This is a genomic window from Bradyrhizobium betae, assembly GCF_004123905.1.
GTDB classification, from domain to species: Bacteria; Pseudomonadota; Alphaproteobacteria; order Rhizobiales; family Xanthobacteraceae; genus Bradyrhizobium; species Bradyrhizobium betae_A.
In genome coordinates this window covers 1-56,257 of the sequence record NZ_MZXW01000022.1, presented here as the reverse complement: position 1 = coordinate 56,257, position 56,257 = coordinate 1, and the positions used below count along the sequence as shown (strand labels likewise).

The 56,257-nt window shown below is 63.9% G+C and carries 53 protein-coding genes, 1 tRNA gene and 1 pseudogene (1 of these 55 cut by a window edge); 37 read left to right on the top strand and 18 right to left on the bottom strand.

Annotated elements, in window-relative coordinates; translation table 11 throughout:
* Positions 1-646 carry the 5' portion of a divalent metal ion exporter subunit IhpA gene (gene ihpA, locus B5V03_RS19850; RefSeq protein WP_129272099.1) on the bottom strand. The gene continues 629 nt to the left of window position 1, outside the view, so 646 of the gene's 1,275 nt are visible here — the first part of the coding sequence; it begins with the start codon at positions 644-646; its stop codon lies beyond the left edge, outside the window.
* A gap of 55 nt (positions 647-701) precedes the next feature.
* Entirely contained in the window at positions 702-1,067 is a 366-nt protein-coding gene (locus tag B5V03_RS19845; RefSeq protein ID WP_129272098.1) for a hypothetical protein, read from the bottom strand.
* A 149-nt stretch (positions 1,068-1,216) separates the two neighbouring features.
* Here B5V03_RS19845 and B5V03_RS19840 point away from each other — a divergent pair, with 149 nt between their 5' ends.
* Both B5V03_RS19840 and B5V03_RS19835 read left to right on the top strand, forming a co-directional pair.
* Positions 1,217-1,846 carry a cation transporter gene (locus B5V03_RS19840; RefSeq protein WP_129272097.1) on the top strand — a complete coding sequence of 210 codons (630 nt, stop codon included), beginning with the start codon at positions 1,217-1,219 and terminating at the stop codon, positions 1,844-1,846.
* A gap of 19 nt (positions 1,847-1,865) precedes the next feature.
* Positions 1,866-2,489: a class I SAM-dependent methyltransferase gene (locus B5V03_RS19835; protein ID WP_129272096.1), complete on the top strand. Its 624-nt coding sequence runs from the start codon at positions 1,866-1,868 to the stop codon at positions 2,487-2,489.
* 18 nt (positions 2,490-2,507) lie between these two features.
* On the opposite strand, the gene B5V03_RS19830 is transcribed toward B5V03_RS19835, so the two are convergent.
* The 6 genes from B5V03_RS19830 to B5V03_RS19805 all read right to left on the bottom strand — a co-directional run bounded on the left by B5V03_RS19830 (position 2,508) and on the right by B5V03_RS19805 (position 9,873).
* Positions 2,508-5,699, bottom strand: coding sequence for an efflux RND transporter permease subunit (locus tag B5V03_RS19830; protein WP_129272095.1), 3,192 nt, complete (start codon positions 5,697-5,699; stop codon positions 2,508-2,510).
* Positions 5,696-7,150 (bottom strand): efflux RND transporter periplasmic adaptor subunit, encoded by a 1,455-nt coding sequence (locus tag B5V03_RS19825; protein ID WP_129272094.1) that lies wholly within the window; start codon positions 7,148-7,150, stop codon positions 5,696-5,698. The genes B5V03_RS19830 and B5V03_RS19825 overlap by 4 nt, the downstream gene beginning before the upstream one ends.
* The gene (locus B5V03_RS19820) at positions 7,147-7,545 is read right to left on the bottom strand and encodes a FixH family protein (RefSeq protein WP_129272093.1); all 399 of its coding nucleotides are present in this window, start codon (positions 7,543-7,545) and stop codon (positions 7,147-7,149) included. Before B5V03_RS19820 ends, B5V03_RS19825 begins: the two co-directional genes overlap by 4 nt.
* Before the next feature lie 104 nt (positions 7,546-7,649).
* Positions 7,650-8,021: a hypothetical protein gene (locus tag B5V03_RS19815; RefSeq protein ID WP_129272092.1), complete on the bottom strand. Its 372-nt coding sequence runs from the start codon at positions 8,019-8,021 to the stop codon at positions 7,650-7,652.
* A 208-nt stretch (positions 8,022-8,229) separates the two neighbouring features.
* Entirely contained in the window at positions 8,230-9,480 is a 1,251-nt protein-coding gene (gene pepT / locus B5V03_RS19810; protein WP_129272091.1) for a peptidase T, read from the bottom strand.
* Positions 9,481-9,576: 96 nt separating this feature from the next.
* Positions 9,577-9,873: an HU family DNA-binding protein gene (locus B5V03_RS19805; protein ID WP_129272090.1), complete on the bottom strand. Its 297-nt coding sequence runs from the start codon at positions 9,871-9,873 to the stop codon at positions 9,577-9,579.
* Positions 9,874-10,029: 156 nt separating this feature from the next.
* On the opposite strand from B5V03_RS19805, the gene B5V03_RS42750 reads away from it, so the two are divergent.
* On the top strand, positions 10,030-10,152 hold the full coding sequence (locus tag B5V03_RS42750; protein WP_283811541.1) for a toprim domain-containing protein: 123 nt from the start codon (positions 10,030-10,032) through the stop codon (positions 10,150-10,152).
* A 16-nt stretch (positions 10,153-10,168) separates the two neighbouring features.
* On the opposite strand, the gene B5V03_RS19800 is transcribed toward B5V03_RS42750, so the two are convergent.
* The 3 genes and pseudogenes from B5V03_RS19800 to B5V03_RS19790 form a co-directional block, all read right to left on the bottom strand.
* A complete protein-coding gene (locus B5V03_RS19800) occupies positions 10,169-11,026 on the bottom strand; it encodes a hypothetical protein (RefSeq protein WP_129272089.1) in 858 nt (285 codons plus the stop codon).
* A 274-nt stretch (positions 11,027-11,300) separates the two neighbouring features.
* Positions 11,301-12,102 (bottom strand): annotated as a pseudogene (locus tag B5V03_RS19795) (peptidase dimerization domain-containing protein); the annotation flags it as partial.
* A gap of 105 nt (positions 12,103-12,207) precedes the next feature.
* Positions 12,208-12,537: an HU family DNA-binding protein gene (locus B5V03_RS19790; protein ID WP_129272088.1), complete on the bottom strand. Its 330-nt coding sequence runs from the start codon at positions 12,535-12,537 to the stop codon at positions 12,208-12,210.
* A gap of 235 nt (positions 12,538-12,772) precedes the next feature.
* Between B5V03_RS19790 and B5V03_RS19785 the strand changes: the two genes are divergently transcribed.
* Positions 12,773-12,849: transfer RNA gene (locus B5V03_RS19785), tRNA-Asp, on the top strand.
* 230 nt (positions 12,850-13,079) lie between these two features.
* Here B5V03_RS19785 and B5V03_RS19780 read toward each other — a convergent pair.
* The 3 genes from B5V03_RS19780 to B5V03_RS19770 form a co-directional block, all read right to left on the bottom strand.
* Positions 13,080-14,621 carry a hypothetical protein gene (locus B5V03_RS19780; protein WP_129272087.1) on the bottom strand — a complete coding sequence of 514 codons (1,542 nt, stop codon included), beginning with the start codon at positions 14,619-14,621 and terminating at the stop codon, positions 13,080-13,082.
* 409 nt (positions 14,622-15,030) lie between these two features.
* Positions 15,031-16,518 (bottom strand): caspase family protein, encoded by a 1,488-nt coding sequence (locus tag B5V03_RS19775; RefSeq protein ID WP_164988146.1) that lies wholly within the window; start codon positions 16,516-16,518, stop codon positions 15,031-15,033.
* Between the two features lie 49 nt (positions 16,519-16,567).
* A complete protein-coding gene (locus B5V03_RS19770; protein WP_164988145.1) occupies positions 16,568-18,811 on the bottom strand; it encodes a caspase family protein in 2,244 nt (747 codons plus the stop codon).
* 279 nt (positions 18,812-19,090) lie between these two features.
* On the opposite strand from B5V03_RS19770, the gene B5V03_RS19765 reads away from it, so the two are divergent.
* Complete coding sequence (locus B5V03_RS19765) at positions 19,091-19,339, top strand: hypothetical protein (protein WP_129272084.1); 249 nt, start codon at positions 19,091-19,093, stop codon at positions 19,337-19,339.
* Positions 19,340-19,519: 180 nt separating this feature from the next.
* Here B5V03_RS19765 and B5V03_RS19760 read toward each other — a convergent pair whose 3' ends face one another.
* Positions 19,520-20,614 carry a helix-turn-helix transcriptional regulator gene (locus B5V03_RS19760; RefSeq protein ID WP_164988144.1) on the bottom strand — a complete coding sequence of 365 codons (1,095 nt, stop codon included), beginning with the start codon at positions 20,612-20,614 and terminating at the stop codon, positions 19,520-19,522.
* Positions 20,615-20,895: 281 nt separating this feature from the next.
* Between B5V03_RS19760 and B5V03_RS19755 the strand changes: the two genes are divergently transcribed.
* On the top strand, positions 20,896-22,020 hold the full coding sequence (locus B5V03_RS19755; RefSeq protein ID WP_129272082.1) for a hypothetical protein: 1,125 nt from the start codon (positions 20,896-20,898) through the stop codon (positions 22,018-22,020).
* A 76-nt stretch (positions 22,021-22,096) separates the two neighbouring features.
* On the opposite strand, the gene B5V03_RS19750 is transcribed toward B5V03_RS19755, so the two are convergent.
* From B5V03_RS19750 to B5V03_RS19740, 3 genes are all read right to left on the bottom strand, one after another.
* Positions 22,097-22,300, bottom strand: a complete 204-nt coding sequence (locus tag B5V03_RS19750) for a hypothetical protein (protein WP_129272081.1) — start codon at positions 22,298-22,300, stop codon at positions 22,097-22,099.
* A 142-nt stretch (positions 22,301-22,442) separates the two neighbouring features.
* Complete coding sequence (locus B5V03_RS19745; RefSeq protein ID WP_129272080.1) at positions 22,443-23,735, bottom strand: spinster family MFS transporter; 1,293 nt, start codon at positions 23,733-23,735, stop codon at positions 22,443-22,445.
* A 160-nt stretch (positions 23,736-23,895) separates the two neighbouring features.
* Positions 23,896-25,086, bottom strand: coding sequence for an aromatic ring-hydroxylating dioxygenase subunit alpha (locus tag B5V03_RS19740; protein WP_129272079.1), 1,191 nt, complete (start codon positions 25,084-25,086; stop codon positions 23,896-23,898).
* A 192-nt stretch (positions 25,087-25,278) separates the two neighbouring features.
* On the opposite strand from B5V03_RS19740, the gene B5V03_RS19735 reads away from it, so the two are divergent.
* From B5V03_RS19735 to B5V03_RS19585, 31 genes are all read left to right on the top strand, one after another.
* The gene (locus B5V03_RS19735; RefSeq protein WP_129272078.1) at positions 25,279-25,794 is read left to right on the top strand and encodes a MarR family winged helix-turn-helix transcriptional regulator; all 516 of its coding nucleotides are present in this window, start codon (positions 25,279-25,281) and stop codon (positions 25,792-25,794) included.
* 126 nt (positions 25,795-25,920) lie between these two features.
* On the top strand, positions 25,921-28,248 hold the full coding sequence (locus B5V03_RS19730) for a TonB-dependent siderophore receptor (protein ID WP_433995342.1): 2,328 nt from the start codon (positions 25,921-25,923) through the stop codon (positions 28,246-28,248).
* A 22-nt stretch (positions 28,249-28,270) separates the two neighbouring features.
* Positions 28,271-29,407 carry a PepSY-associated TM helix domain-containing protein gene (locus B5V03_RS19725; protein ID WP_129272077.1) on the top strand — a complete coding sequence of 379 codons (1,137 nt, stop codon included), beginning with the start codon at positions 28,271-28,273 and terminating at the stop codon, positions 29,405-29,407.
* Positions 29,404-29,637: a hypothetical protein gene (locus tag B5V03_RS19720; RefSeq protein ID WP_129272076.1), complete on the top strand. Its 234-nt coding sequence runs from the start codon at positions 29,404-29,406 to the stop codon at positions 29,635-29,637. The genes B5V03_RS19725 and B5V03_RS19720 overlap by 4 nt, the downstream gene beginning before the upstream one ends.
* A 248-nt stretch (positions 29,638-29,885) precedes the next feature.
* Complete coding sequence (locus tag B5V03_RS19715) at positions 29,886-30,251, top strand: NADH-quinone oxidoreductase subunit A (protein ID WP_007603535.1); 366 nt, start codon at positions 29,886-29,888, stop codon at positions 30,249-30,251.
* Positions 30,242-30,829 carry a NuoB/complex I 20 kDa subunit family protein gene (locus tag B5V03_RS19710; protein WP_164988143.1) on the top strand — a complete coding sequence of 196 codons (588 nt, stop codon included), beginning with the start codon at positions 30,242-30,244 and terminating at the stop codon, positions 30,827-30,829. The genes B5V03_RS19715 and B5V03_RS19710 overlap by 10 nt, the downstream gene beginning before the upstream one ends.
* A gap of 11 nt (positions 30,830-30,840) precedes the next feature.
* Entirely contained in the window at positions 30,841-31,452 is a 612-nt protein-coding gene (locus B5V03_RS19705; RefSeq protein ID WP_129272074.1) for an NADH-quinone oxidoreductase subunit C, read from the top strand.
* 2 nt (positions 31,453-31,454) lie between these two features.
* Complete coding sequence (locus B5V03_RS19700; RefSeq protein ID WP_129272073.1) at positions 31,455-32,651, top strand: NADH-quinone oxidoreductase subunit D; 1,197 nt, start codon at positions 31,455-31,457, stop codon at positions 32,649-32,651.
* Positions 32,651-33,616 carry an FkbM family methyltransferase gene (locus B5V03_RS19695; RefSeq protein WP_129272072.1) on the top strand — a complete coding sequence of 322 codons (966 nt, stop codon included), beginning with the start codon at positions 32,651-32,653 and terminating at the stop codon, positions 33,614-33,616. Before B5V03_RS19700 ends, B5V03_RS19695 begins: the two co-directional genes overlap by 1 nt.
* A 10-nt stretch (positions 33,617-33,626) precedes the next feature.
* The gene (nuoE, locus tag B5V03_RS19690) at positions 33,627-34,238 is read left to right on the top strand and encodes an NADH-quinone oxidoreductase subunit NuoE (protein ID WP_129272071.1); all 612 of its coding nucleotides are present in this window, start codon (positions 33,627-33,629) and stop codon (positions 34,236-34,238) included.
* Positions 34,238-34,444 carry a hypothetical protein gene (locus B5V03_RS19685; RefSeq protein WP_129272070.1) on the top strand — a complete coding sequence of 69 codons (207 nt, stop codon included), beginning with the start codon at positions 34,238-34,240 and terminating at the stop codon, positions 34,442-34,444. Before nuoE ends, B5V03_RS19685 begins: the two co-directional genes overlap by 1 nt.
* A 15-nt stretch (positions 34,445-34,459) precedes the next feature.
* Positions 34,460-35,785, top strand: coding sequence for an NADH-quinone oxidoreductase subunit NuoF (nuoF, locus tag B5V03_RS19680; protein ID WP_129272069.1), 1,326 nt, complete (start codon positions 34,460-34,462; stop codon positions 35,783-35,785).
* A gap of 5 nt (positions 35,786-35,790) precedes the next feature.
* The gene (gene nuoG / locus B5V03_RS19675; RefSeq protein ID WP_129272068.1) at positions 35,791-37,866 is read left to right on the top strand and encodes an NADH-quinone oxidoreductase subunit NuoG; all 2,076 of its coding nucleotides are present in this window, start codon (positions 35,791-35,793) and stop codon (positions 37,864-37,866) included.
* Between the two features lie 4 nt (positions 37,867-37,870).
* Positions 37,871-38,938, top strand: a complete 1,068-nt coding sequence (nuoH, locus tag B5V03_RS19670; RefSeq protein ID WP_129272067.1) for an NADH-quinone oxidoreductase subunit NuoH — start codon at positions 37,871-37,873, stop codon at positions 38,936-38,938.
* Between the two features lie 14 nt (positions 38,939-38,952).
* Positions 38,953-39,441: an NADH-quinone oxidoreductase subunit NuoI gene (nuoI, locus tag B5V03_RS19665; protein WP_027529879.1), complete on the top strand. Its 489-nt coding sequence runs from the start codon at positions 38,953-38,955 to the stop codon at positions 39,439-39,441.
* A 9-nt stretch (positions 39,442-39,450) separates the two neighbouring features.
* A complete protein-coding gene (locus B5V03_RS19660; RefSeq protein ID WP_129272066.1) occupies positions 39,451-40,089 on the top strand; it encodes an NADH-quinone oxidoreductase subunit J in 639 nt (212 codons plus the stop codon).
* Positions 40,086-40,394: an NADH-quinone oxidoreductase subunit NuoK gene (nuoK, locus tag B5V03_RS19655; RefSeq protein ID WP_092028826.1), complete on the top strand. Its 309-nt coding sequence runs from the start codon at positions 40,086-40,088 to the stop codon at positions 40,392-40,394. Before B5V03_RS19660 ends, nuoK begins: the two co-directional genes overlap by 4 nt.
* 8 nt (positions 40,395-40,402) lie before the next feature.
* Positions 40,403-42,475 (top strand): NADH-quinone oxidoreductase subunit L, encoded by a 2,073-nt coding sequence (gene nuoL / locus B5V03_RS19650; RefSeq protein ID WP_129272065.1) that lies wholly within the window; start codon positions 40,403-40,405, stop codon positions 42,473-42,475.
* Positions 42,476-43,984 (top strand): NADH-quinone oxidoreductase subunit M, encoded by a 1,509-nt coding sequence (locus B5V03_RS19645; RefSeq protein WP_129272064.1) that lies wholly within the window; start codon positions 42,476-42,478, stop codon positions 43,982-43,984.
* A gap of 22 nt (positions 43,985-44,006) precedes the next feature.
* Positions 44,007-45,443 (top strand): NADH-quinone oxidoreductase subunit NuoN, encoded by a 1,437-nt coding sequence (nuoN, locus tag B5V03_RS19640; RefSeq protein ID WP_129272063.1) that lies wholly within the window; start codon positions 44,007-44,009, stop codon positions 45,441-45,443.
* Position 45,444: 1 nt separating this feature from the next.
* On the top strand, positions 45,445-46,251 hold the full coding sequence (locus B5V03_RS19635) for a biotin--[acetyl-CoA-carboxylase] ligase (RefSeq protein ID WP_129272062.1): 807 nt from the start codon (positions 45,445-45,447) through the stop codon (positions 46,249-46,251).
* The gene (locus tag B5V03_RS19630; RefSeq protein ID WP_129272061.1) at positions 46,251-47,921 is read left to right on the top strand and encodes a ribonuclease J; all 1,671 of its coding nucleotides are present in this window, start codon (positions 46,251-46,253) and stop codon (positions 47,919-47,921) included. Before B5V03_RS19635 ends, B5V03_RS19630 begins: the two co-directional genes overlap by 1 nt.
* A gap of 11 nt (positions 47,922-47,932) precedes the next feature.
* The gene (gene mce, locus B5V03_RS19625; protein ID WP_129272060.1) at positions 47,933-48,337 is read left to right on the top strand and encodes a methylmalonyl-CoA epimerase; all 405 of its coding nucleotides are present in this window, start codon (positions 47,933-47,935) and stop codon (positions 48,335-48,337) included.
* A gap of 8 nt (positions 48,338-48,345) precedes the next feature.
* Complete coding sequence (locus B5V03_RS19620; protein ID WP_129272059.1) at positions 48,346-48,621, top strand: DUF1467 family protein; 276 nt, start codon at positions 48,346-48,348, stop codon at positions 48,619-48,621.
* Positions 48,622-48,657: 36 nt separating this feature from the next.
* Positions 48,658-49,005, top strand: a complete 348-nt coding sequence (locus tag B5V03_RS19615) for a hypothetical protein (RefSeq protein ID WP_129272058.1) — start codon at positions 48,658-48,660, stop codon at positions 49,003-49,005.
* 33 nt (positions 49,006-49,038) lie between these two features.
* Positions 49,039-50,322, top strand: coding sequence for an S-methyl-5-thioribose kinase (gene mtnK, locus B5V03_RS19610; protein WP_164988142.1), 1,284 nt, complete (start codon positions 49,039-49,041; stop codon positions 50,320-50,322).
* A gap of 304 nt (positions 50,323-50,626) precedes the next feature.
* Positions 50,627-52,216 carry an ABC transporter substrate-binding protein gene (locus tag B5V03_RS19605; RefSeq protein WP_129272056.1) on the top strand — a complete coding sequence of 530 codons (1,590 nt, stop codon included), beginning with the start codon at positions 50,627-50,629 and terminating at the stop codon, positions 52,214-52,216.
* 60 nt (positions 52,217-52,276) lie between these two features.
* Positions 52,277-53,200 carry an ABC transporter permease gene (locus B5V03_RS19600; RefSeq protein WP_129272055.1) on the top strand — a complete coding sequence of 308 codons (924 nt, stop codon included), beginning with the start codon at positions 52,277-52,279 and terminating at the stop codon, positions 53,198-53,200.
* Positions 53,197-54,018 carry an ABC transporter permease gene (locus B5V03_RS19595; protein ID WP_129272054.1) on the top strand — a complete coding sequence of 274 codons (822 nt, stop codon included), beginning with the start codon at positions 53,197-53,199 and terminating at the stop codon, positions 54,016-54,018. Before B5V03_RS19600 ends, B5V03_RS19595 begins: the two co-directional genes overlap by 4 nt.
* The gene (locus B5V03_RS19590; protein WP_129272053.1) at positions 54,015-54,995 is read left to right on the top strand and encodes an ABC transporter ATP-binding protein; all 981 of its coding nucleotides are present in this window, start codon (positions 54,015-54,017) and stop codon (positions 54,993-54,995) included. Before B5V03_RS19595 ends, B5V03_RS19590 begins: the two co-directional genes overlap by 4 nt.
* Positions 54,988-56,025 carry an ABC transporter ATP-binding protein gene (locus tag B5V03_RS19585; protein WP_129272052.1) on the top strand — a complete coding sequence of 346 codons (1,038 nt, stop codon included), beginning with the start codon at positions 54,988-54,990 and terminating at the stop codon, positions 56,023-56,025. Before B5V03_RS19590 ends, B5V03_RS19585 begins: the two co-directional genes overlap by 8 nt.
* The last annotated feature ends 232 nt before the right edge of the window (positions 56,026-56,257 follow it).

The following is a 56,257-nucleotide window of genomic DNA, read 5'->3' as shown; positions in this document are numbered from 1 at the left end:
GATCGCCCATCAGCACGGCCAGCTCGCGCCGGGCGCTCGCCAGCATCGCCTTGAATCGCTCGCGATCGGCCTTCACCAGGGCGGATGCGACCTCGGCGCGGCCGGTCTCGGCCGGCGAGGAGGCGCCGGCCTCGACGCGGCGGCGGAGCAGCGGCGTCAGCTTGTCGATCGCCGTAATTTGTTCGTCGAGGATCTGGATGCGCCGCTGCGCGCCGAGCACGCTGAGGAAGGCGATCGCCGTCTCCGACAGCACCTCTAACCGGACAGCCTTGCGCTGGATCGCGGCGACCTCGATGCCGGCCGCGCCCGCGGCGATCCGCGCGTCGCGCTTGCCGAACAGCTCAAAAGCCTGGCTGATCTGGAGCGTGGTCTCCGCCGATCTGGTGCCGCGATAGATGCCCGAGCCGAACGAATTGTCCTGCTCATAGGACAGTTCCGGATTGAGCAGGGCGCCCGCCTGGATGCGCTGGCCGGTGGCGATGCCGACGTCGCGTTCCGCCGCCGTCAGGCGCGGGCTCGCGGCTAGCGCGCGCGACAGCGCGGCGCGCATGGTCAGGGTCTGGGCGTGCGCGTGTTGCGTCAGCCAGGGGCCAACGAAAATCGCCATGGCGCACGCAAGGCGCGCGGCAGTCCGTCTGCAAGACATGAAGATGACCTGTGAACAAAAGCAAGTTGGACGCGCAGGCGCCCGGCTGATCGGTTCAGGTCAGATGTTTGGGAGGCGGGGACGTCGTGTCGGGCGCGATGCCGGTGAGCGTCGGCTGCTGCTGCGCGACCGGTGCGGCAATGATATCGGCCGCGGCGCTCGCGTGCAGAGGCTGCACGACGGCGACCGAGAAGCAGCCGTGGCAATGATGGCCGCCGATCGCCTTGTGATCGCCATGGCCGGCCACGCCCTCATCGAGGGTCGAGGCGATCTCCGAACCGCCGAAGGGGCTGGTGACATCGATGTCGTGCGCGCCGTGCAGCACGCCCGATAGCAGATACATCACCGCGACGATCACAGCCAGCAGCCCGCGCCAATGGCGCAGGCGGCGAAGGCTGGCAGGCGGGCGGCTCGGGAACACGAATTCGCTCTCGGTGTTGGTCGCGCTGACCTAGCACGGCGATAGGAACAGTGTCGACCCGCTACAATGTTACGTGCGGGGAACTCAACGTCGCAGGGCGGTGGGATACCGAGATTGTCTAGGGCGTTTCCTCGCCCTATCTTGTGTGTATGGCCGACGCATGCTGTTCACCCCCGCCGCTCAATCTCGATCGCCATCGCGATAACAAGGCCTATCGCCGCGTGCTGTGGGCCGTGCTCGCGATCAATGCCGTGATGTTCTTGGCCGAGATCGGCGCGGGCCTCGCGGCTGGATCGGCGTCGCTCCAGGCTGACGCGCTCGATTTCCTCGGAGACGCCGCGAACTACGCCATCAGCCTTTTGGTGGTCGGCATGGCGCTGCGCTATCGCGCCGCCGCGGCGCTTGCGAAGGGGTTGACGATGGGCGCCTTCGGGCTGTGGGTCGTCGGCACGGTGGTCTGGCACGCTGCTCACGGCACACTGCCGAGCGCGTTCACAATGGGCGCGGTCGGCATGGCGGCACTTGCCGCGAACGTGGCTTCGTTCGGATTGTTGTGGGCCTATCGCAAGGGCGACGCCAACATGCGCTCGGCCTGGATCTGTACCCGCAACGACGTGCTCGGCAACATCGCCGTGCTGCTGGCCGCCCTCGGCGTGTTTGGCACCGGCACGGGATGGCCCGACGTGATCGTGGCCGCCATCATGGCCGGCCTCGCGCTCCAGGGCGCGGTCGTCGTCGCTCAGCAATCCACTGCGGAATTGAAGGCCCGCATGGCCTAGCCGCGCAGGATCAGGTGTCATGACGAGTTCAGGCCGGGCGGCGCATTGGCAGACTGTCTACGAGAGCAAGGGCGAACGCGAGGTGAGCTGGTTCCAGGAGAGCCCGTCACCCTCGCTCGAATTGATCGTGCTGGCCGGTGCGAGACCGACCTCTCCAATTGCTGATATCGGCGGCGGGGCGTCCCGGCTGGTCGATGCGCTATTGACCGCCGAATATACGGACCTGACCGTGCTCGATCTGTCTGACGCGGCGCTTGCGGCGTCGCGGGCGCGGCTCGGCGCCGCCGGTGACGGCGTGGACTGGATCGTAGCGGATGTGACGGCGTGGCAGCCGAAACGGACATACGATGTCTGGCATGATCGCGCGGCGCTTCATTTTCTCAACGCGCCGGAAGAGCGGGTGGCTTATGTCGCATGTGTCAGACGCGCCGTGAAGATCGGCGGCCATGTCATCATCGGCACGTTCGCAGTCGACGGTCCGGAGAAATGCAGCGGCCTGCCTGTGACGCGCCACGGCGCCGAGAGCATCGCCGCATTGCTCGGCGCCGGCTTCAATTTGACGGATCATCGCCGTCATCAGCATGCGACGCCGTGGCAATCGGTGCAGAATTTTCAGTTCAGCAGTTTTGTCAGGTCGTCTTAGGAATCGTGCAACCCCCACTCATTGGGCCGGTTCCAGCACGTCGCGCTGTCGCTCGTGGTTTTCGACGTGGAGCGATGGCTTGATATCGGTGCCGGGGGAAGACGGTAACCCAAACCCCTTCACGATCCCGAAGATCGCGGGGATCACGATCAGCGTCAGCAGGGTCGAGGAGATCATGCCGCCGATCATGGGCACGGCGATGCGCTGCATGATCTCCGAGCCTGTGCCGGTGCTCCACAGGATCGGCAGCAGTCCGGCCATGATCGCGACGACCGTCATCATCTTCGGGCGGACCCGTTCGACGGCACCTTCCATGATGGCTGCGGTGAGATCCTCGCGTGTGAGCGGGCGGCCCGCCAGCTCACAGCGCGCTTTGGCTTCCGCCAAGGCGTGGTTGAGATAGATCAGCATCACCACGCCGGTCTCGGCCGCCACGCCCGCCAGCGCAATGAAGCCGACGGCGACCGCAACCGACAGGTTGAAGCCGAGCCACCACATCATCCAGAGGCCGCCGACCAGGGCGAAGGGCAGCGAGAGCATCACGATCGTGGTTTCGGTGACCGAGCGGAAGTTGAGATAGAGCAGCAGGAAGATGATCAGCAGCGTCACCGGCACCACGATCTTCAGCCGTGCGGTGGCGCGTTCGAGATATTCGTACTGCCCGCTCCAGACCACATAGTAGCCCGGCGGGAACTGGATGCTCGCCTGCACCGCGCGCTGGGCGTCAGCAACATAGCCGCCGAGGTCACGGTCGCGGATGTCGACATAGATGTAGGTGGCGAGCTGCCCGTTCTCGGTGCGGATCGAGGTCGGCCCGCGCGCCGGCGTCACGCTCGCGACTTCGCCGAGGGGGACGGCGCCGCCTGACGGCATCGGCACCAGGATGTCGCTGCTGATCGCCTTCGGATTGTCGCGCAGGTCACGCGGATAGCGCATGTTGACCGTGAAGCGCTGCCGGCCTTCCACCGTCGTGGTCACGGTCTGGCCGCCGAGCGCGGCCGCGATCGTGTCCTGCACGTCCTGCACCATGATGCCGTAGCGCGCCAGCGCCTCGCGGTTCGGCGTGATCTCGAGATAGTAGCCGCCGAGGCCGCGCTCGGCATAGGCCGAGGACGTGCCGGGCACCGCCTTGAGGACCTGCTCGACCTGCCTTGCCAGCTTGTCGATCCCGGCGAGGTCGGTGCCGATCACCTTGACGCCGACGGGTGTGCGGATGCCGGTCGAGAGCATGTCGATGCGGGCCTTGATCGGCATCGTCCAGGCATTGGAGACGCCAGGAAATTGCAGCGCCTTGTCCATCTCAGCGATCAGGCTGTCGACGGTCACGCCGGCGCGCCACTGCTCTTTCGGCTTCAGATTGACGATGGTCTCGAACATCTCCGACGGCGCGGGGTCGGTCGCGGTCGCGGCGCGGCCGGCCTTGCCGTAGACCGAGGCAACCTCCGGGAAGGACCGGATGATGCGATCCTGGGTCTGCACCAATTCGGCGGCCTTGGTCACGGAAATGCCGGGCAGCGTCGTCGGCATGTAGAGCAGGGTGCCCTCGTTGAGGTTTGGCATGAACTCGGTGCCGAGCTGTCGCGCCGGCCAGATCGAGGCGGCGAGGACGCCGAGCGCGAGCAGGATCACCGAGATTTTTGCGCGCAGCACGCCAGAGATGACCGGGCGATAGATCCAGATCAGGAAACGGTTGATCGGATTCTTGTGCTCCGGAATGATCTTGCCGCGGACGAAGATCACCATCAGGGCCGGCACCAGCGTCACCGACAGCAGCGCCGCCGCCGCCATGGAGAAGGTCTTGGTGAAAGCGAGCGGGCTGAACAGCCGGCCCTCCTGCGATTCCAGCGTGAAGATCGGCATGAACGAGACGGTGATGATGAGGAGGCTGAAGAACAGCGCAGGGCCGACCTCGGCAGCGGCCTCGATCAGGATCTCCACCCGCGAGCGGCCGGGCCCGGCGCGTTCGAGATGCTTGTGCGCGTTCTCGATCATGACGATCGCGGCGTCGATCATGGCGCCGATCGCGATCGCGATGCCGCCCAGGCTCATGATGTTGGAGCCGATCCCGAGCAGCTTCATCGCGCCGAAGGCCATCAGCACGCCGACGGGCAGCATCAGGATCGCGACCAGCGCGCTGCGCACATGCAGCAGGAACACGATGCAGACGAGGGCGACGACGACGCTCTCCTCGACCAATGTATGCTTCAGCGTGTCGATCGCCGCGTAGATCAGGTTCGAGCGGTCGTAGACCGGAACGATCTCGACCGATTTTGGCAGGCTGGTCGCGATCTCCCTGAACCGCTTCTTGACGTTCTCGATCACGTCGAGCGCGTTCATGCCGAAGCGCTGGAGCACGATGCCGCTTGCGACCTCGCCCTCGCCATTGAGCTCGGCGATGCCGCGCCGCTCGTCGGGGCCGAGCTCGACGCGGGCGACGTCGCGCAGCTTTACCGGCGTGCCGTTGTCGGTCTTCAGCACGATGTTGCCGATATCGTCGATGTTTTTGAGATAGCCCTTGCCGCGGATAACATATTCGAACTCGGAGAGTTCGACGGTGCGGCCGCCGACGTCGGCATTGCTGGCACGGATGGCGTCGCGCATTTTCTGGAGGGTGATGCCGAGGTCGCGCATGCGCTGCGGATCGAGGATGACGTTGTACTGCCTGACGAAGCCGCCGATTCCGGCGATCTCCGCCACGCCTTCCGCCTTGGCGAGGGCGAATTTCAGGTTCCAGTCCTGGATCGTCCTGACCTCCGCGAGGTTCAGCTCTTTCGAGATCACGGCGTATTGGTAGACCCAGCCAACGCCGGTGGCGTCGGGGCCGATGGTCGGCGTGACGCCTGCGGGCAGCCGCGAGGCCGCACCATTGAGGAATTCGAGCACCCGCGAGCGCGCCCAGTAGATGTCGGTGCCGTCCTCGAAGATGACGTAGACGAAGGAGACGCCGAAGAAGGAGAAGCCGCGCACCACCTTCGACTTCGGCACCGTCAGCATCGCGGTGGTGAGGGGATAGGTGACCTGGTCTTCGATCACCTGCGGCGCCTGCCCCTGATATTCGGTGTAGACGATGACCTGGGTGTCGGAGAGGTCGGGGATGGCGTCCAGCGGCAGATGGAGCAACGCATAGAGGCCGGCAGCGGCGGCGAAGCCAGTGCCGAACAGCACCAGCAGCAGGTTGCGCGCCGACCAGGCGATGATGCGTGCGATCATGGCTTCGCTCCCATCGCGGTGTCGCCTGGGCTGCCGGTTTCTTGCGCATTGCCGCCTTCGGCAAAGCCCTTGAGCGCCGCCTTCAGATTGCTCTCGGCGTCGATCAGGAAGTTGGCGGACGTGACGACCGCATCGCCCTCGGCGAGGCCCTCGCGGATCTCGACATGGCCCTCGCCGCGGCGGCCGAGCTTGACCTCGCGCGGCTCGAAGCGGCCCTGGCCCTTGTCGACCAGCACGGCCTGCCGGCTGCCGGTGTCGAGCACCGCGCTTTCGGCGACGCTGAGCACCGGCGCCGGCGTGCCGGTGTCGATCTCGGCATCGACATACATGTCCGGCAGCAAGGCGAGATCGGCATTTTCCAGCTCGATCCGCACCCGCGCCGTGCGCGTCTCCTTGTTCAGCTGCGGATAGATCACGCTGATCAGGCCCTTGAAGCTCCGGCCCGGATAGGAGCGCGCCCGCACCGCGACGGGCTGGCCGACAACGACATTGCCGAGGTCGCGCTCGGCGATATCGACATTGGCCCACACAAGCGCGATGTCGGCGACGCGGAACAGCACGTCGCCGGGCTGGGCGCGCATGCCCTCGATCGCGTTGCGCTGGAGCACGATGCCGTCGCGCGGCGACGACCAGGGAATCGTGATCGGCACCGAATGGCTCTTTTCCATCTCGGCGATGACAGGTTCGGGGACGTCGAGATTGACGAGGCGCTGCCGCGAGCCACGTCCATAAGGCTCGATACCCGCCGTCATCTTCGAGGTGATGGTGGCGAGATATTCGGCCGCAGCGGACGATACCGCCGGGCTGTAGATGTCCATCAGCGGCTGGCCCTTGCTCACGCGGCTCCCGGTGGTGACATCGGCGACCTTCTGCACAAAGCTCTCGGCGCGCATCGCGACCACCGAGACCCGGCGTTCGTCGAGCTGGATCGTGCCGGGCGCGCGCACCAGCGTCCGCAGCCGGCGCAATTCGGCCGGCTCGGATTTGACGCCGCTGCGCTGGATCTTGCCGGGCGAGAGTTTGATCGAGCCGTCGTCGCTGTCCTCGCCCTCATAGACGGGGATGTAGTCCATCCCCATCGAGTCCTTCTTCGGCACCGGCGAGGTGTCGGGCAGGCCCATCGGGTTGCGGTAATATCTGATCTTGCGATCGCCTTTGGCGTTGGCTGTCATCGTGTCCGGCGCCTGGTCCGGCTCGTCGAAGCTGACATCCTCGCCAGCACGCACGGCGCGGTAGTCGCGGCCGTCAGCCGTTGTCTTCGGCGTCAGCGAGTAGAACGGCTTGCCGTCGGGATCCCTGAAATAAATCGGCGCGCTCGCATCAGCGGCGCTTGCCGCGGACACGAGGTGGCTGATGTCGGGCTGCGGTCGCACACCGCCGCCGGCGAACAGCGCGGCACCTGCCGCTGCGAGGATCCCAGCGGCCGTGCCTGTCATGGCGAGGCGGGTCATTTCTCGGCCGTGACGACGAGCTTGTTCTCGACCGTGCCGGTCTCGCCCTGCACCTTGGCGCCGAGCGAAAGCTGCCAGCGCCCGGCCATGCCGAAATTGGCCTTGAACCGGTAGGTCCCGGGCTCGGTGCCCGGCATCGGCGTGACCTTGGTGACCATCTCCTGCATGCCGTCAGGGGCCATGTCGAGCCGGCTGGCAAAGATCACCGCGTCGGGGATCGCCTTGCCGCTGGTCTTGTCGACTAGCCGCACGGTGACGATGCGTTCTGCGCCGGCCTTGACGGTCGGCTGAATGAGCTGGAACTCGTAGTTCTTGATTTCGGCGTAGGCGGCGCCGGTGAGCGCAGCACCGATCAGCGCGGCCATGGTGGCGCGCGCGAGCTTGGTGGTCGTCATGGTTTATAGTTCCTCAATAGGTCTGATGGAGCCGCCAGCAAGGCGGCAGGCAATGCGCGCACGCCGATATCGGCGCGCACGATCATCAGGCGCGTCAGCGCCGATCAGACCTGGGGTCGAGGAGGATGGTCGGGGGGCTTGGCAGCGAGCCCGTCGCGCAGGCGGTCGTTGCTCGGCGCAAGCGCGCTTCTGTGTGGCTGCCTGGGGATCAGAGAGCTTGCGCCGGACGGAGCAGACAGCGACAGGCTCAGCATGCAAAGCGCGACGAACGGGCAGGAATCGCAGGTCTTGCTCTTGGTCTGGTCCGGACAGCAGGGCATATCCTCGGACATCGCCTGCGTGTCGTCAGACACCGTCATCATGCTGTCAGCGCCCGATACCGGCATGGCCGATGCCGGCGCCGCCAGCGGCGCGAGCAGAAGCCCGGCCGCGACCAGCAGCATCACCACAGCGTTGGCAAACCGTTTCAGGCGCATGCGCCCTTGTCGCATGTCGGGGCGGAACCCGTAAACCGGGCCGCTATCACGATTTGGCCAGCGAGACACGAAAAGGCCCCAGCTGGGGCTGACCGGCTGAGGCCCTATGTGCTCACGTTCTCTGTCCTTGGGACTTGGACGTCTAACCTGCCGATTGCCAGATCGTTCCGTCGAGGGCAGAAATTATTTGGTCTGACGCCGGACGGCCCTAGGCCTTCTCCTCCCAGATCATCGCGAGGTGCACGATCGTCTGCACCGCCTTCTCCATGTCCTGACGGCTGACCCATTCGAGCCGCGAATGAAACGCGTGCTCGCCGGCAAAGATGTTGGGGCAGGGCAGGCCCATGAACGAGAGCCGCGAGCCGTCGGTGCCACCGCGGATCGCGGTGCGCATCGGGCGCAGGCCGGCGCGGCTGATTGCCTCGATGGCGTATTCGAGGATGTGCGGGTGACGGTCGATCACCTGCTTCATGTTGCGGTATTGCTCGCGCACCTCGAAGGTGTAGGTCGAGCGCGGATAGTCCTTCATCACGTCCTTGACGATGCCCTCGAGCAGGTCCTCTTTCTCCTTCAGCCCTTCCTCGGTGAAGTCGCGCACGATGAAGGACAGCGTCGCCTGCTCCAGCGCGCCGTCGATGCCGATCGGGTGCAGAAAGCCCTGCTTGCCTGAGGTCGTCTCCGGCGAGCAGCCTTCCTTGGGGAGGCGCTCGACGATGGCGGCGGCGATCTTGATCGCGTGCTCCATCTTGCCCTTGGCGTAGCCGGGATGGGCGCTGACGCCGTTGATGGTGATGGTGGCGCCGTCAGCCGAGAAGGTTTCGTCCTCGATGCAGCCCGCGCTCTCGCCGTCCATGGTGTAGCCGAACTCGGCGCCCAGCTTCTTGATATCGACATTGTCGACGCCGCGGCCGATCTCCTCATCCGGCGTGAACAGGATCTTGATGGTGCCGTGCTTCACATCGGGGTTGTTGATGAAGAAATACGCGGCATCCATGATCTCGGCGACGCCGGCCTTGTTGTCGGCGCCTAGAAGCGTGGTGCCGTCAGTGGTGATGATGTCGTTGCCGATCTGGTTCTTCAGCGCGGGATGTTCAGTGAAGCGGATCACCTGGCTGGTGTCGCCCGGCAGCGTGATATCGCCGCCGCGATAGTTCTTCACCATTTGCGGCTTGACGTCCTTGCCGGTGACGTCGGGCGAGGTGTCCATGTGCGAGCAGAAGCAGATCACCGGCACCTTCTTAGGTGTGTTGGCCGGGATCGTTCCGTAGACATAGCCGTATTCGTCGAGATGGGCGTCCGCGACGCCCATGGCCTTCAGCTCGGCGGCGAGCACGCGGCCGAGGTCTTTCTGCTTCTCGGTCGAGGGCGAGGCCGGCGATGCCGGATCGGACTGGGTGTCGATGGTGACGTAGCGCAGGAAGCGCTCGGTCACGGTGTGCGTGAAATTGAGGGAGGACATTTCTGGTCAAACCGCCGGGGTCAGGGGGAGCTGGCGGTATACCAGAAAAGCGGGCGGCCGGAACGAGGCCGGATCAGGCTTAACGAAACGTGAGCGCTAGATCGCCTCTTTGAGTTCCTTGACCGGGCGGAACGCGACCTTCTTGCTGGCCTTGATGTGGATCGGCCCGCCGGTGGCGGGATTGCGGCCGGTGCGGGCGGCGCGCTTGCGGACCTGGAGGATGCCCAGGCCCACGATGCGGACGCGGTCGCCCTTCTTCAGGTGCCTGGTGATCAGCTCGACCATGTCGGTCAGGACGGCCTCAGCGCGCTTCTTCGAGAGGTCCTGGCTCTCCGCGATGTCGGCGGCGAGATGCTTGAGCGTGATCGTGGCTCCGCGGCCGGCTAGAATCACCGGTCCATGGTTGCGGGCGTGCAGGCGCCGGACGGCAAGGTCATTGCGATCCAGTAAACCTGGCTGACTGACAAGGGCGAGAAGGCGTCACCCAAGCGACTGACGACCGGCAATCTCGGCGCCGGCGCGGTGCGACTCGGAGCGGCTGCAAAGAGCATGGGCCTGGCTGAGGGCGTCGAGACGGCGCTGTCTGCCGTGCAGATGACCGGCATGACCGTGTGGGCTTCGCTCGGAGCGTTGAGGCTGCACAACGACCGCCCCGCGCGCGGCAGATCGTGATAGCCCCTCTTGCCGTCTACACCTCGACAAAGACCCCCGGCCGGGGAGGGGGGTACCGCCCCTCTGAATAAATGTAGTAATTGCGCGGCGGTTCGTAGTGTTCTTCGGCTGTAGGCGGATCGAGGAAATGATCACCGGCGCACGACTCATGCACGAAAAAGGCGTTAAAGCCGCCGAAGTTGCAGCCTACGATGCGGTATCCCTTCTTCCGTCCGAGCCGGACCAAGGCCTCCAGGCTGGCGCCGAAGTAGTTCGATCCATCCCATTGTCTCGCGGGGTCATACGGAACCACCGCCGACATTGGCGGCCGCAACGCTGAATTGTATTCGATCACGACAACCCGCGGCCTGACGACTTCGATTGCTTGCCAGACCCAGTAGTCGTTTCCATCGATGTCGATGCTCAAGAGGTCAATATCGCCGGTGACGCCACCCTGCTCGATCAGAGAATTGATGTTTTCGGCGGTGATGAAGGCCGGGACCGCCCGTAGCCGGCCATCGCGCGCGAAGGCATCGAAATGCGTATGGATCTGCGCAACATTTGCAGTTGATCCATCGAGCCAGAGACCGCGCCAACCTTCGACCAGCAGCTTGACGGTGTTGCACTCAATTCCGTTCTCGACGCCAAACTCGACGAAGGTCCGGTTGCTGGTTCCGATCCGCCGAAAAATCTCCTGCAGAATGCCGTCTTCATCGCTCTGCGAATAGAGCTTGAAGCCGTAACGGAGCAATCGCTTCGGATCGGCGTAGCGCGGCTTCGCCAGTTCATCTGACTTGAACTGACGCAACAGCGCCGTGAACACACCCTCGTCCGACCTATAATGGGCGTGATTGACCTGGAGCAGCGACTGAAGGAGATCGACGGCATCGGCCATTTTTTGGGGGGACCTGAACGAGAAATGAGGACACGATTTTAGGCGATTCTCGTTCTCGGCGGCAGCGAAAAGATTTTCCTTCACTTGCCAAGGCCCTGCACGGTGCCCCGCGAGGCAGGCTCGAACTAGAAGCAGGAGCAGCATGCCGCCGAGCCAAGGCCCAAAGGGCACTCCCTTCGCGCTACGGCAAACTAGACGGTTCAGCGTCCGCCGGGCACTCGGGTCGTTCCTGGGACGGCCCTTTTTGGCCGAAACGGGCGACCAGGTGCTGCCTGAGCAAGGCCTTCCGCTCCTTCAATCCCTCCTCGGTAAAGTCGCGCACGATGAAGGAGAGGCTCGCCTGCTCGAGCGCGCCCTCGATGCCGACCGGATGCAGAAAGCCCTGCTTGCCTGACGTCGGCTCCGGCGAGCAGCCTTCCTTGGGCAGGCGTTCGACGATCGCGGCGGCGATCTTGATCGCGTGCTCCATCTTGCCCTTGGCGTAGCCGGGATGGGCGCTGACGCCATTGATGGTGATGGTGGCGCCGTCGGCCGAGAAGGTCTCGTCCTCGACGGAGCCTGCGCTCTCGCCGTCCATGGTGTAGCCGAACTCGGCGCCAAGCTTCTTGATGTCGACGTTGTCGACGCCGCGGCCGATCTCCTCATCCGGCGTGAACAGGATCTTGATGGATGATGTCGTTGCCGATCTGGTTCTTCAGCGCGGGATGTTCGGCGAAGCGGATCACCTGGCTGGTGTCGCCCGGCAGCGTGATATCGCCGCCGCGATAGTTCTTCACCATTTGCGGCTTGACGTCCTTGCCGGTGACGTCGGGCGAGGTGTCCATGTGCGAGCAGAAGCAGATCACCGGCACTTTCTTGGTCGTTGTGGCCGGGATCGTTCCGTAGACATAGCCGTAATCGTCGAGATGGGCGTCCGCGACGCCCATGGCCTTCAGCTCGGCGGCGAGCACGCGGCCGAGGTCTTTCTGCTTTTCGGTTGAGGGCGAGGCTGGCGACGCCGGATCGGACTGGGTGTCGATGGTGACGTAGCGCAGGAAGCGCTCGGTCACGGTGTGCGTGAAATTGAGGGAGGACATTTCTGGTCAAAGCGCCGGGGTTTTGGGGAAGCAGGCGGTATAGCAGAAAAGCAGGCTTTGATGCGGCTGGACCGGCGCGGATCAGGCTTAATGAACCGTAACCCGCTAAATCGCTTCCTTGAGTTCCTTGACCGGGCGGAACGCGACCTTCTTGCTGGCCTTGATGTGGATGGCCTCGCCAGTGGCGGGATTGCGGCCGGTGCGGGCGGCGCGCTTGCGGACCTGGAGGATGCCCAGGCCCACGATGCGGACGCGGTCGCCCTTCTTCAGGTGCCTGGTGATCAGCTCGACCATGTCGGTCAGGACGGCCTCAGCGCGCTTCTTCGAGAGGTCCTGGCTCTCCGCGATGTCGGCGGCAAGATGCTTGAGCGTGATGGTGGCGGGCGCGGCTGCCTTCTTAGCCGAGTCCTTCTTAGCCGAGTCCTTCTTAGCCATGTCTGGCCTCCTCAATTCTTGCGCGGCGGCGGGGCCGGACCCGGGGAACCGCGCAAGTTACGGGAGGCGTAGACGATTCGGGGCCGGACTGACTACGCTGCGCACGTGGCAGAGGCCTGTTCGCGCTCGCGCCCGGCGCTGGATGCGAGTATTCCGGCTGTGGGTGCCAACGTCCTTGACTTCACTTGGTCCCCCCTTTAAGTCCCCCCTCGTTCCGCAGACATTTGCGTGTCACGCGGGAGTAGCTCAGTTGGTTAGAGCGCCGGCCTGTCACGCCGGAGGTCGCGGGTTCGAGCCCCGTCTCTCGCGCCATTTTTGGCAATGCTTTCATAATCTTAGCTCCAGGTCTTCTAGCTCCAGGTCTTCTAGCTCCAGGTCTTCGTCGCGGTTCGACGCCTGGTCAGTGCGCTTTCGACTTCTGCGTGCCTTTTCCGTTCTTCGGTCCGTGCAAAATCCCCCGTCGCGCGCGCTGCGGCGTCGACCAGGCGCACCGAGGCCTCTAGATTCGCGGGCTGGACATCGCGCAGCTCGCGGCCTGCGCCCTAATCGGGCTTGGTGACGGTGAGCGACGTCTGGCAGATATTGCTCTGGTAGGGCTTGGTATCGACATGTGCATCGATGCAATTGGCCGGATCGAGCTTGGCCGGCATGGGATGGCCGCCATATCTGATCGACATGGAGAGGTACACGGCCGGCTTCAGCGAGGGCTGCTTGGGGTCAAAATAGACCGGCGTATCGGGCATCCGGTGCCGAAAAAACATGATCAGTGACAGCCTCGGCTCCCATTCCAGCGATGGTCCGGTGACTACGAGCTGCGGATTGTCGCCGGCCAGGCGTTTCTCCTTCATCCAAGCCGCGACCTTCTGGACAGCCATCTCCGCCGACACGTTGAAGGTCTGCCACGCGTCGCGGCTGACCAGCGTCTTGCGCGCAAAAAGGCCTTGGTTGACCATGGTCAGGGCGAACGCACACGCCAGCGCCAGGACCGTAATGCGCCGCCGTACCAGGCCGGCGCCGAGAAGCGAGAGCCGGCCGAGGAGGATCGCAGCAACGACCGAGGTCATGACAAATATCGGATATCCGTAGCGGGTGGAAATCGCGTCGATATAGCCATCGTATGTCGCGGTGAACGACAGGTAGAAAATGGTGAAGCGCAACGCTTCGATCGAGAGCGTGGCGATCAGCAAGGCGGCGAGTTCACGCCGGCCGATATCGAGCGCGCCGGCTTTTCTCTGCACCTCGGCGATGGCCAATGTCGCCAGCAGCACGATTGTCATCCATGCCGTCGGATCATGGTGCCACTGGCGCAGATAAATCGTGAGACCGTTTCCCGGCGAGATGATGCTCGACTGCGCGCTCGGAGTGGTCTTCAGCAGGACCGCCATGACAATTGCGCCACAGACCATCTGGATGGCGCCGGCGATCGCCATTCGGCGGTTTTGCACGAGCGCAGCGCACACGACGAGCAGGCCGCCGATCGCCAGCAGGAATACAGAGTTGGGCTCCTTCGCCGCGCCATAGAGCAGGGCGACCGGAGCAGCCAGCAGGATCAGCCATCGCTTCCCCTCGTCGATCCAGTGCCAGCATAACCAGATCAGGACCGTCCCTATCAGGATGCAGTCGATCTCGACTGGGCCGAGCCGCGGCAGGATATCGGACCAGGCGCGATGGCCGAGGTAAAGAACGGCAAAGAGCCCGGCGACCGCAAGCCCGAACCGCCGGTAAAGCAGGGAGAACAGGACCGTCGCCGTTGCAACGTACATCGCGAATGTCGCGATGTACCAGATGCGGAAGTTGCTGCCGAAAAAATAGATCTGGAGCGATTTGAGCGGATAGTGCGCGGGCCGAAAGCGCTCGGCGTTGCCGGCGGCGGACAGCGCCTGGAAGTCGTCGGTGTCCTTGAGATCCTTCAGAACGTCGGCGAGCGGAGCGGTTGTCGCTGATCCCAGCGGAGCTATGATATCGTGATCGTCGACGAGCGACGGATAGGCGTGGTCGACGAAGCCGGCAAAATGGAAAATGAAGACCGCAGTGAGTGCAAACGCAAAAAGGCGGGGGACGTCGAACCAGCGCGCAGGTGACACAGCGAGTCCCGTTCAATGGAAAGTTGTGGTCCTAATCCAAAAGGTCTTCCTTGGCAATCAGGCCGGATGCTCGTCGCGCGTCATGACGGCAGTACGCCGAAGTGGTCGATCGTGGACCAGCGCTGCAACCGTCGACCGTTCTGCTCCGTCGCGGGATTTTCAGATGCCCTCCGCGGCGGCCGCACGGGCACGCGTACCACATGATCGCGCAGGCTTGTGGTGCTTGTCGTTCAAGTGGTCTCTCCTGTTTGCCCGATGAAGGCTTCGAGGTCGTCGGCGATACCGCGCGCGAGATCTGGCGCAGAGTTGCCGAATTCGCAGGACCGCAAGGCGTGCTCGAGCGAGTCCTCACACTGGATCGCGATGGTCTGGTCGTCGTTGATCTAGAGCGCGGAATTGTCGAATTGTCCTATTTCGACCTGGTATCTTCGATATGGGCCAGGATGCGCCGTGCGTCCGCACTTCCGGCTTGTGCCGCCTTGGCCAGAAGCCGCCTTGCCTCGGGGATATCCTGCCGTCCGCCAATGCCGTTGGCATTGCAGCGGGCGAGATTGACCATCGCCTCCAGCCCGCCCATGGCCGCGCTCTTCTCGTAGAAGGCGCGGGCCTGTTTCAGGTTCTGCTTGACCCCCAGTCCCTTCTCGGTGAGCTCGCCCATCCTGTTGACGGCGGTCGCATCGCCGAGATCGGCGGCGCGCTGGTAGAGCGCATAGGCTTTCGCGGGATCGCTGGCCGCGCCGATCCCACGCTCCTGCTGCATGCCGAGGCTGACGATCGCCGGGGCGATCTTCTTCTCGGCGGCCATCTCGTAGTAGAAGCGCGCGCGGGCAGGGTCCTTCTCCACGCCGTTGCCGCTGTCGTACATCCAGCCCAGCTCGTAGATCGCGCGCGCGTTGCCGAGCTCGGATGCCGTCTTGTAGCTCGCCATGGCCCCTGTGTAGTCGCGCGTGCCGAACAGCGAGCGTCCGAGCTGATAGTGCAACCGGTCCGCACCGGGGGACTGCTGGACCGCATCCGAGCAAGCTGCAGCCGCCTCCGCCGCCTTCTTATTCTCGCCCGCATCGCCTTGGCCGGCGGTGCCTTTCCTTGCGTCCTCCAGCCCGGCGGCGAGGTTGTCGCAACGCCGCGCCAGCGCCGGATCGGCCTGCACGATGGCGGCCTGCTTGACGGGATTGAGATAGATCCTGTCCCTGGAGAGCTGGCCATACATGTACGGCGTTTGCCTCTGCTGCGTGGCCTCGCGCACGTCGTCGCGAACGCTGCGAAACACGAAATTGATCTCGAGATCGGCCTGAGGGAGATATTTCAGCAACGCCGCAGCGAAGGGGCTGTTGCGGGCTTTGCCGTCGTCCGCGATACGGCCCGGCTCCGTTGGAAAGAACACCAGCGTGTTGCGGATCGATCCACCTCGGGCTGCGGCAACGGGATCGCCGCTGCCGCGGCCGTCAGGTTGGGCCGGGAACGGATTGTCCCTCATGGCGTCGAAGATCACGAGCCCGAGCCTGCGGGCGCGGGCGGCCCCGGCGATCGCTGTGGGCAGAGGAATAGTCTCGGTGCGGGACGATTGCGGTGTCGCCAGCCTGGCATCGACCGGGATCAGATAGCCGCCGACGCCGGCAGAGGCGCTGTAGCCGGCAAAATAGAAAATCGAGATGTCGGCATTGGCGGACTTCTCGGTGAAGGAGCGGATCCCCGTCCTGAGATCGTCGAGCGTCGCATCCTTGCGCAGATCGACGTCGAAACCGAGGCCGGCAAGGGCGGCCGCGATGTCCTCGGCGTCGTTGACGGGTGAGGGGATCGGCGGCGCATTGCGGTAGCCGGAGTTTCCGACGACGAGGGCGACGCGGCCGCCGGCGGCTTTTGCATCGGCGCCGAGGCGGGCCATAACGACGGCCATGGCGACCGCAATGAACAGACCCGGCAAGCGCAAGGCGAAGTCGCGTCCCTTAATTGAGCTCTGAATCGGGATGTCGTGCGATCCAGTCGCGATAGGTGAGGAATTCGAGACCGAGCAGGCCATAGTCGACCTGGAGATACCCGTCCATTCCCGGCGAGACCGCCGCAGGCACGAGCTGTGCGACATCCTGCGCCATCACACCGACATAGAACGTCGCGTCACCCCTGTAGCGGTAACGATACAGACGAAGACCGTTGTCGGTCCAGCCCAGCGCGGTGATATCCGCCTTGAGGCGGAGATCGGAGGGGATGGGGATGCGGCTCGCGGCATTGGAAGCGGCTGTGGACGCCGCCCTGCTGGCCGCGCTTGACGCCGCGCTCGATGCCGACTTGCTCGCCGCGTTTGATGCCGCCGAAGAGGCGGCCCTGCTGGCGGCGCTCGACGCTGCGCGCGATGCGGACGCGCTCGCAGCGGCCGCCGCCGCCCGGCTTGCGGCACCTGATGCCGCGGCGGCTGCCGCGGTGGCCGCGGCATTGCTGACTGCGGCCGACACGCTGGCGCTGACGGCATTGCTGACCACGTTGCCGACCACATTGCTGACGACGCCGCTGACCACATTGCCGACGTTCTGATTCACGCGCGCGATGACGCGCCGGTATTCGCGGTTGCGCGTCTTTTCCTCTTCTGAGCGGGTGTAAGCCGAGACCAGCAGGCCTCGCTTGCGCGCCTCGGTCACCGCGTTGATCATGCATCCCCTGGGATTGCCCTTGGCGCGGCAGAGCTGGAACTGAAGCTGGACGTAGTCGGGGTATTTCTTGACGGACCTGGCGCAGGCCGCGGCATCGCCGTCGAAGCAGGAATTGACGTCGCCGTCCTGCGCGGTGCGCAGCATCAATTCGGTCGAATTGACGGGCCGCAGCGCAAGGTCGCTTCCCGGCGGCAGGCGATTGCCGCGCAGGCTCGGATAGCGCTCGGCGAATCGGCCGACCACGCCCTGATCGCGCGACCCCTTCAGCACGTCCCAGGCCTTCTCGACCGAGTCCGGACTGCTGGCCGCCGTATCGGCCGCAGCGAGTTGATAGCTCGCCGGCGGTGGGCCGGGCATGTCGATCGCTCCACCGGCCTGGCCGGGCTTCGCCGCTTTCTCGAGCGACGCCAGCGTGACCCGGGCGTTCTCGACATGCTCGCCGTACGGATAGAGGTCCAGATAGGCGCGGTAGGCGGCAAGCGACTTCTGCCGCTGGACGATCGTCCAGGCGTTGTCTTCCGCGGTCTTCAACTGCGCAATGCGATCGTTGACCTCACCCGTATGCGAACCGGCGGGAAACTGTTCGGTGAAACGGCGCAGCGTCGCGACCTCGTTGGTCGCGCGCACGAACTCCCAGGCGACCTGCTCGGCGTCCGCTCCGCCGTCAGTCGTCGCAACGGCGGCCTCGCCGTTGAGGTAGATGTCGACCTTCGGCAGGGTTCCGTAGATCGCGGGCTCCTGCGTCCCGGTCTCCTTCCAGACTTCGTCGTGGACGATCCGGAAGAGATAGTTGATTTCGAGCTGCGGCGTTTCGACGTGGCGCAGCAGTGAGCCGGAGTAGGGGCTGTTGCGGCCGGCACCGTCGCTCGCCGTGGTGCCGGCGGCGGCCGCAAAGGCGACGAGCACGTTGTCGCTGACCTCGACGGGGGCGAGGCCACGCATGCCGGCGGTGACCGGTGTCAGGGCGCTCTGCGTGCGGGGCGCCGCATTGGTCGCTCCTTTTGCTGGCGCGGGGCGCGAGGAGAGCGAGCGGCCAGCGGCTGCGACCTTGGTGGTCTCGAAGGGGTCGTTGCGACACGCGTCGAGAACCACGAGTCCGATGATCTTCGGCATCACCGAGATGTCGATCAGGGTCTCGAGATTGACCGCCTCGGCATAGACGTCGATCTCGGACTTGATCTCGGCGTCGACCGGGATCAGCCAGTTCTTTCCGTCGATTTCAACGCCGTGGCCGGCGAAGAAGATCACGGCCTTGTCGGCCGTCTTCGCGGCGTTGCCAAATTCGATCAGGGCCTGGCGGAAATGGTTGTAGTCGAGGTCGGCGAGGTGCTTGACGGTATATCCGAGCCGTCCCAATGACGTCGCCATGTCGGCCGCGTCGTTGGCGGGATTGATCAGTTTCGGCACCTTGCGATAGTCGCTGTTGCCGACGACCAGCGCGATCCTCTCCCCGGCGAAGGCCTGCGGCGGCACTGCAACGAGAATCGACAGCGCCGCGAGACCGGAAAGAACGATGCGCCGCACCAGGCCCGGCGACGCCGACATGTCCCGCGGTTTTCCAGCGGCACGGATTGCAAAACGATGGATTTCAAGCATCGGGAGAAATCTCGAAAATCAAAAAATCGATCGGGACGATGACGCGTTGTTTACATCAGGACGAGGTCGATGACGACATCAAAGGCCCGTGCTCCCGCGGTCCGGTGAACCGGGGCGGCCTTTGCCGTGACGAAAGGTGCGAGTATGAGCGGTGAAACCAAAGGCGCAACGCGCGGGTTGACGATAAGGCGGCGGGCCGGGTCCTGTGACGTGCCGGGAGATTTCCAGATGACACGACTGTTGCGGTTGTTCGGTGCGCCCATCCTGCCGTTCGGGGTGCTCGTGGCGCTATGTGGCGCGGCTCGCTGCGACGACCCGGCCGAATCCTCGCGGGAGTCGATCATCCAGGGCGTGCGTGAGGATGTGCGACGTCACATCCGTGAAGCAGGCGAGCGCTCGAAAAGAAGCGAGGTAAGCCAGGCAACTGCCACTCGTCGTGTTGCGAAAAGACGAAAATTGGATCAGACCGCTCAATGAATTGGGTGCGGCGCCCGATATTTGCAGTAGCGGTTTTGGGGACGGCGGTCTTCACCCAATTGGGTGAAGAGGCGCGGCCTCGAGAGCATGATCCGGACAAGTGTGAAGGGTCTTCCGAAAAGATCATGCGCAAACAACAATCTAAAGCGCGATGACGATTCATCCCAATCTCATTGCGCTTTAGCCGACACCGGTCAGGAGAGTCGAAAGCACGGCGACGAGCTCGGCTTGCCGATGGACGCCCAGTTTCGCAAAAATGCTCTTGAGCTGCGTTCTTGACGTCTCCTTCGAGATGCTCAAACGGCCCGCGACCTCGTCCAGGGCCTCGCCCGTGGCCAGTTGGATCGCGAGGCGGGCTTCTGCGCCACTGAGCTTGTAGACCGAGCGGAGTGTCGCTTCGGCCGGGTTCTTCCTGACGTCCGGGTCGACCAGAACGATGATAGCCTGGCAATCGGCGAGAGCGTTGCCCATGGTCCGTTGCAGTCGCGCTGGATAAGCCAGCAACGGCCCCCGCTCTTTCCGTTGAAGCGGCACGGGAGCATGCAAGCCTGCTTTCGCCTGGTTCAAGACGCGCGACAGCGCGCGGTCGAGGCTGGGGAACGTGGCCTCGGAGACATGGACCAGTTTTCCGTTCTTGAGCCGGATTTCGCCCGACAGAAGCCGTTCGGCCGCCGCGTTGGCTTCGAAGATTTTGCCATGGCGGTCGACGAGGACCGCCGCCGTGTTGCTCGCGGCAAAGGCTTCAAGAGCTCCGGAGCTTGCGACTTCGCCGAGCACGCGGGCCGTTGCCGCGCTTGCGGCAAGCGATCTTGAAAGCTGCGCCAGCTTGCTTTTCTCCGCGGCAGAAAAGGGATCCTGATCGATCCTTCGCTGGATCGACAGGCACCAGATGTCGTCCTCGAAGAAAATCCCAACACCCGCAAACCAACGCAAACGATGGGGGGCCAGGAATTCCTGATAATACGGATGCGAGGCGATGGTCTCGGCGCTGAAAATGTCGAGATCGTCGACGACGCCGGATTTTTGCATGAGCGGGATGCCGCGATTTCGCTCGTCCCGCAGGTGCCATCCGTCCCGCACGAAGCTGTCGAATGACCCCGACATCGACTCCGTGAAGGGCAGGGTGCGCAGAACGCCACCCGTGACGGGAAGGAGCAAGGCTCCGTGGCTTTCGGTGATCGATACGACCGTTTCGAGCGCACCCTTCCATTCCTGAGAGCCTACGACCGCTTCTGCGAAGGCGCCCTCAACCGCGCTCAAGTCCCATTTCGACATTTGCAAATTCATCCAAAAAAAATTGGCTGGAACGATAATAAAAAATCAAAAGCAGTCTAGGCACTTCCAACCGCCGGGTGTGTGTCGCGTATCACGGACTCGCCTTGAGCCCGGCCGAGTGTTGCAAATAAGTATCAGGTGGAGTGATTCACGAGCGCCCGTCCTGAATCACCCAAATGGGTCAAGACGCTGGCGCCCCGGCCCCAATAATTTCGGCATGTCATCTCGCGGGGGAATCCATCCGCGGGGAAACTGAATTGGTTGGGGGCTAATTGAATACCATGAAGTCAGGATTTTTCCGCCGCGGCTTTGCCGTCGCCGTACTTGCCGCCCTTGGTTTGTTTGCAGCACGGCCTGCCGCCGCGCAGTCGCAGTCGAATATCCCGCAGGAAGTCATCAACAACGTCATCCAGAACATCATCCAGAACGTTCGCGACCAGATTCAGCACCGCCGGATCATCGCACCGCCCGGAACGCTGCGGTTCAGCGGCGAGGAAGCGGACTTCGACAACCGCGATCCCTTTGCCGCCAAGGGCGTCAGCAACCCGTTCGGCGCGCTGGCCTACGCCAAGGCTCCGGCGCTTGTGGCGCCGCCCCCCGCGGCCTGGCTCTATGGCGTGAACCTGGTCGGCAGCGGCGACAGGGCACAGACGCTGGGCACTGAAGTCAGCGTTGCGACGGTGACCGGTGCTGTCGACGTGACCAAGATCGGTATCTTCACGGCAACCGACGCCTTGACCTTCATCGGGACGGGATCGCATTCGTGGGCCCACAGCTTCACGGCAGGCGGTGTCTTTGCGGCGCCCTTCGCGACCGATGGCTCCATTCCGTCGACCTCCGGTACTCTGTCTTATATCAACGGCGGGTTCTCGGCGGACTTCACGGCTCTTGCTAGCTGGACCCACAATTCGAGCACTGCCATCGGTGGGATCGCCGACAGCAGTGGCGTGGCATACACCTTCAATGGTCAATACCGCTTCGACTTTCCTTACACGGTCTGGATCGAGCCCACGGCCGGTGTGACCTTTTCTGAGACCTATACTGCCAATTTCGGCACCAAGACCGGCGACTCGACGGAAGTTCACGGTGGCGCGCGCGCCGGTTTCGAGACGAAGTGGCTGGGCTTTACGGTCCAACCGTCGATTTCCGGCCAGTATTACGAGATCGTCGATGCGAGCGGCGCCGCCGGCGCGGTTATCGTCGGGGGCGTTCCCTTCGGAGGTACGGTCGGCACGTATGGCGTCCGCGGCTCGGGCAAGATCAACGTGCTTTGGACGCCCCAATTGTCGTCCTACCTCGAGGTTCATGGCAGCAGCATCACCACACCGAAGACCGGCCTTCCCGCGATCGGCGGCGCTGGAACCTCGATCGCAGGTACGCAAGCGGGCCTTCGCTACACCTGGTAAGGCAATCGCAGGGGCTGGAACTGGAAACGGCCGCCGAAAGGCGGCCGTTTGCCATTTAAGCGGGGTGTTTTGCCTCTTAGCGGATTTCCGACGTGCCCGCGCTGGTCACGACCACCGGCTTGCCGGCCTTGATGACGTGGGTCGACTGCGCGGTCTGGCTGTAATCGGCGTTGGTGCGGGCTGCGATCCCGAAGGCGGCCACTGCGATGCCGGCCACCAGCGCCACCACCACGATCTTCAGGTGGGTACCTCGATCTGCAGAGTGAATTGAGTGGTTCATCCGAGCCTCCCGACGGGCTTTGGCGCCGTCTGTAGGCTCATGTCTTAAGGAGCATCTGTTTCCGGATGGTTTCGCGGGTTCCGCAAAATGGTTTCATTTCTACGCCCGGTTGGTTTCGCCGGGCTTGCGGCCCGAACCGGCCTCAGGCCGCCCGGCCGATATCGGCGCGGATGGTCCGCGCGGCCCAGACGAACAGCAGGGCGCCCAAGGTGGTCGTGAGCGCCGCCGAAAGCAGGGAATAGCGCACGGCATCAGCGCCATAGCTGCCCTTGAGGGCGTCATTGACCACACCCACGGCGAGCGGGCCGACGCCCTGGCCGAAGCAGGTCGCGGTGAGCGCGATCAGGGCGGAGGCCAGCGCCCGCATGCTCGGTTTGGCCACCGTCTGCGCGATCGCGAAGATCGGCCCGAGATGGAAGCCGACCAGGAACGAGGTCAGCGCCAGCATGGTGACCATCATCGCGAAATCCTGGGTCAGCATGCACAGTGCGAACACCGGGCCGGCGAGGCCAGAGGTGATCGCGGGCGCCCACAGCTTCCAGCGGTCGTCGCGGCGGCTCACTTGCGCCACCACGATGCCGCCGAGCAGGGTGCCGGCCATGCCGGCGAGCCCCTTGAAGGTGCCGGCATAGGTGCCGATCTCGGCGCTCGACAGATGGTGAACGCGGGCGAGGAACGGCGGGATCCAGGCCGCGGTCGCGTAATTGGTGTAGGTGGTGAGACAAAAGCCGATCAGGACGATGATGAAGCTCTGCTGCGAGGCCAGGAATCGCAGCGTCGGGCCGAGCGGTTCGGGCACAAAGCTCTCCTGCATGGCGCCGCGCTTCGGCTCGGAGATCGTCAGCCACAGGATCACTGCGAGCAGGATGCCGGGAAGGCCAGCGACGTAGAACGCCATCCGCCAGCCATAGTGCTGGTTGACGTAGCCGCCGATGAAATAGCCGAGGAAGACGCCGAGATAGGTGCCGATGGCGTAGATGCCGAGCGCGCGCGGGCGCTCGTTCTTGGCGAAGAGATCGGCAACGATCGACTGCGAGGCCGGCGAGCCCGCGGATTCGCCGATGCCGACGCCGATGCGGGCCAGGGCCAGCGAGGTCACGCTCGAGGCCGCGCCGCACAGCGCCGTCATCGCGCTCCAGAACGCCAAGGCGGCGGCGACGATGTTGCGCCGGTTCAGCCGGTCGGCGACGCGCGCGATGGGGATGCCGAGCAGGGAATAGAACAGGGCGAAGCCGAAGCCCGCGAGCAGGCCCATCATGGTGTCGCTGAGGGCAAACTCCTTCTTGATCGGCTCGATCAGGACGTTGAAGATCGTGCGGTCGAGGAAGTTCAGCGCATAGATGATGGTGAGCAGGCCCAGCACGTAATAGCGCCGCGGCGACGGCGTTGCCGCGGCGGGCGCCTGAACTGACACCTGTGACGTCACATCGACCATCGCATCCCCCCAATTTGTCTTTGTTATTATTGTCGGTCCAGCCCTGATTGGAGCTGGCAGCCATGAAGCGTTTTCGAGCGAAGTGGATACCGGTTCGCGTAAAGAAAACGCGTCAAAACAAGAAGCTAGAGTCTCGTTCCGATTTCATCGGAACGGGACTCTAGCCTTCGCGAATGTAGTTCCCCGCTTCGAATTCGACCGGTGCGGCATTCGTGTCGAACGACACGCCGATTGGATCGCGATCCGCCTCCATTGCTTCCAGTTGCTCGCTCAGCATACGGCGGATCATCAGGATGCCGCGGTCGCTCTGACCGAAATGCTCTTCGGAGTGAACGGTCACGGGGCCCTGGCCGACCTGGGCTTCGTAGTCGCCCGGGAATTGCTGGTGCTCTTGCTCGGTCATGTCCCACCAGAATTTTCCGTTGAATTTTGAGCGCATGCGGCCGATGTCGCCTGATGTCTTGACGCGGCCGGCGACGTAGATGCGAAAAGACGTGTCGTCGATCGGCAGCGTCCAGCCGATCGACTCGACGCGGGCGAATTGCGCGACGCGCGGGTTCGGCACGACGCGTAGCGTAGGGAGGGCGGCCTCGGTGACGCGGTAAAACACACGGCCGTCATCCTGCTTGCGGATCGAGCGCACGGCGATGCCGCGCGGCGTCTTGTCGAACGTCACCTCCGGCATCGAGGCCATCATATTGGTGAATTGCGGGCCCGAGAACGATCCGTGCAGCACGGGCACATGATAGGGATCGACCACGTTCTCGAAATGCTGCAGCCAGTTGCAGGGGATGATCGCCGGCCCGCCGCCGCCGATCGAGGAATCGTCGGCTTCGACGAACTCACCATCGTCCATGTTGTCGAGGCACTCGTAAGCCGGCAGCACCGGGCGTTTCTCGGCCGGGCCCATATAGGCGAAGATCAGCCCGTAGCGCTCCTCGACCGGATACCAGGGCTGGCGCACCTTGTCCTTGAACTGGCCGCCGTCGGGCTCGCAGGGCTGCTCCAAGCAGTGGCCCTCGGCGTCGAACTTCCAGCCGTGATAGCAGCAGCGGATGCCGTCGTCCTCGACCTTGCCGTAATAGAGCGTGGTGCCGCGATGGCAGCAGCGCGCATGCAGCAGGCCGACGCGGTTGTGCTTGTCGCGGAACAGGATCAGGTCTTCGCCCAGCGCACGCACCTTTTTCGGCGTGTCGGTGGCGTCGCTCACAAGCCCGACCGGATGCCAGTAGCGGCGGAGCAATTCTCCCATCGGCGTGCCGCGCGCGACCGAGGTGAGCTCGGTGCGCGTGTGGGCCGGCTTCATCGCATAGCCAGTGCCGAGATCGCGATCCCGCTGGGTCATCGTCATGTTGTTCCTCCCGCCGCGGGCCTTGGTGGCCAGGTCGCTTCTTGATGCGGTGACCCAGTGAAAAAAAATTCGATGACAATGTCAACGATATTCTAATGCCTCTTAATCGCATTTCGATGAGGCTGGGGAGGTTGCGCTACCAAGGCGCTACCAGCCCTTGGCATGCCCTGGCTTTCTTGGCAGAGGTGGATCATGAGCCAGACATCGAGCAGGGATGGGCACGCGTCGCCCGATGCGGACGAAAGTCACTCGCCGGCGCCGATCACCGTGATGCTGTCGTCGCGGCTGATGGTGCTGGCCAATTTGCTCAAGCGCGGCGCGATCCTCCGTTACAAGCGGCTTGCCGGATTGTCCTCGGTCGAGTTCGGCCTCGTCGCCTCGCTCGGCCGCCGCCCGCCGATGAGCGTGGCGCGGCTCGCCGAAGCCGTTGGCCAGGACAAGGGCCAGATCAGCCGCGCGCTCGCCGAACTCGTCTCGCGCAAGCTGATCGCGAAATCGGCGAATCCAAAGGACAGCCGCGAGGTGCTGGTCTCGCTCACCGCGGCAGGCCTTGTGGCGCATGATGCAATCGTCGAAGGCGCGCAGGACCGCAATCGGCAATTGCTGGAGCAGTTGAGCAAGGACGAGTTCGAGACTCTGCTGGCGCAGATCGACCGCCTCACGGCGACGGCCGAGAGGATGCTCGAAGCCGAGAAGACTCGGCGCTGATCGCTCAGCAATCTCCGGACATGTTGGATTGCTTCTAAGAATTTTTCTAAGAAGCTTTCAATTAGGGAATTCGCGCGCCCTCACCTAAGCGTCACCGCAAGCGCATGCCGTCCTGGGACAGGCGGCATGACGCACCAAAACATGCAGCTTTGGGGTGGCGCGTTGAACAGTCTTGGAATGCTGCGGTCGGCCGTGTTGGCGACCGCATCCGCTTTTGCATTGGTGCCGCAGGCATCGCACGCGCAATCGTCCACGCAGGGTGGGGCGCAGAATCTGCCGTCGGTGACGGTCGAGGCACCCGGGCAACGAGCGAGGCCCACAGTTGCCGCTCAGCGCCAGGCGCGCGGTTTGAGAACGGCGGCTCGCGCAAGGACACGTGCAAACTCGGCCGCGGCCCCAGCACCCGCGGCCGACCGCTCTGCAGCCTCGGGCGCTAGCGAACGCGCAAATGGGCCAGTGAACGGCTACGTCGCCAACCGCTCGTTGACAGGCACCAAGACAAACACGCCGATCATGGAAACTCCGCAATCACTGTCCGTGATCGGGGCCGAACAAATTCGCGATCAAAACGTCAACACGAAGTTCGACGAGACCTTGCGCTACACTCCCGGCGTTTTCGCCGGTACATTCGGCAACGACACGCGTCAGGATTGGTTTCAGATCCGAGGCTTCCCGTCTCAGGACGTCGGCACTTTCCTTGATGGCCTGCAACTGTTCTCGACTGCGTTCGGGACTTGGAAGCTTCAGCCATGGAGCCTTGATCGCGTCGAAGTTCTGCGAGGGCCGTCTGCAGTCCTGTACGGCGGTTCAAGCCCCAGCGGCATCGTGAATGCGGTCAGCAAGCTCGCTTACGGCGAACCCATTCGCTTCATCGAGGCGGGGGTCAACAACTTCGGCAACTCCTATGTCCAGTTTGACGTTGGTGGACCGGCGACACTGAGCCAGTCCGATGGGAAGTTCTTCTATCGCTTCGTCGGTCAGGTTCACGGTGGCGGAACGCAGGTCGATTTTACCAACGACAACAGCTACTTTCTTGCGCCCTCGTTCACGTGGATGCCCGATAGCGACACCCGCTTCACGCTATACGCCCAGGTCTCCCACACCGACACCCGCGGCCAGAATTTCCTTCCGTATGTCGGGACGGTCGTGAACGCTCCCTACGGACGCATTCCCACCAGCCTGTTCGCGAGCGATCCCAGCGTTGATCGCTTGCGGCGTGATCAGGAGATGATCGGCTATCAATTCGAGAAGAACCTCTCGGACAGCGTGACGATCCGTCAGAACGCACGTTACGCCCATGTGGATGTGCTCTATTCAACTCTGTTCGGGCTGGGCACGACCACGCCTGGCGACGTGACCTTGAACAGAGGAAACTTCTTCGTTCGCGACAAGGCGGGGCAGGCCGACGTGGACACCCAATTCGAGTACCGAGTGGCGACAGGCCCCGTTGCGCACACGTTCCTCCTCGGGTTCGACCTGAAGCATTACGGAATTGACGACTATCAAGGGTTTGGCGGCGCCGCTGGGCTCAATCTCGTCAACCCGGTCTATGCTCCCACGGCCGAGTTCAGCGGGGTGGCCGGCACGAACCATTATCTGACGCAGAATCAGAAGGCGCTCTACGTTCAGGATCAAATGAAGCTAGGGCGCTTCACGTTCGTGTTGTCCGGGCGCAATGATTGGGTCGACACCGTCAACAACAATCATGTCGGGCCAGATCAGAGCCGCGAGGACAGCCGTTTTTCGGGCCGTGTCGGCGCGATCTATAATTTCGATATGGGTCTCGCTCCTTATGTCTCCTACGCGACGAGCTACAATCCGGTCATCGGCACCAATTCTTCCACCGGCAACCTGCTCGTGCCTGAAACCGGTGAACAGGCCGAAATCGGATTGAAGTACCAGCCTGTAGGATTGAACGCCCGTTTTGGAATTTCGCTGTTCGATCTGAAGCGAAAGAACGTTCTGACGAGCGATCCGACCTTCGTCGTCGGATCCATCCAAACGGGTGAGGTCACCTCGCGTGGTGTGGAACTCGAGGCTGTTGCTAACATCACTCCCGACTTCAAGGTCACGGCGAGCTACACCAACTTCGACCTGTTCGTCAGCAAGGATCTGAATCCGGCCCTGATTGGAACTGTTCCGACGAATACGCCGAGACAGCTTGCCTCCCTCTGGGGTGATTACACGTTCCGAGAGGGAGCCCTGAATGGCTTCGGCTTTGGCGGCGGCGTTCGGTACGTCGGCTCGTCCTTCGCAGACACAGCCAATAAGTTGGTGGTGCCATCCGTCGTTCTTGGCGATCTCGCCGTGCATTACGAGTGGCAAAATTGGCGAGCGGCGGTCAACTTCATAAACATCGCGGACACGATCTATGTCGCGAGTTGTTCATCGGCTAGTTCGTGCTTCTACGGAGATCGCCGACGCATAACCGGAAGCCTTTCCTACAAATGGTGAGGTCAGGCGAGGGGAGGGTCTCTTGAAGGCACGCACGGTCAGGCTCTGGTCCGTGGTCCATACCTGGACCAGCCTGATCTCGACCGTCTTCCTGCTGCTCCTCTGCCTGACCGGCCTGCCGCTGATCTTCCATCACGAGATCGATGAGCTCCTGGGCTATGCCCCCCAGCCCGAAGCTCATGCGGGCGCGGCGCGCGCGACGACCCAGGCCGTCGCCGACGCCGCGCTCGCCGCCGATCCCGGCCACGTGCTGCAATATATCTCCTGGGACAAGGACGAGCCCGGGATCGTCACCGCTTTCACCAACAGCGCCGTCGACGGGCTGCCTGACAACACCACTGTCCGTGCCTTCGATGCGGTGTCGACCAAGCTGCTCGGACCCGTCGGCGTCGGGCCGATGCTGATCGTGCTCAAGCTTCACACCGACATGTTCGCCGGCCAGCCCGGAAAACTGTTTCTCGGCGGAATGGGTCTGCTGTTCGCCGTCGCCATCATCTCCGGCGTGGTGCTGTACTGGCCATTCACCCGCCGCCTGCGCTTTGCCACCATCCGCGACAGCACCTCGCGCCGCGTGCGCTGGCTCGACTGGCACAATCTGATCGGCGTCGTGACGGTCGCCTGGGCGCTGGTGGTGGGCTTGACCGGCGTCGTCAACACCTGGGCCGAGCTGATGCTCAACCAGTGGAAGGCGACCGAGCTCGCCAGCATGGTCGTGGCCTATGCCGGCAAGCCGCCGCCGACGCGTCTCGCCTCGCTCGATGACGTCGTTGTGCGCGCCAGGCAGACCGCGCCCGGGATGGAGGTCGCCTTCGTCGCGTTTCCGGGCACGCCCTTCACCTCCTCGCACCACTTCGCCGCTTTTATGCGCGGCGACACGGCCTTGACCGCGCGGCTGCTCAAGCCGGTGCTGCTCGACGGCGAAACGGGGGAGGTCGCCGACAGCCGGGCGCTGCCGCTCTATCTCCAGGCGCTTCTGATCTCGCAGCCGCTGCATTTCGGCGATTATGGCGGGATGCCGCTCAAGGTGATCTGGGCCGCGCTCGACGGGCTCACTATCGTTGTGATCGGCAGCGGGCTCTATCTCTGGCTGGCGCGGCGGCGCAAGCGCGCGCCTGCCAAAGCCGACACATTCGCCAGACGAGCCCCGGTCCTGTCGTGATGCATGGCTCCCCTGATCGCTCGCGCCTGTGGATACGTGTCTTTGCTGCACCTATCGTGCTCGCGGTTGCGACCATCACGGGTCTGCTGGCGGCGCTGCTCTGGGGAACGGTGGGCCAATATGTCGCCTGGGTGACGGTGGGGGCCCCGGTGCTGGTCATCTCATGGGTTTGGGTGCGCCGCCGCACGCAGAAACCCGAGCACTTTGACCGGGTGATGCGCGGCAAATAGCTGTCGCGGCCGGTGTGCCGCAATCCCAGAACTGCTACCCTACAAAACTGTGGCCGCCCTTGCTGGGTCTGGCGATCTGCTCCATACCAGCCGCGGGGTGATTCCGGGATTTCCACCGGTCTGGGAGCAGCAAAGGGCCTAAAAAGAGCGTGTCTTGCGCCCATTGGTGCACTGCGCTAAGGCTCAGAACAATTCCAAACTGGACGAATCCGTGGCTGTCCCGAGGCCGCGGGAAAAAGGGCTCGTCAATGAGCGGCATTCTACAGAACTATCTTCCACTCGTCGTCTTTATAGGGGTAGCGGGCCTCATTGGCCTCGTGCTGCTGATCGCGCCCTTCATCGTGGCGTTCCAGCAGCCGGACCCGGAAAAACTGTCGGCGTATGAGTGCGGTTTCAACGCCTTCGACGACGCCCGCATGAAGTTCGACGTCCGCTTCTACCTGGTCGCCATCCTCTTCATCATCTTCGACCTCGAGGTGGCGTTCCTGTTTCCCTGGGCGGTGGCGTTCGGCAAGCTTGGCGCGACCGGCTTCTGGTCCATGGTGGTGTTCCTCGGCGTGCTGACCGTCGGGTTCGCCTATGAATGGAAGAAAGGGGCACTGGAATGGGATTGAACCCTGCATCGTCCGCGGGTCCGGTGATTGCGCCGGCCCCCAAGGGCATTCTGGATCCCTCGACCGGCCGTCCGGTCGGGGCCAATGATCCGTTCTTCCTCGAGGTCAATTCGGAGCTGTCCGACAAGGGCTTCTTCACGGCCGCGACCGACGACCTCATCACCTGGGCCCGTACCGGCTCCTTGATGTGGATGACCTTCGGTCTCGCCTGCTGCGCGGTCGAGATGATGCAGGTGTCGATGCCGCGCTACGACGTCGAGCGCTTCGGCTTCGCGCCGCGTGCCTCGCCGCGCCAGTCCGACGTGATGATCGTCGCGGGCACGCTGACCAACAAGATGGCGCCTGCGCTGCGCAAGGTCTACGACCAGATGCCCGAGCCGCGCTACGTCATCTCGATGGGCTCCTGCGCCAATGGTGGCGGCTATTATCACTATTCCTACTCGGTCGTGCGCGGCTGCGACCGCATCGTGCCGATCGACATCTACGTGCCGGGCTGTCCGCCCACGGCGGAAGCGCTGCTCTACGGCGTGCTGCTGCTGCAGAAGAAGATCCGCCGCACCGGCACCATCGAACGCTAAGGTTTTACGTCATGGACGACGCCAAGCTCGACGCACTGGGGCAGACGATCGTTAGCGCGCTTCCGGGCGCCGCCATCGGTCATTCGGTGGCCTTCAACCAGCTCACGGTCGATGTCGAGGCCAGCAAGATCGTCGAGGTGGTCAAGTACCTCCGCGACGACCCGAGTTGCCGGTTCATCAACTTCACCGACATCACGGCCGCGGACTATCCGTCGCGCGAGAAGCGCTTCGACGTGATCTATCACTTCCTCTCTCCGACCCTGAACACGCGGATCCGGCTCAAGGCCCAGGCCGACGAGACCACCCAGGTGCCGTCGCTGATCGAGGTGTTCCCGGGCGCCGACTGGTTCGAGCGCGAGGCCTACGACCTCTACGGCGTGTTCTTCGTCGGCCATCCCGACATGCGCCGCCTGCTGACCGACTACGGTTTCGAAGGCCATCCGCTGCGCAAGGATTTCCCGACCACCGGTTTCGTCGAGGTTCGCTACGACGATCAGGAGAAGCGGGTGGTGTACGAGCCCGTCCGGCTCAACCAGGAATTCCGCAAGTTCGATTTCCTCTCGCCCTGGGAAGGGGCGGACTATCCGCTTCCCGGTGACGAGAAGGCTGGACCGAAGGTCTGATCATGAACGAGCAACCTGAACAGCTTCGCAATTTCACCATCAACTTTGGACCGCAGCATCCTGCGGCCCACGGCGTTTTGCGCCTCGTGCTCGAATTGGACGGTGAAATCGTCGCGCGCGTCGACCCGCATATCGGCCTGCTTCACCGCGGCACCGAAAAGCTGATCGAGCAGAAGACCTATCTCCAGGCGATCCCGTATTTCGATCGCCTCGACTACGTCGCGCCGATGAACCAGGAGCACGCCTTCTGCCTCGCGGCCGAAAAGCTGCTCGGCATCGAGGTGCCGCGCCGCGGCCAGCTGATCCGCGTGCTCTATTGCGAGATCGGCCGCATTCTCTCTCATCTTCTCAACGTCACCACGCAGGCGATGGACGTCGGCGCGCTGACCCCGCCGCTGTGGGGCTTTGAAGAGCGCGAAAAGCTGATGGTGTTCTACGAGCGTGCCTCGGGCAGCCGTATGCACGCAGCCTATTTCCGCGTCGGCGGCGTGCATCAGGACCTGCCGCAGAAGCTGGTCGACGACATCGAGGCCTGGTGCGATCCGTTCCTCAAGGTGGTCGAGGACCTTGATCGCCTGCTCACCGCCAACCGTATCTTCAAGCAGCGCAACGTCGATATCGGCGTGGTGCCGCTGAAGGAAGCCTGGGAGTGGGGTTTTTCGGGCGTGATGGTGCGCGGCTCGGGCGCGGCCTGGGACCTGCGCAAGTCGCAGCCCTATGAGTGCTACGCCGAGATGGATTTCGACATTCCGATCGGCAAGAACGGCGACTGCTACGACCGCTATCTGATCCGCATGGAAGAGATGCGCCAGTCGGTGCGCATCATGAAGCAGTGCATCCAGAAGCTGAACGCAGCCGACGGTAGGGGCCCCGTCGTCGTCGAAGACAACAAGGTCGCGCCGCCGCGGCGTGGCGAGATGAAGCGCTCGATGGAAGCGCTGATCCACCACTTCAAGCTCTACACCGAAGGCGTCCGCGTGCCGGAAGGCGAAGTCTATGCCGCAGTCGAGGCGCCCAAGGGCGAGTTCGGCGTCTTCCTCGTCTCGGACGGCACCAACAAGCCGTACAAGTGCAAGATCCGCGCGCCGGGCTTTGCGCATCTTCAGGCGATGGACCACATCTGCCGCGGCCATCTGCTCGCCGACGTCTCGGCCATTCTCGGTTCGCTCGACATCGTGTTTGGAGAGGTCGATCGGTAATGGGCCAGCAGGCGCCAATCCAGTTTGACCGTGCCTCGGGGGCCCTTGAAGGGGCCAACCTGTGGGAGCGGACGGCTGCCTTGGCGCTGGTGACGGGATCGAAGATCTCGTCGCACTTCTCGCATATGGGCTATATCGCCTGCGCGAATCTGCTGGCGAAGACGCTGCCCAAGCGCGACATCGCGATCAGGCTCAACCCCGATGCCGTGTTCGAATTCCCTTACGGCGACGGCTATTGGAGCAAGCTGCTCAATCGCTCGTACAACTACGAAGACGAGCTGGAGCTGTTGTTCGCGGACTCCATCGACGTCGACTACACCTTGCTCGATTGCGGTGCCAATTACGGCTATTGGTCGGTGCTGGTCTCGAGCAAGCCGTTCGGCTCGCACAAGGCGATCGCGATCGAGCCGTCGGGCCAGAACTATCCGAAGCTCGCCAACAACGCCCGCGTCAACGGCAACCGTTTCGAGACCCTGAAATGCGCCATCGGCGCCTCGCGCGGCACCGCGCGGCTGTCAGGCACCAAGCACGAAGCCTTCAGCATCGCGGGCAATCCGTCTGACGGCGGCGAGGAAGTGCCTGTTCTCGCGCTCGACAATCTCATCGACGACGGCAAGGTCGCGGCAAACGGCAAGTATCTGATCAAGCTCGACGTCGAGGGCGTCGAGATCGAGGCGATCAAGGGCGGCGCACGGCTACTCCAGGCCGACAGCGTCATCATGTGCGAGGAGCACGGCAGCGACCGCTCTCATGCGGTGTCGCGCTACATCCTCGAACAGACCCCGCTGAAGCTGATCGTGCTCGATCCGCGCACCAACCGGCTGGAGACCGTGACCGAGCTGTCGATCCTCGATCGCATCAAGGTCTCGACCCATGTCGGCTACAACGTTTTCGGCACCGCAAGCGCATTCTGGCAGGACAGGATCGAAGCCCTGAATGCCAAATCCGCGCGCCGTATGCAGTGAGAGATAAGATATGTCCGTTCGCCGATTAGCACCGAAGGAAGTCCAGCCCGCGAGCTTCGCGTTCACGGACGAGAACGTCGCGTTCGCGAAGCAGCAGATCGCGAAATATCCGGCCGGGCGTCAGGCCTCGGCTGTCATCGCCATCCTCTGGCGTGCGCAGGAGCAGCATGACGGCTGGGTCTCGGAAGCCGCGATCCGCGTCATCGCCGACATGCTCGACATGCCCTATATCCGCGTGCTGGAAGTTGCGACCTTCTACACGATGTTCCAGCTCGCGCCCGTCGGCAAGAAGGCCCACGTCCAGGTTTGCGGCACCACGCCGTGCCGCCTGCGCGGCGCCGAGGATCTGATCCACGTCTGCGAGAGCCGCATCCATCACGATCCCTTCCATCTCTCCAAGGACGGCGATTTCAGCTGGGAAGAGGTCGAGTGTCTGGGCGCCTGCGTGAACGCGCCGATGGTGATGATCGGCAAGGACACCTATGAGGACCTGACCAAGGAAAGTTTTGGCAAGGTGCTCGACGGCTTTGCTTCGGGCAATCCGCCAAAGCCCGGTCCGCAGAACGGCCGCCAGTTCTCGGCGCCGATGGGCGGACCGACAACGCTGAAGGAGACCTCCTGATGCGTGATCTTTCTTTATCAATCGTGGAGGGGAGCGGCGCCGTGAAGAAGTGGGGCTTCATCGCGATGCACGCCGCGGCCGCGGCCGTCTTCATGTTCCTGTTGCAGCGTTTCGCGCTGCATGAATCGCAGGAAACCAGTCTGCTCTGGGCGCTGACCTTCGCCGTTTGCGCCGCCGGGCTTGCCTACAAGCAAGCCAACCGTTGATCGGAAAGCACTGATATGCTCGAGGACAAGGACCGCATCTTCAAGAACCTCTACGGCCTCCACGATTGGGGGCTCGAGGGCGCGCGGCGTCGCGGCGCCTGGGACGGCACGAAGAACATCATCGACAAGGGCCGCGACTGGATCATCAACGAGATGAAGGCGTCGGGCCTGCGCGGCCGTGGCGGCGCCGGCTTCCCGACTGGTCTCAAATGGTCCTTCATGCCGAAGGAATCGACCGACGGCCGACCGAGCTATCTCGTCGTCAACGCCGACGAATCCGAGCCCGGCACCTGCAAGGATCGCGAGATCATGCGGCATGATCCGCATCTCCTGATCGAGGGCTGCCTGATCGCGAGCTGCGCGATGAACGCGCATGCCTGCTACATCTATGTCCGCGGCGAGTTCATCCGCGAGCGCGAGCATCTCCAGGCCGCGATCGACCAGGCCTATGAGGCCAAGCTGGTCGGCAAGGACAACGTCAACGGCTGGCCGTTCGACATCTATGTCGCCCATGGCGCCGGCGCCTATATCTGCGGCGAGGAAACCGCGCTGCTCGAAAGCCTCGAGGGCAAGAAGGGCCAGCCGCGGCTGAAGCCGCCGTTCCCGGCCAATGTCGGCCTGTTCGGTTGCCCGACCACCGTCAACAACGTCGAGTCCATCGCCGTTGCGCCTGATATCCTGCGCCGCGGCGCGGCATGGTTCGCCGGTATCGGCCGGCCCAACAATGTCGGCACCAAACTGTTCTGCATCTCCGGCCATGTCGAGCGGCCCTGCAACGTCGAAGAAGCCATGGGCATTCCGTTCCGTGAGCTGATCGACAAGCATTGCGGCGGCATCCGCGGCGGCTGGGACAACCTCAAGGCCGTGATCCCCGGCGGCTCGTCGGTGCGCATGGTGCCGGCCGAGCAGATCATCGACACGCCGATGGATTTCGATAGCTTGAGCAAGCTGCGCTCGGGCCTCGGCACCGCCGCCGTGATCGTGATGGATAAGTCGACCGACCTGATCCGCTCCATCGCCCGCATCTCCTATTTCTACAAACATGAGAGCTGCGGCCAGTGCACGCCGTGCCGCGAGGGCACCGGCTGGATGTGGCGCGTGCTGACCCGCATGGCCGACGGCCGCGCCCACAAGCGCGAGATCGACATGCTGTTAGAGGTGACCAAGCAGGTCGAAGGCCACACCATCTGCGCGCTCGGCGACGCGGCAGCCTGGCCGATCCAGGGCCTGATCGCGCATTTCCGTCACGAGATCGAAGCGCGCATCGACCAGTACTCGCACAAGGCTGACATCGACGATATCGGCGTCCGCGATCCCGTGAACATGGTCGCGGCGGAGTAAGAGAAATGACCAAGCTCATCATCGACGGCAAAGAGATCGATGTCCCCGCCGAATACACGCTGCTTCAGGCGTGCGAGGCGGCCGGCGCCGAGATTCCGCGCTTCTGCTATCACGAGCGGCTGTCGATCGCCGGCAATTGCCGGATGTGCCTCGTTGAAGTGAAGGGCGGCCCGAAGCCGGTCGCGAGCTGCGCCTGGGGCGTACGCGACTGCCGTCCGGGCCCGAAGGGCGAGCCGCCGGAAATCTCCACGCGTTCGCCGATGGTGAAGAAGGCACGCGAAGGCGTGATGGAATTCCTTCTCATCAACCATCCGCTGGACTGCCCGATCTGCGACCAGGGCGGCGAGTGCGACCTGCAGGACCAGGCGATGGGCTATGGTGTCGACACCAGCCGCTTCGCCGAGAACAAGCGCGCGGTCGAGGACAAATATCTCGGCGCGCTGGTCAAGACCTCGATGAACCGCTGCATCCAGTGCACGCGTTGCGTCCGCTTCTCGGCGGAAGTCGCAGGCGCCCCCGAGATGGGCGCCACCGGCCGCGGCGAGGACATGGAGATCACGACTTATCTCGAGCACGCGCTGACGTCCGAATTGCAGGGCAACCTCGTCGACATCTGCCCGGTCGGCGCGCTGACCTCGAAGCCTTATGCGTTTGCCGCGCGTCCGTGGGAGCTCGGCAAGACCCAGTCGATCGACGTGATGGACGGCCTGGGATCTGCGATCCGCGTCGACACCCGCGGCCGTGAAGTGATGCGCGTGCTGCCGCGCATCAACGAGGCCGTGAACGAGGAGTGGATTTCCGACAAGACCCGCCACATCGTCGACGGCCTGCGCACCCAGCGGCTCGATCGTCCCTATATCCGCGAAGCCGGTAAGCTGCGCGCGGCAACTTGGCCCGAGGCCTTCGCCGCGATCGCGTCCAAGGCGGCGCGCACCGACGGCAAGCGCATCGGCGCGATCGCGGGCGACCTCGCCGGCGTCGAGGAGATGTTCGCGCTGAAGGACCTCTTGTCCAAGTACGGTTCGGGCAATCTGGCGGTGCAGGGCGGCGACGCCTTCGATCCCGCGCTCGGCCGCGGCTCCTATATCTTCAACCCGACGCTGGTGGGCGTCGAGCAGGCCGATGCGCTGCTGATCATCGGCGCCAATCCGCGCAAGGAAGCGGCCGTGTTCAACGCCCGCATCCGCAAGCGCTGGCGCTCCGGTGGTCTCAAGGTCGGCGTGATCGGCGCCAAGGCCGATCTGACTTACGATTATGATCATCTCGGCGCAGGCACCGAGACGCTCGGCGAGCTCGCGGCCGGCAAGCACTCCTTCATGGACGTGCTGAAGAACGCCAAGCACCCGATCATCCTGGTCGGTGCGGGCGCGGCCTCGCGTCACGACGGCGCTGCCATTCTCGCCGCTGCAGCAAAACTCGCGCTCGATGTCGGCGCGCTCAAGGACGGCTGGAACGGCTTTGGCGTGCTGCACGAGACCGCCTCGCGCGTCGGTGCGCTCGATATCGGCTTCACGGCCGCGGCCGGCGGCCTGAACGCCGCGCAGATGACGACGTTCGGCACGCTCGACCTGCTGTTCCTGTTAGGGGCCGACGAGATCAAGCCGGCGGACGGCACCTTCGTCGTCTATATCGGCACCCATGGTGATCGCGGCGCGCACCGCGCCGACGTCATCCTGCCGGCGGCTGCCTACACCGAGAAGTCCGCGATCTACGTCAACACCGAAGGCCGCGTGCAGATGACGGGCCGCGCCGCGTTCCCGCCGGGCGAAGCCCGCGAGGACTGGGCGGTCGTCCGTGCGCTCTCGGAAGCGCTTGGCAAGAAGCTCGGCTATGACTCGCTCTCGGCGCTGCGCCAGGCGATCTTCAAGGCCGTGCCGCATCTGATCCGTCTCGACCAGATCGAGGCCGGCTCCGCCGACCAGATCAAGAAGCTGGCGGGGAAGGGCGGCTCGCCCGAGAAGGCGCCGTTCAAGACCCTCGTCGAGGACTTCTATTTGACCAACCCAATCGCGCGTGCGTCCGCCGTGATGGCGGAATGCTCGCGGCTTGCCTCCGGGCAGATGCTGACCGCAGCGGAGTGAGCTGATGGAATTCTTCGAAAGCGCATTCTGGACCGGCTTCCTCTGGCCGCTGATCATCATGATCGCGGAGAGCGTGCTGGTGCTCGTCGTCCTGCTGATCGCGATCGCCTACATCCTGCTCGCCGACCGCAAGATCTGGGCGGCGGTGCAGATCCGCCGCGGCCCGAACGTGGTCGGCCCGTGGGGCCTGCTGCAATCCTTCGCCGACCTTCTCAAGTTCGTGCTGAAGGAGCCGATTATCCCGGCCGGCGCCAACAAGGGCGTGTTCCTCCTTGCTCCCTTGGTCTCATGCGTGCTCGCGCTCGCGGCTTGGGCGGTGATCCCGACCAATCTCGGCTGGGTGATCTCCGACATCAATGTTGGCGTCCTCTTCATCTTCGCGATCTCGTCGCTGTCGATCTACGGCATCATCATGGCCGGCTGGTCGTCGAACTCGAAATACCCGTTCCTGGCAGCACTTCGCTCGGCGGCGCAGATGGTGTCCTATGAAGTCTCGATCGGCTTCGTCATCATCACGGTGCTGCTCTGCGCCGGCACGCTGAACCTCTCCGCCGTGGTCGAGGCCCAGCATGTCCGCGGCTTTGCCAGCCTGATCGGCCTACCGCAGCTCACCATCCTGAACTGGTATGTCTGGCCGCTGTTCCCGATGTTCGTGATCTTCTACGTCTCGGCGCTGGCGGAAACCAACCGTCCGCCCTTCGACCTCGTGGAAGCTGAATCCGAGCTCGTCGCCGGCTTCATGGTCGAATACGGCTCGACGCCGTATCTGCTGTTCATGCTCGGCGAGTACGTCGCGATCGTCACGATGTGCGCGCTCGCGACGATCCTGTTCCTCGGAGGCTGGCTGCCGCCGGTGGACCTGCCGCCCTTCAACTGGGTGCCGGGGATCATCTGGTTCGCGCTCAAAGTCTTCTTCATGTTCTTCCTGTTCGCGATGGCAAAGGCGATCGTGCCGCGCTACCGCTACGACCAACTGATGCGCCTCGGCTGGAAGGTGTTCCTGCCGCTGTCGCTCGCGATGGTGGTCGTGGTGGCCGGCGTGCTGCATTTCGCCGACATCGCGCCGAAGTGAGGGCCGTCATGGGTATCAACATCAACGCCACTGCACGCTCGCTCCTGCTGTCGGAATTCGTCTCGGCATTCTTCCTCGCCATGCGCTATTTCTTCCAGCCGAAGCCGACGCTGAACTATCCGTTCGAGAAGGGCCCGATCTCGCCGCGCTTCCGCGGTGAGCACGCGCTGCGCCGCTATCCGAACGGCGAGGAACGTTGCATCGCCTGCAAGCTGTGCGAAGCGATCTGCCCGGCGCAGGCCATCACCATCGAGGCCGGCCCGCGCCGCAACGACGGCACCCGCCGCACCGTGCGCTACGACATCGACATGGTGAAGTGCATCTATTGCGGCCTCTGCCAGGAGGCCTGTCCGGTCGACGCCATCGTCGAAGGTCCGAACTTCGAGTTCGCGACCGAGACCCGCGAGGAACTGTTCTATGACAAGGCCAAGCTGCTCGCCAACGGCGATCGCTGGGAACGTGAGATCGCGAAAGCGATCGAGCTCGATGCGCCGTACCGGTGAGATGAGAGCATGATCCTTCCCGCGCTGTTCTTCTATCTGTTCGCCGGCGTCTGTGTCGCCTCGGCGGTGATGGTGATTGTCTCGCGCAATCCCGTGCACTCCGTGCTGTACCTGATCCTGGCCTTCGTCAACGCCTCCGGCCTGTTCGTGCTGATGGGCGCCGAATTCCTCGCGATGATCCTGATCGTCGTCTATGTCGGCGCTGTCGCGGTGCTGTTCCTGTTCGTGATCATGATGCTCGACGTCGACTTCCTCGAGCTGCGCGAAGGCTTCATCCAGTACCTGCCGATCGGGCTGGTGATCGGCGGCATCTTCCTGTTCGAGCTGCTGCTCACCGTCGGCTTCTGGGTCATCAACCCCAGCGTCAGCAAGACGATCACGGCCGCGATCCCGACAAACGTCTCGAATACCGAGGCGCTCGGGCTCGTGCTCTATACGAAGTACATCCACTACTTCCAGCTCTCGGGCATGGTGCTGCTGGTCGCGATGATCGGCGCCATCGTGCTGACGCTGCGCCACAAGGCGAATGTCAAGCGGCAGGACATCAACGTTCAGAACGCGCGCACGCCTGAGATGGCGATGGCGATGCGCAAGGTGGCGTCGGGGCAGGGGCTCCAGGACAGCGACGCGGCGGAGTGGGTGAAATGACGGTCGGGCTGGGACATTATCTGGCGGTCGGCGCGATCCTGTTCACGCTCGGGATCCTCGGCATCTTTCTGAACCGCAAGAACATCATCGTCATCCTGATGTCGATCGAGTTGATCCTGCTCTCGGTCAACATCAACCTCGTGGCGTTCTCGACCTTCCTCGGCGATATCGTCGGCCAGGTCTTCGCGCTTCTGGTGCTGACTGTCGCTGCGGCTGAAGCTGCGATCGGTCTCGCCATCCTGGTGGTCTATTTCCGCAACCGCGGCTCGATCGCGGTTGAGGACGTCAATCTGATGAAGGGCTGAGCTCAGTCATGGTTCAGGCAATCGTTTTTCTGCCTCTGCTGGGCGCCATTCTGGCCGGGCTCATCGCCTTGGCCGGCGCGCATGCCCGTAACCCCTCGGGCGACGAGGTCGAGCATCACGGCGACCACGGTCACGGCGACGCGCATGCGTCGGCGGCCCATGATGACCATGGTCACGACGATCACGCCCACGACGACCATGGTCCGGCGGAGCCGCCGGCGGCCGGTTCGCGCGGCGCCGAGCTGATCACGACCGGGCTGCTGTTCGTCTCGGCCGCACTGTCCTGGATGACGCTGGTCGATGTCGGCTTCATGCACCATGACGCCCGCATTCAGCTGCTGCCCTGGATCTTCTCCGGCGATCTCCAGGTCTGGTGGACGCTGCGCGTCGACACGCTTACCGCCGTGATGCTGGTGGTGGTGACGACCGTGTCCTCGCTAGTGCACCTCTATTCCATCGGCTACATGGACGAGGATCCGAACCGGCCGCGCTTCTTCGGCTATCTCAGCCTGTTCACCTTCGCCATGCTGATGCTGGTGACCGCGGACAACCTCGTGCAGCTGTTCTTCGGCTGGGAAGGCGTCGGTCTCGCCAGCTATCTCCTGATCGGCTTCTGGTACCAGAAACCGTCGGCGAACGCGGCCGCCATCAAGGCCTTCGTGGTCAACCGCGTCGGCGACTTTGGTTTTGCGCTCGGCATCTTCGCGATCTTCCTGCTGACCAGTTCGACCGATTTCGAGACCATCTTCCACGCTGCGCCCAGCCTCACCGGCAAGACCATCGACTTCCTCGGCTGGCACGCCGATGCGCTGACCCTGACCTGCCTCTTGCTGTTCATGGGCGCGATGGGCAAGTCGGCGCAGTTCCTGCTGCACACCTGGTTGCCGGACGCGATGGAAGGCCCGACGCCGGTGTCGGCGCTGATCCACGCCGCGACCATGGTCACCGCGGGTGTCTTCATGGTGGCGCGCCTGTCGCCGCTGTTCGAGCTCGCGCCGACCGCGCAGGCCGTCGTGATGTTCTTCGGCGCCACCACCGCGTTCTTCGCGGCGACCATCGGCCTCGTCCAGAACGACATCAAGCGCATCGTGGCCTACTCGACCTGTTCGCAGCTCGGCTACATGTTCGTGGCAATGGGAGCAGGGGCCTATTCGGTCGGCATGTTCCATCTGTTCACGCATGCCTTCTTCAAGGCGCTGCTGTTCTTGGGCTCCGGCTCGGTGATCTACGCGATGCACCACGAGCAGGACATCCGCAACATGGGCGGCCTCTGGAAGAAGATCCCCTACACCTATGCGGTGATGGTGGTCGGCACGCTCGCGCTCACAGGCTTCCCGCTCACCGCCGGCTACTTCTCCAAGGACGCGATCATCGAGTCCGCCTATGCCTCGCACAATCCGTTTGCGATGTACGGCTTCCTGATGACCGTCATCGCCGCCGGCCTGACTTCGTTCTACTCCTGGCGCCTGATCTTCAAGACGTTCCATGGCGAGCCGCATGACGAGCATCACTATGAAGCTGCGCATGAGGCTCCGTTCTGGATCCTGATCCCGATCGGCGTGCTCGCGGTCGGATCCATCGTTGCCGGCTTCCCGTTCAAGGAGCTGTTCGCCGGCCACGGCGTCGAGGAGTTCTTCCGCGAGTCCGTGAAGATGAATCCGCACATCATCGAGGAGATGCACCACATCCCCGAAACCATCGCCTTCCTGCCGACGGTGATGATGGTGCTGGGCTTCCTGGTGTCGTACCTGTTCTACATCCGCCGGCCTTACATCCCCGTGCAGCTCGCAAAAGAGCAGCCGATGTTGTACCAGTTCCTGCTCAACAAATGGTACTTCGACGAGCTCTACGATCTCATCTTCGTCCGTCCGGCGAAGTGGATCGGCTATCAGCTCTGGAAGAAGGGCGACGGCTTCATCATCGACGGCTTCGGTCCCGACGGCGTCTCCGCGCGCGTGCTGGATGTCACCCGCAACGTCGTGAAGATCCAGACCGGCTATCTCTATCACTACGCCTTTGCCATGCTGATCGGCGCCGCCGGCCTGATCACCTGGTTCATGTTCGGCTTTGGAGGCCAGTAAATGACGACCTGGCCCATCCTATCGGTCACGACGTTCCTGCCGCTGGTCGGTGCGCTGATCGTCTATCTCAGCCGCGGCGATGACGAGGCGGCCAAGCGCAACTCGCGCTGGATCGCGCTCTGGACCACGCTGATCACCTTCGCGGTGTCGGTGATCCTGGTCATGCGCTTCGATCCCAACAGCGCCGACTTCCAGTTCGTCGAGAAGGCGAATTGGCTCGCCACCGGCATCACCTACCACATGGGCGTGGACGGTATTTCGCTGCCGCTCGTGATCCTGACCACCGCCGTGATGCCGTTCTGCATCATCGCGAGCTGGAAGGCGATCACCAACCGCGTCCGCGAATACATGATGGCGTTCCTGATCCTGGAAACGCTGATGATCGGCACCTTCTCGGCGCTCGATCTCGTGCTGTTCTATCTGTTCTTCGAGGGCGGCCTGATCCCGATGTTCCTGATCATCGGCGTCTGGGGTGGTCCGCGCCGGGTCTATGCATCGTTCAAGTTCTTCCTCTACACGCTGCTCGGCTCGGTCCTGATGCTGCTCGCCATCATGGCGCTGTACTGGAACGGCGGCACCACCGACATCCCGGCCCTGATGCACACCGCCGTGCCGCGGTCGTTGCAGACCTGGGCGTGGCTGGCCTTCTTCGCCTCCTTCGCGGTGAAGATGCCGATGTGGCCGGTGCACACCTGGCTCCCCGACGCGCACGTCGAGGCGCCGACCGCAGGCTCCGTGGTCCTCGCCGCGATCCTGCTGAAGATGGGCGGCTACGGCTTCCTGCGCTTTTCGCTGCCGATGTTCCCGCTGGCCTCGCACGACTTCGCGCCGCTGGTGTTCACGCTCTCGGCCATCGCCATCATCTACACCTCGCTGGTGGCGCTGATGCAGGAGGACATGAAGAAGCTGATCGCGTACTCGTCGGTCGCGCATATGGGCTTCGTCACCATGGGCATCTTCGCCGGGACCATGCAGGGCGTCGCCGGCGGCGTATTCCAGATGATCTCGCACGGCATCGTTTCCGGCGCGCTGTTCCTCTGCGTCGGCGTCGTTTACGACCGTCTGCACACCCGCGAGATCGCGGCCTATGGCGGCCTCGTCAACCGGATGCCGCTCTACGCGCTGACCTTCATGATCTTCACCATGGCCAATGTCGGTCTGCCCGGCACGAGCGGTTTCGTCGGCGAGTTCATGACGTTGCTCGGCACCTTCAAGGTCTCCATCCCGACCGCGTTCTTCGCCACCTTCGGGGTGATCCTGTCGGCGTGCTACGCGCTGTGGCTCTACCGCAAGGTCGTGTTCGGGGCGCTGGTCAAGCCGTCGCTGGCGAGCATGAAGGATCTCACCTTGCGCGAATGCGTGACGCTGTTCCCGATGATCGCGCTGACGATCCTGTTCGGCGTCTATCCGAAGCCGGTGCTCGACATGTCGGCCGCCTCGGTCCAGCAACTCGTCAACAATTACAACACCGCTGTGACGGCCGTGAAGGCTGCCGCACTGCTCCATTGATCGGGCAGGTCAGGATATCGCCATGAGCTTTTCGACTGCAGGTTATCAACTGGCGCCGGTGCTGCCCGAGCTCGTGCTCGCGATCGGCGCCATGGCGCTTCTGATGCTGGGCGCCTATCGCGGGCAGGAGACCACCAGGGCGGTCACCTCGCTTGCGGTGCTGCTCCTGGTCGTGGTCGGCGTGCTCGTCTACGCGCAGCCCGCGGGCAAGCAGGTGACCTTCGGCGGCAGCTTCATCGTCGACGACTTCGCCCGCTTCATGAAGATCCTGGCCCTGATCGGCTCGGCTGTGACGCTGGTTCTGTCGACCGAGTTCCTGTCCGATCCGTCACGCCGCATCTTCGAATACGCCATCCTGGTCTTGCTCTCGACGCTCGGCATGATGGTGCTGATCTCGGCCGGCGACCTGATCTCGCTCTATCTCGGCCTCGAATTGATGTCGCTCGCGCTCTACGTCGTGGCGGCCTCGAACCGCGACAACGCCAAGTCGACCGAAGCCGGCCTGAAGTATTTTGTCCTCGGCGCGCTGTCGTCGGGCATGCTGCTTTACGGTTCCTCGCTGATCTACGGCTTCACCGGCACGGTGAGCTTCGCCGGCATCGCTGCGGCTGCGACGGTTTCGAATGTCGGCCTGGTGTTCGGCCTGGTGTTCCTGCTCGCCGGCCTCTGCTTCAAGGTTTCGGCCGTGCCGTTCCACATGTGGACGCCCGACGTGTATGAAGGCGCCCCGACCCCGGTCACCGCCTTCTTCGCCTCGGCGCCGAAGGTGGCAGCGCTCGCCGTCTTCACCCGCGTCACGCTGACCGCATTCCCGGGCATCGTCTCGCAGTGGCAGCAGATCCTTGTGTTCGTGTCGATCGCCTCGATGGCGCTGGGTTCGTTCGCCGCGATCGGCCAGAGCAACATCAAGCGCCTGATGGCCTATTCCTCGATCGGCCATATGGGCTTTGCCCTGGTCGGGCTTGCCGCCGGCACGGTCGAGGGCGCGCAGGGCGTGCTGATGTACATCGTGATCTATGTCGCGATGACGCTCGGCTCGTTCTCGGTCATCCTCGCCATGAAGCGCAACGGCCAGGCCGTGGAGCAGATCAGCGATTTCGCCGGTCTCTCGCGCACCAATCCGCTGCTCGCCTTCATGTTCGCAATGCTGCTGTTCTCGCTCGCGGGCATTCCGCCGCTCGCCGGCTTCTTCGCCAAATGGTACGTCTTCGTCGCCGCGATCAAGGCGAACCTGTTCACGCTCGCCGTGATCGGCGTGCTCTCCAGCGTGGTGGGCGCCTACTACTACCTCACCATCGTCAAGACGATGTACTTTGACGAGCCGGCCGGTCAGGTCGATCCGATGCGCGTCGAGGTGAAGACGGTGCTGGCGGTTGCGGGCCTGTTCACCATCCTGTTCGCGCTGTTCGCAGGCCCGGTGGTGAGCGTCGCCTCCGCCGCGGCCAAGTCGCTGTTCTAGGATGGGATTCGCGCTCGGTCCTCGCGCACGCGCTGCGGGCTACAGGCTCGCAGCTTTTGAGCGGACCGGCTCGACCAATACCGACGCGATCGAGCGCGCGCGGGCCGGCGAACCCGGCCCGATGTGGTTCGTTACATCCGATCAGATCGCCGGCCGCGGCCGGCGCCAGCGCGCCTGGATCGCGCCAAAGGGCAATCTCGCCGCCAGCGTCCTCGAGATGGTGGACGTGGCGCCTGCGGTGGCCGCCACGATCGGCTTTGCGGCAGGGCTGGCGGAGGAGGCCGCCCTGGAGAAGGTCAGCCTCGAGGCCGCGCTGCGGCTTGGTCCTGACAGGCCCCGCTACGCCCTGAAATGGCCGAATGACGTCCTCGCCGATGGCAAGAAACTCGTCGGCATCGGTCTTGAAGCGGAGGCCGTCGGCGATCGCTTGGCCATCGTCGTCGGCATCGGCACCAACGTCGTGGCCGCGCCCGAGGGGACGCCCACGCCCGCCGTGTCGCTGGCCGCACTCGGCGTCCAGATCAGCGCGGAAGAGCTGTTCTCGGCGCTTTCGGACGCCTGGGTCGAGTTCCGTGGTATCTGGGACAATGGCCGTGGCTTTGCCGAGATCCGAAAACTCTGGCTGGAGCGCGCCGCCGGCCTCGGCGAGCGGGTCGCGATCAACACGGGAGCGACGACGCTGGAAGGCATTTTTGACACGATCGATGACACCGGTTGCCTGATCGTCCGCACTGCTGACGGCCGACGCCTTCCGGTGGCGGCCGGCGAGGTGTTCTTCGGCTCGGCCGCCTCCGTGGGAGCTGCGTGATGGCGAAGCCTGACGAATTGGTATTTGCGCCGCTCGGTGGCGTCGGCGAGATCGGCATGAACTTGTCGATCTACGGTCTCGGCAACCGTCAGCAGCGGTCCTGGCTGGCGGTCGATCTCGGTGTCTCCTTCGGCGACGAGGAGCATCTGCCGGGCATCGACCTGATCATGCCCGACATCAGCTTCCTGGAGAAGGAACGCAAGAACCTGATGGGCCTCGTGCTGACGCACGCCCATGAGGACCACTTTGGCGCCATCATCGACCTCTGGCCCAGGCTGAAATGCCCGATCTATGCGACCCAGTTCAGCGCCGCGCTGTTCGAGGCCAAATGCGCCGCCGAACGCAATGCACCGAAGATCCCGGTGACGGTGGTGCCATCAGGCGGCCGCGTCGATATCGGCCCGTTCAACGTCGAGTTCATCCCCGTCGCGCACTCGATTCCCGAAGCGCACGCGCTGGCGATCCACACCGAGGCCGGCATCGTGCTGCACACCGGCGACTGGAAGATCGACCCGACCCCGACACTGGGAAAGCCCACCGACGAGAAGCGGCTGCGCGAACTCGGCGAGGAGGGCGTGCTCGCGCTGATCGGCGATTCCACCAACGCGGTGCGCGACGGCCGTTCTCCTTCCGAAGCCGAGGTCGCCCAGACCATCATCAACCTCGTCAAATCGGCCAAGGGCCGCGTCGCGGTCACGACCTTTGCCTCCAACGTCGCCCGCATCAAGGCTGTGGCCGATGCAGCGAAGGCCGCCGACCGCGAGGTCGTTGTGGTCGGGCGCGCCATGGAGCGCGTGGTGCAGGTCGCGCGCGAGACCGGTTTTCTCGACGGCGTGCAGAATTTCCGCTCGCCCGAGGTCTACGGCCATCTGCCGCAGGACAAGGTGCTGGCACTCTGCACCGGCAGCCAGGGCGAGTCCCGCGCAGCACTTGCGCGCATCGCCAATGACGACCATCCCGAGATCACGCTCAACCGCGGCGACAGCGTGATCTTCTCCTCGCGCACCATCCCGGGCAACGAGAAGGCGGTCGGCGCGATCGTCAACAATCTGGTGCTCCAGGGCGTCGAGGTGATCACCGACCGCGACCATCTGGTCCATGTCTCCGGCCATCCCCGCCGCGACGAGCTGCGCGACATGATCTCCTGGGTGAAGCCGCAGCTCCTGATCCCCGTCCATGGCGAAGCCCTGCACCTCAACGAGCACGCAAAACTCGCGCGCGCCGCCGGCGTGCCGCGCGTGCTGGTCGTGCGCAACGGCGACCTCGTCAAGCTCGGCCCCGGCGATCCCGGCGTGGTCGGCGAGGTGCCGTCGGGCCGTCTCTACAAGGACGGCAACATCCTCGAGGATTCCAAGTCCCGCGCGGTGACTGAGCGGCGCCGCATGGCGTTCTCCGGCTGCGCCTTCGTCGCCTTCGCCATGAATGCGCAGGGCGAGCTCGCCGACGATCCCGAGGTCGATCTGGTCGGCATCCCCGAGAAGAACAAGGCGGGCGAGCCCTTCGACGACATCGTGTTCGACGCCGTGGTCGCCACCGTCGAAGGCCTGCCGAAGGCGCGCCGCCGCGATCCGGATGCCCTGGCCGAGTCGGTGCGACGCGCGGTCCGGTCTGTCATCAACGAACATTGGGGTAAAAAGCCCCCCTGTCTGGTACATGTCCTGACAGTCTAAGGGAGAAACACATGCTGGGCCGGCTCAACCACGTGGCGATAGCCACAAAGGATGCCATCAAGGCCGCCAGGATTTACGGCGCGGCATTCGGGGCGCAGATTTCGGAGGCCGTCCCGCTGCCCGAGCACGGCGTGATCACCGTGTTCGCGACGCTGCCCAATACCAAGATCGAGTTCATCGAGCCGCTCGGCGAGACCTCGCCGATCGCAAAATTCCTCGAACGCAATGCCGACGGCGGCATCCACCACATCTGCTACGAGGTGGTCGACATCATCGCCTCGCGCGACACGCTGGTGAAGGAGGGTGCACGCGTGCTCGGCGACGGCGTGCCGAAGATCGGCGCCCACGGCAAGCCGGTGCTGTTCCTGCACCCGAAGGATTTTTCCGGCGCGCTCGTCGAAATCGAGCAGGCATAGACCGCCCCATGGCCATCCAGATATCGACCGCGATCGCGATCTACTTCGTCATCTGGTGGATCGCGCTGTTCCTGACGCTGCCGTTCGGCGTGCGCAGCCAGCATGAGGATGGCGTCGGCGCCCCCGGCACCGACCCCGGCGCGCCGATTCTGACGCGGATGAAGAGCAAGCTGATCTGGACCACGATCATCTCGGCTATCATCTACGGGCTCGCCATGGTCGCCTATCACGCTGGCTATCTCTCGATCGAGCGTCTGTCGAAGTTGATGGGAATGCCTTTTTAGACTTTTTTCTACCCCTATTTGTTTCGAGGAAAACAAATGACTTTTCAGAGGATCGTCATCACGCTTCTGGTGCTGATCGTCGCCGGTCTCGGTGCCATCGGCTATGTCGAGTGGAAGATGGCGGTGCAGGTGCGCACCCTGAAGGCGTTCGTCGAGGGCTACGTCTTCAATGAAGCCGTGATGGCCTGCGAGCAGGCCAAGAGCTCGACACCGTTCAAATGGAACGGCGGCAAGAGCACCTCGGTGATCGGCCTGAACTCGGTCAAGCTGGACAAATACACCGTCAGCGCCAGCTACACGCTGGTGGCGGACAGCGTCTATTGTGATTACGATCCGATCAAAAGAAAGGCCGAGATCGGCTCGAGCTTCCTGGAGCGGGAGTAACGGTCCGGCCCATTTAAATCGGATGGGATCGTCATGGCGCAGGCTGGGGATTACCGGATTCTGCATGAGGCCGACTTGCGGGACTATCTCGCAGGCATTCCGGACCTGAAGGCGCTTCTCGGCGGCGAGCCGGCCGCCTGGTCGATCACCGAGGTCGGCGACGGCAATCTCAATCTCGTTTTCATCGTCAAGGGCGCCCGCGGCGGCGTCGCCGTGAAGCAGGCGCTACCTTACGTCCGGCTCGTCGGCGAGAGCTGGCCATTGCCGCTGTCGCGGGCCCATTACGAATACCTGGCCCTGTCGAAGCAAGCGCAGCTCGCGCCCGGCCTCGTGCCGGCTTTGCTGCACCACAACGAGACGCTCGCGCTGACGGTGATGGAGCTGCTCGAGCCCCACATCATCATGCGCAGGGGGCTGGTCGCGGCAGCGCATTATCCGCGCTTCGTGGACGACATCACCACCTTCATGGCGCGCACCCTGTTCTTCACCTCCGACCTCGCGCTCACGGCCGCCGAGAAGAAGGAGGCCATCGCCGCCTTTGCTGGCAACCACGCGCTCTGCAAGATCACCGAAGATCTGATCTTCACCGATCCCTACCGCATCGCCGAGCAGAACCGCTGGACCGCGCCGTATCTCGATGGCCTGGCAGCAGCCTTGCGCGACGACATGGAGCTGCATGTCGCGATCTCCCGGCTGAAGCTGAAGTTCATGGCAAGCCCCGAGGCGCTGCTCCACGGCGATCTCCACACCGGCTCGATCATGGTGACGGTGTCAGAGACGCGGGTGATCGACCCGGAATTCGCGTTCTACGGTCCGATGGGTTTTGACGTCGGCGCGGTGCTTGCCAATCTCCTGATGGCCTATTTCGCCTCCGCCGGCCACGAGAGCGTGCCAGGCGAACGACGTGCCTTCGAGGCCTGGGTGCTGGAGACGGTGGAGCAGGTCTGGGGCGGGTTCACCGGCAAATTCCTCGACCTCTGGCGGTCGCAGGCCAGCGGCGATGCCTATCCAGCCTCGCTCTTTGCCGGCGAGAGGGGCGCTATGCGGCTCGAGGCCGAGCGGCAAGCCTACATGCAGCGTCTGTTCACCGACACCGTCGGCTTCGCCGCCGCAAAAACCATCCGCCGTATCTTCGGTCTCGCCCACAACATCGATTTCGAGCTGATCGAGGACCCGAAGAGGCGGGCCGTCAGCGAAGCCCGCGCCGTGCGGCTCGCGCGGGGATTGATGGTGGAGGCGGCGGCGTTTCGGACGATCGCTGACGTCACCGGCGCCGCACGAAAATTGCGGGATTGGATGCCGGAGCTATCCGGCTGAGAGCCCGGGCCAAAGGCCCTTGTCCTGAGCTTGGTCGCATCGATCGTGCAGGACGTTCACCACTCGTAGACCGTTGTTTCCTCTCCCGTTTCTGAGTTCGCGCCCGGCCAGGCCGCCATTCGGAACCGGCATCGCCCCTGACGACTGCCATTTGTCTTGCGAGCTCCGGCTTCAGGAGTTCAGGCGCGGAGCGCATGCTGCGACTGCGCAAGGTTTGATCTCGACCAAGTCAAAAGAGAAGCTTGCGTTCGGCGTGCCGTGAATGGTCAACTCCCTGATCGGAATACGCGTTGCCGGAGGGACTATGATGTTCAAGAGAGTGGCGATCGTCGCTGGTTTGGGACTGGCGCTCGTCGCCACGGCGCAGGCCGAGACGCCGCGCAAGGGCGGAACCATCCGCATGACCGCGCCCTACGGCTCGAGTTTCACCAGCCTGGACATTCACACCACGCAGCGCGCCCAGGACGAGATCTACGCAAAAGCCCTGCATCGCTCGCTCTACATCTGGAATTCCGCGGAAGGCAAACCGGTTCTGGAGCTCGCCAAGGAGGACGTCGTCTCAGGCGGAGGCCTCGTTCACACCTTCAAGCTGCGCGACGACGCCTATTTCCACAACGGCCGCAAGATGACGGCCGACGACGTCATCTGGTCCTACAACCGCATCATGGACGGCACCAAGGCCTATCCGGGCGCGCGCTATGTCCGCGTGATCGAGGGCGCGGCCGCGGTCGAGAAGGGCCAGGCCAAGGAGATCTCCGGCCTGAAGAAGATCGACGACTTCACCATCGAGATGAAGCTGACCGAGAAAGTCGAGCCGGGCTTCTACTTCTTCACCGCGCTGACCTCGATCTATCCCGCCGACGAGGCCACCAAGGACAGCTTCATCCAGAAGCCGATCGGTCTTGGTCCCTTCAAATTCGTCGAGCACGTGCCGGGATCGCGCATCGTCCTGGAGCGGTGGGACCGGTTCTACAAGCCCGGCAAGCCCTATGCCGACAAGGTCGTCGTGTTGGTCATGGGCGAGGCCGCGGCTCGCGACGTCGCCTTCCGCAACAAGGAGATCGACACCTCGGTGCTCGGGCCGGCGCAGTACGTCGCCTATCAGTCCGACGCTGATCTCAAGGGCACCGTCGTCGAGGTCGCCGAGGTCTTCACGCGCTACATGGGGATGAACACCGCGTTCAAGCCGTTCGCCGACAAGCGCGTCCGGCAGGCGATCAACTACGCGATCGATACCGATTTGATCATCAACAAGCTGGTCAAGGGCAAGGCCTATCGCGCCACCAGCTGGCTGCCGCTGACCTCGCCCGCCTACGACAAGGTCATGAAGCCCTACGCCTACGATCCGGCCAAGGCCAAGCAGCTGCTCAGCGAGGCCGGCTACCCCTCCGGCTTCGAGTTCGAATGGACCACCAGCCAGAACGAGAGCTGGGGCCTGCCGATCGTCTCGGCCGTGATCCCGATGCTGGACAAGGTCGGCATCAAGGCGAAGGTCAAGCAGGTCGAGACCGCGGTGCTGGCGGAGGTGGTCCGCAGCGGCGACTACCAGGCCTTCATCTATTCCCAGGCGACCGGCCCGGATCCCCAGGCCGCGCTGAAATGCTTCCACTCATCGACGCCGCAGCCGGCCTGCAACTACATGAAATTCAGCAATGCCGAGTTCGACAAGCTGATCGACGAGGCAGGGCAGGCCGACGATGCCGCGAAGCGCACCCAGCTGCTGCAAAAGGCCAATGCGCTGCTCTATGAGGAGGCGCCGGTCTGGTTCTTCAACTACAACAAGGCCGTCATGGCCGTGCAACCCTGGCTCAAGGGGATCCAGTTGAATGCGACGGAGCTGACCCATCAGAGCGTCGAGGACCTCTGGGTCGACGAGACCTCGCCCGCGAAGTGACACGCGCTCTCGCGCTCCCTCCACCGCTTGTCGCGGTGGAGGGAGCGAGGAAAAGTTGAGATGCTCTCCTTCCTGATTCGTCGTCTCCTGCAAACCATTCCGACCGTGCTTGCCGTCGTGCTGCTGGTCTTCGTGCTGTTCAGCGTCGTTCCCGGCAGCATCGTCTCGTCCATGAGCGACGACAGCGATCCGCAGGTCGAGCTGCGTATGAAGAAGCAGCTCGGCCTCGACGATCCCCTCTATGTGCGTTTCGGCGCCTACATCGCCAAGCTCGCGACCGGCGATTTCGGGACCTCGTTCCGGACCCGCGAGCCTGTAACGGCCATGATCGCCAAGCGGATATGGCCGACGCTGCAGCTGGTCTTCGCAGCCATGGCGTTTTCCGTCGTGATCGGTGTGCCGCTAGGCTTCATCGCAGCCCTGAAACCCGGCGGCATCGTCGACACGCTTGCCATGGTGGTGGCAGTGTCGGGCCTTTCCATTGCCAAATTCTGGCTCGGACTGGTGCTGATGTATCTGTTTGCGCTGAAGCTCGGCTGGCTGCCGAGCTTTGGCTATGGCGATGGCGGACTGAAATATCTGCTGCTGCCGGCCGTGACGCTCGGTGTTTCGCCGATGGCGCTGTTTGCCCGGACGACGCGCGCCGCCGTCCTCGAGATCATGACCGCCGATTTCGTCCGCACCGCGCGCTCCAAGGGCATGAGCGAGACGCGGGTCGTGAAGTGGCATGTCATGCGCAATGCGCTCGTCATCATTCTCACCACCGTCGGCCTGCAGTTCGGCGCGTTGATGGGGCAGGCGGTCGTGGTCGAGAAACTGTTCTCCTGGCCGGGCATCGGCTCGCTGCTCGTCGACAGCGTCCTGCAGCGCGACATTCCCGCCGTCCAGGGCTCGATTCTCGTGGTGGTGCTGTCCTTCCTCGCGATCAATCTGCTGATCGACGTGCTCTACGGGGTGATCGATCCCAGGATCAGATACGCATGAAGCTACGCGCCAATCTCATCATCGGTAGCGCGCTGTTCGCGCTTGCCATCCTGGTCGGCCTGCTCGCGCCCTGGCTGGCGCACACCGATCCCGTCCTGGACGCCAACCTCATGAATGCGGAGGAGCCTCCGAGCTGGGCCTGGTGGTTCGGCACCGACGACCAGGGCCGCGACATCTATTCCCGCGTCGTGTATGGCGCACGCGTCTCGCTGACGGTCGGCATCGTCTCGCAGCTCATCAACAGCGTCATCGGCGTGGCGCTGGGCCTGAGCGCCGGCTATTGGGGCGGCTGGTGGGACGATGTCGTCAACGGGTTGACCAACCTGATGCTCGCGATCCCCTCGCTGATCTTCGCGCTGGCCATCATGGCGGTGCTGGGACCCGGCCTGACCAGCCTGCTGATCGCACTCGGACTGACCAACTGGTCCTTCACCTGCCGGATCGCGCGGGCCTCGGCGCTGTCGCTGAGAAGCCAGGGCTATGTGCAGGCGGCAACCGTGCTCGGCTATGGCGATCTCCGCATCATGATCACGCAGCTGTTGCCAAACATGTTGGGACCCATCATCGTCATCGGTACGCTCGGCATGGGCAGCGCGGTGTTGTCGGAGGCCGCATTGTCGTTCCTGGGTCTCGGCGTCCGCCCGCCGTTTCCGAGCTGGGGCAGCATGTTGTCGGACGCCCGCGACCAGATCACCACGGCGCCGTGGCTCTCGGTGTTTCCGGGCCTTGCCATCTTCCTGACGGTGCTCGGCCTCAATCTGCTCGGCGACGGCCTGCGCGACATTCTCGATCCCCAATCGCGGAGCCGGCGGACATGACGGGCGTGCCGCTGATTGAAGTCGAGGATTTGCGCATCGATCTCGACGATGGATCGCGACGCGTTGCGGCGGCCGAGGGCGTTTCATTCCGCATCGATCGCGGCGAGACCTTTGGCCTCGTCGGCGAATCCGGTTGCGGCAAGAGCATCACGGCGCTCGCCTTGATTGGCTTGCTGCGCCAGCCCTTGTCGATCGGCAGCGGTGTCATCCGGTTCGAGGGACGGGAGATCCAGCGCCTTTCGACGACCAAACAGCGGGAGCTGCGCGGCAATCGCATCGCCATGATCTTCCAGGAGCCGATGACGGCGCTGAACCCGGTTTCGCCCGTGGGCCGGCAGATCGCCGAGATGTTCGTGCTGCACAAGGGCAAGAGCTGGCGGGAGGCCAATCAACTCGCGGTCGAGGCGCTGGCCAATGTCCGCGTTCCCGCGCCCGAGCGGCGTGTGAAGGACTACCCGCACCAGCTGTCCGGCGGCATGCGCCAGCGCGTGATGATCGCCATTGCGCTCGCATGCGGTCCGGATCTCCTGATCGCGGACGAGCCGACCACCGCGCTCGACGTCACCGTGCAGGCCGAAATCATCGAGCTGATGCGGAATCTGTGCGCCGAGCGAGGCACCGCGATCCTGATGATCAGCCACGATCTCGGCCTGGTCGCCAACGTCTGCCGCCGCGTGGCCGTCATGTATGCCGGTCGCATCGTCGAGGAGCGCGGCTCGGCCGATGTTTTTCGCGCGCCCTCGCACCCCTACACACAAGGCCTGGTGGCCTCGTTGCCGCGGCTAGGCAGCCGGGCGGCGCTGGGCCGCACCAGGCTCAAGGAGATCGCGGGCGTCGTCCCCGCGATCACGAGCTTCCCCGATGGCTGCCGGTTCAATCCTCGTTGCGCGCGGGCGACCGATATTTGCCGCACCACCGCGCCGGTGGCGGATCTGCTGGAGGCGGGCGGTCTGGTGAGGTGTCATCACCATGCATGAGCCCAAGAATAGATCGGGTGAGGGGAGGCTGGACGACGATCTCATTCTCAGCGTCGAAGACCTGGCGGTTCATTTTCCGCTGGGCGGCGGCTTGCTGGGCCGCGACCGGCGATGGCTCCGTGCCGTTGACGGCGTCGACCTCAAGCTGAAGCGCGGCGAATGCCTCGGCCTCGTCGGCGAGTCCGGCTCCGGGAAGTCGACGGTCGCATTGTCGATCCTCGGCCTGCTGGCGCCGACCCGCGGCCGCATCGTGGTGGACGGGCAGGTCGTGACCAACAGGCCCTCCGGCGATCGCAAGGCATTGGCCCGCACCGTGCAGATGGTGTTTCAGGATCCCTACGCCTCGCTCAATCCGCGCCAGACCGTTCGCCGCACGCTGGAAGATCCCCTGCGTGTGCACGGCGTAACCACAAAGAGCGAGATCGAGGATCGCGTCGCGACCATGCTGCGGCATGTCGGCCTGCGGCCCGAACAGGCGGGCCGCTATCCGCACGAATTCTCGGGCGGCCAGCGCCAGCGCATCGGCATTGCCCGCGCGCTGATCCTCAATCCCAAAATCGTCATCTGCGACGAGCCCGTCTCGGCGCTCGACGTCTCGATCCGCGCCCAGATCATCAATCTGCTGCTGGAGCTGAAGGACACGCTCGGTCTCTCCTACATCATGATCAGCCACGACCTCGGCGTCGTCGAGCACATGAGCGACAGGGTCGCGGTGATGTATCTCGGCCGCATCGTCGAGAACGGCGACTGGCGCGAGATCTTCGAGCGGCCGGCGCACCCGTACACGCAAGCCCTGATCGCGGCCATCCCCGATCCGCTGCACCACGCGCCGCTGGCGACGACGGGAGGCGACCTGCCAAACCCGCTCAACCCGCCGAATGGATGCGCGTTCAGTCCGCGGTGCCGTTATGCCGAGGCGGTGTGCCGGAGCGAGCCGGGGCCGGTGTTGGAAACGCGCCCCGACGGACATGCGGTGCGGTGCTGGCGGGCTGACGAGATTGCGGGGCAGATGGTGTTGGCCGCGACCTAGGGGCGTGTACTCATCTGTGGACGCCCCGCGCGAAGGTAGTGCCGCGTCCGTTTGGTCTTCAAGACCGGACACGGTCAGTTCGCCCTAGCTAGTCGGCTGAGGGCCGATTCCGTTGAAAAAGGGAAACAGTAATCGGATGTATTGGCGTCAGCGCGATGCGGCCCAATGGCTTTGGCGGTTTCTACCCCAAGGTGGGCATTGGGATCAGCTTGGCCATCTTGCGAAGGTTCTG

What these genes read in the sequence shown, in the direction of transcription:
- B5V03_RS19840 (WP_129272097.1), top strand. Translation starts at nt 1,217, where the DNA reads ATGGCCGACGCATGCTGTTCACCCCCGCCGCTCAATCTCGATCGCCAT.
- B5V03_RS19835 (WP_129272096.1), top strand. Translation starts at nt 1,866, where the DNA reads ATGACGAGTTCAGGCCGGGCGGCGCATTGGCAGACTGTCTACGAGAGC.
- B5V03_RS19830 (WP_129272095.1), bottom strand. Translation starts at nt 5,699, where the DNA reads ATGATCGCACGCATCATCGCCTGGTCGGCGCGCAACCTGCTGCTGGTG.
- B5V03_RS19825 (WP_129272094.1), bottom strand. Translation starts at nt 7,150, where the DNA reads ATGACCCGCCTCGCCATGACAGGCACGGCCGCTGGGATCCTCGCAGCG.
- B5V03_RS19820 (WP_129272093.1), bottom strand. Translation starts at nt 7,545, where the DNA reads ATGACGACCACCAAGCTCGCGCGCGCCACCATGGCCGCGCTGATCGGT.
- B5V03_RS19815 (WP_129272092.1), bottom strand. Translation starts at nt 8,021, where the DNA reads ATGCGCCTGAAACGGTTTGCCAACGCTGTGGTGATGCTGCTGGTCGCG.
- pepT (WP_129272091.1), bottom strand. Translation starts at nt 9,480, where the DNA reads ATGTCCTCCCTCAATTTCACGCACACCGTGACCGAGCGCTTCCTGCGC.
- B5V03_RS42750 (WP_283811541.1), top strand. Translation starts at nt 10,030, where the DNA reads ATGGGCCTGGCTGAGGGCGTCGAGACGGCGCTGTCTGCCGTGCAGATG.
- B5V03_RS19800 (WP_129272089.1), bottom strand. Translation starts at nt 11,026, where the DNA reads ATGGCCGATGCCGTCGATCTCCTTCAGTCGCTGCTCCAGGTCAATCAC.
- B5V03_RS19790 (WP_129272088.1), bottom strand. Translation starts at nt 12,537, where the DNA reads ATGGCTAAGAAGGACTCGGCTAAGAAGGACTCGGCTAAGAAGGCAGCC.
- B5V03_RS19775 (WP_164988146.1), bottom strand. Translation starts at nt 16,518, where the DNA reads ATGGCCGTCGTTATGGCCCGCCTCGGCGCCGATGCAAAAGCCGCCGGC.
- B5V03_RS19770 (WP_164988145.1), bottom strand. Translation starts at nt 18,811, where the DNA reads ATGTCGGCGTCGCCGGGCCTGGTGCGGCGCATCGTTCTTTCCGGTCTC.
- B5V03_RS19765 (WP_129272084.1), top strand. Translation starts at nt 19,091, where the DNA reads ATGACACGACTGTTGCGGTTGTTCGGTGCGCCCATCCTGCCGTTCGGG.
- B5V03_RS19760 (WP_164988144.1), bottom strand. Translation starts at nt 20,614, where the DNA reads ATGTCGAAATGGGACTTGAGCGCGGTTGAGGGCGCCTTCGCAGAAGCG.
- B5V03_RS19755 (WP_129272082.1), top strand. Translation starts at nt 20,896, where the DNA reads ATGAAGTCAGGATTTTTCCGCCGCGGCTTTGCCGTCGCCGTACTTGCC.
- B5V03_RS19750 (WP_129272081.1), bottom strand. Translation starts at nt 22,300, where the DNA reads ATGAACCACTCAATTCACTCTGCAGATCGAGGTACCCACCTGAAGATC.
- B5V03_RS19745 (WP_129272080.1), bottom strand. Translation starts at nt 23,735, where the DNA reads ATGGTCGATGTGACGTCACAGGTGTCAGTTCAGGCGCCCGCCGCGGCA.
- B5V03_RS19740 (WP_129272079.1), bottom strand. Translation starts at nt 25,086, where the DNA reads ATGACGATGACCCAGCGGGATCGCGATCTCGGCACTGGCTATGCGATG.
- B5V03_RS19735 (WP_129272078.1), top strand. Translation starts at nt 25,279, where the DNA reads ATGAGCCAGACATCGAGCAGGGATGGGCACGCGTCGCCCGATGCGGAC.
- B5V03_RS19730 (WP_433995342.1), top strand. Translation starts at nt 25,921, where the DNA reads ATGACGCACCAAAACATGCAGCTTTGGGGTGGCGCGTTGAACAGTCTT.
- B5V03_RS19715 (WP_007603535.1), top strand. Translation starts at nt 29,886, where the DNA reads ATGAGCGGCATTCTACAGAACTATCTTCCACTCGTCGTCTTTATAGGG.
- B5V03_RS19710 (WP_164988143.1), top strand. Translation starts at nt 30,242, where the DNA reads ATGGGATTGAACCCTGCATCGTCCGCGGGTCCGGTGATTGCGCCGGCC.
- B5V03_RS19705 (WP_129272074.1), top strand. Translation starts at nt 30,841, where the DNA reads ATGGACGACGCCAAGCTCGACGCACTGGGGCAGACGATCGTTAGCGCG.
- B5V03_RS19700 (WP_129272073.1), top strand. Translation starts at nt 31,455, where the DNA reads ATGAACGAGCAACCTGAACAGCTTCGCAATTTCACCATCAACTTTGGA.
- B5V03_RS19695 (WP_129272072.1), top strand. Translation starts at nt 32,651, where the DNA reads ATGGGCCAGCAGGCGCCAATCCAGTTTGACCGTGCCTCGGGGGCCCTT.
- nuoE (WP_129272071.1), top strand. Translation starts at nt 33,627, where the DNA reads ATGTCCGTTCGCCGATTAGCACCGAAGGAAGTCCAGCCCGCGAGCTTC.
- B5V03_RS19685 (WP_129272070.1), top strand. Translation starts at nt 34,238, where the DNA reads ATGCGTGATCTTTCTTTATCAATCGTGGAGGGGAGCGGCGCCGTGAAG.
- nuoF (WP_129272069.1), top strand. Translation starts at nt 34,460, where the DNA reads ATGCTCGAGGACAAGGACCGCATCTTCAAGAACCTCTACGGCCTCCAC.
- nuoG (WP_129272068.1), top strand. Translation starts at nt 35,791, where the DNA reads ATGACCAAGCTCATCATCGACGGCAAAGAGATCGATGTCCCCGCCGAA.
- nuoH (WP_129272067.1), top strand. Translation starts at nt 37,871, where the DNA reads ATGGAATTCTTCGAAAGCGCATTCTGGACCGGCTTCCTCTGGCCGCTG.
- B5V03_RS19660 (WP_129272066.1), top strand. Translation starts at nt 39,451, where the DNA reads ATGATCCTTCCCGCGCTGTTCTTCTATCTGTTCGCCGGCGTCTGTGTC.
- nuoK (WP_092028826.1), top strand. Translation starts at nt 40,086, where the DNA reads ATGACGGTCGGGCTGGGACATTATCTGGCGGTCGGCGCGATCCTGTTC.
- nuoL (WP_129272065.1), top strand. Translation starts at nt 40,403, where the DNA reads ATGGTTCAGGCAATCGTTTTTCTGCCTCTGCTGGGCGCCATTCTGGCC.
- B5V03_RS19645 (WP_129272064.1), top strand. Translation starts at nt 42,476, where the DNA reads ATGACGACCTGGCCCATCCTATCGGTCACGACGTTCCTGCCGCTGGTC.
- nuoN (WP_129272063.1), top strand. Translation starts at nt 44,007, where the DNA reads ATGAGCTTTTCGACTGCAGGTTATCAACTGGCGCCGGTGCTGCCCGAG.
- B5V03_RS19635 (WP_129272062.1), top strand. Translation starts at nt 45,445, where the DNA reads ATGGGATTCGCGCTCGGTCCTCGCGCACGCGCTGCGGGCTACAGGCTC.
- B5V03_RS19630 (WP_129272061.1), top strand. Translation starts at nt 46,251, where the DNA reads ATGGCGAAGCCTGACGAATTGGTATTTGCGCCGCTCGGTGGCGTCGGC.
- mce (WP_129272060.1), top strand. Translation starts at nt 47,933, where the DNA reads ATGCTGGGCCGGCTCAACCACGTGGCGATAGCCACAAAGGATGCCATC.
- B5V03_RS19620 (WP_129272059.1), top strand. Translation starts at nt 48,346, where the DNA reads ATGGCCATCCAGATATCGACCGCGATCGCGATCTACTTCGTCATCTGG.
- B5V03_RS19615 (WP_129272058.1), top strand. Translation starts at nt 48,658, where the DNA reads ATGACTTTTCAGAGGATCGTCATCACGCTTCTGGTGCTGATCGTCGCC.
- mtnK (WP_164988142.1), top strand. Translation starts at nt 49,039, where the DNA reads ATGGCGCAGGCTGGGGATTACCGGATTCTGCATGAGGCCGACTTGCGG.
- B5V03_RS19605 (WP_129272056.1), top strand. Translation starts at nt 50,627, where the DNA reads ATGATGTTCAAGAGAGTGGCGATCGTCGCTGGTTTGGGACTGGCGCTC.
- B5V03_RS19600 (WP_129272055.1), top strand. Translation starts at nt 52,277, where the DNA reads ATGCTCTCCTTCCTGATTCGTCGTCTCCTGCAAACCATTCCGACCGTG.
- B5V03_RS19595 (WP_129272054.1), top strand. Translation starts at nt 53,197, where the DNA reads ATGAAGCTACGCGCCAATCTCATCATCGGTAGCGCGCTGTTCGCGCTT.
- B5V03_RS19590 (WP_129272053.1), top strand. Translation starts at nt 54,015, where the DNA reads ATGACGGGCGTGCCGCTGATTGAAGTCGAGGATTTGCGCATCGATCTC.
- B5V03_RS19585 (WP_129272052.1), top strand. Translation starts at nt 54,988, where the DNA reads ATGCATGAGCCCAAGAATAGATCGGGTGAGGGGAGGCTGGACGACGAT.